This window comes from Kroppenstedtia sanguinis, from assembly GCF_050433445.1.
GTDB lineage: Bacteria > Bacillota > Bacilli > Thermoactinomycetales > DSM-45169 > Kroppenstedtia > Kroppenstedtia sanguinis.
Genome location: NZ_JBNPXF010000009.1, coordinates 57672 through 115342, shown reverse-complemented (window position 1 = coordinate 115342; position 57671 = coordinate 57672). Strand labels below are relative to the sequence as shown.

The 57671-nt window shown below is 51.2% G+C and carries 56 protein-coding genes (1 of these 56 only partly in view); 40 read left to right on the top strand and 16 right to left on the bottom strand.

Annotated elements, in window-relative coordinates; translation table 11 throughout:
• A protein-coding gene (locus tag JOD24_RS07670; protein ID WP_380167535.1) for a tartrate dehydrogenase crosses the window boundary here: on the top strand, window positions 1-615 show its 3' portion. Its footprint begins 465 nt before the window's first position; the window shows 615 of its 1080 coding nt (coding positions 466-1080); its start codon lies beyond the left edge, outside the window; it ends in the stop codon at window positions 613-615.
• Window positions 616-898: 283 nt separating this feature from the next.
• On the opposite strand, the gene JOD24_RS07665 is transcribed toward JOD24_RS07670, so the two are convergent.
• The 3 genes from JOD24_RS07665 to JOD24_RS07655 all read right to left on the bottom strand — a co-directional run bounded on the left by JOD24_RS07665 (window position 899) and on the right by JOD24_RS07655 (window position 3343).
• A complete protein-coding gene (locus JOD24_RS07665; protein ID WP_429246697.1) occupies window positions 899-1864 on the bottom strand; it encodes a hypothetical protein in 966 nt (321 codons plus the stop codon).
• A complete protein-coding gene (locus JOD24_RS07660) occupies window positions 1765-2076 on the bottom strand; it encodes a DUF4244 domain-containing protein (RefSeq protein WP_429246689.1) in 312 nt (103 codons plus the stop codon). Before JOD24_RS07660 ends, JOD24_RS07665 begins: the two co-directional genes overlap by 100 nt.
• Before the next feature lie 1141 nt (window positions 2077-3217).
• Complete coding sequence (locus tag JOD24_RS07655) at window positions 3218-3343, bottom strand: hypothetical protein (RefSeq protein WP_380167646.1); 126 nt, start codon at window positions 3341-3343, stop codon at window positions 3218-3220.
• A gap of 257 nt (window positions 3344-3600) precedes the next feature.
• Here JOD24_RS07655 and JOD24_RS07650 point away from each other — a divergent pair, with 257 nt between their 5' ends.
• Window positions 3601-4116, top strand: coding sequence for a hypothetical protein (locus JOD24_RS07650; protein ID WP_429246688.1), 516 nt, complete (start codon window positions 3601-3603; stop codon window positions 4114-4116).
• Window positions 4117-4659: 543 nt separating this feature from the next.
• Here JOD24_RS07650 and JOD24_RS07645 read toward each other — a convergent pair.
• Window positions 4660-5910: a helix-turn-helix domain-containing protein gene (locus tag JOD24_RS07645; RefSeq protein ID WP_380167650.1), complete on the bottom strand. Its 1251-nt coding sequence runs from the start codon at window positions 5908-5910 to the stop codon at window positions 4660-4662.
• A 170-nt stretch (window positions 5911-6080) separates the two neighbouring features.
• Window positions 6081-7400 (bottom strand): dicarboxylate/amino acid:cation symporter, encoded by a 1320-nt coding sequence (locus JOD24_RS07640; RefSeq protein WP_429246687.1) that lies wholly within the window; start codon window positions 7398-7400, stop codon window positions 6081-6083.
• Window positions 7401-8114: 714 nt separating this feature from the next.
• Between JOD24_RS07640 and JOD24_RS07635 the strand changes: the two genes are divergently transcribed.
• The 5 genes from JOD24_RS07635 (at window position 8115) to JOD24_RS07615 (ending at window position 13447) form a co-directional block, all read left to right on the top strand.
• Window positions 8115-9629 (top strand): phosphatidylinositol-specific phospholipase C, encoded by a 1515-nt coding sequence (locus tag JOD24_RS07635; RefSeq protein ID WP_429246686.1) that lies wholly within the window; start codon window positions 8115-8117, stop codon window positions 9627-9629.
• A 214-nt stretch (window positions 9630-9843) separates the two neighbouring features.
• Window positions 9844-10116, top strand: a complete 273-nt coding sequence (locus JOD24_RS07630) for a hypothetical protein (RefSeq protein WP_429246685.1) — start codon at window positions 9844-9846, stop codon at window positions 10114-10116.
• Window positions 10117-10306: 190 nt separating this feature from the next.
• Window positions 10307-10507, top strand: coding sequence for a cation transporter (locus JOD24_RS07625; protein WP_380162660.1), 201 nt, complete (start codon window positions 10307-10309; stop codon window positions 10505-10507).
• Window positions 10508-10584: 77 nt separating this feature from the next.
• Window positions 10585-12993 (top strand): heavy metal translocating P-type ATPase, encoded by a 2409-nt coding sequence (locus JOD24_RS07620; RefSeq protein WP_429246684.1) that lies wholly within the window; start codon window positions 10585-10587, stop codon window positions 12991-12993.
• A gap of 106 nt (window positions 12994-13099) precedes the next feature.
• A complete protein-coding gene (locus JOD24_RS07615) occupies window positions 13100-13447 on the top strand; it encodes a metal-sensitive transcriptional regulator (protein ID WP_380162664.1) in 348 nt (115 codons plus the stop codon).
• A 41-nt stretch (window positions 13448-13488) separates the two neighbouring features.
• Here the strand turns inward: JOD24_RS07615 and JOD24_RS07610 are convergent, their stop codons facing one another.
• Both JOD24_RS07610 and JOD24_RS07605 read right to left on the bottom strand, forming a co-directional pair.
• Window positions 13489-13656, bottom strand: coding sequence for a hypothetical protein (locus JOD24_RS07610; protein ID WP_429246683.1), 168 nt, complete (start codon window positions 13654-13656; stop codon window positions 13489-13491).
• 21 nt (window positions 13657-13677) lie between these two features.
• Complete coding sequence (locus tag JOD24_RS07605) at window positions 13678-14661, bottom strand: hypothetical protein (RefSeq protein WP_429246682.1); 984 nt, start codon at window positions 14659-14661, stop codon at window positions 13678-13680.
• Window positions 14662-15109: 448 nt separating this feature from the next.
• Here JOD24_RS07605 and coaA point away from each other — a divergent pair, with 448 nt between their 5' ends.
• The 18 genes from coaA to JOD24_RS07515 all read left to right on the top strand — a co-directional run bounded on the left by coaA (window position 15110) and on the right by JOD24_RS07515 (window position 33193).
• On the top strand, window positions 15110-16054 hold the full coding sequence (gene coaA, locus JOD24_RS07600) for a type I pantothenate kinase (protein ID WP_380162670.1): 945 nt from the start codon (window positions 15110-15112) through the stop codon (window positions 16052-16054).
• A gap of 132 nt (window positions 16055-16186) precedes the next feature.
• Entirely contained in the window at window positions 16187-17251 is a 1065-nt protein-coding gene (locus JOD24_RS07595) for a type III polyketide synthase (protein WP_429246681.1), read from the top strand.
• A gap of 18 nt (window positions 17252-17269) precedes the next feature.
• A complete protein-coding gene (locus JOD24_RS07590) occupies window positions 17270-17824 on the top strand; it encodes an isoprenylcysteine carboxyl methyltransferase family protein (protein ID WP_429246680.1) in 555 nt (184 codons plus the stop codon).
• 198 nt (window positions 17825-18022) lie between these two features.
• Window positions 18023-18208, top strand: coding sequence for a ChaB family protein (locus JOD24_RS07585; protein WP_380162676.1), 186 nt, complete (start codon window positions 18023-18025; stop codon window positions 18206-18208).
• Between the two features lie 435 nt (window positions 18209-18643).
• Window positions 18644-19339 carry an AzlC family ABC transporter permease gene (locus JOD24_RS07580; RefSeq protein WP_429246679.1) on the top strand — a complete coding sequence of 232 codons (696 nt, stop codon included), beginning with the start codon at window positions 18644-18646 and terminating at the stop codon, window positions 19337-19339.
• The gene (locus JOD24_RS07575; protein ID WP_429246678.1) at window positions 19336-19638 is read left to right on the top strand and encodes an AzlD domain-containing protein; all 303 of its coding nucleotides are present in this window, start codon (window positions 19336-19338) and stop codon (window positions 19636-19638) included. The genes JOD24_RS07580 and JOD24_RS07575 overlap by 4 nt, the downstream gene beginning before the upstream one ends.
• 180 nt (window positions 19639-19818) lie before the next feature.
• Complete coding sequence (locus tag JOD24_RS07570) at window positions 19819-20910, top strand: acyltransferase (protein ID WP_380162682.1); 1092 nt, start codon at window positions 19819-19821, stop codon at window positions 20908-20910.
• Between the two features lie 226 nt (window positions 20911-21136).
• Window positions 21137-21583, top strand: coding sequence for a PH domain-containing protein (locus tag JOD24_RS07565; protein WP_380162684.1), 447 nt, complete (start codon window positions 21137-21139; stop codon window positions 21581-21583).
• Window positions 21584-22223: 640 nt separating this feature from the next.
• Window positions 22224-23240 (top strand): ABC transporter ATP-binding protein, encoded by a 1017-nt coding sequence (locus JOD24_RS07560; RefSeq protein ID WP_380162686.1) that lies wholly within the window; start codon window positions 22224-22226, stop codon window positions 23238-23240.
• Window positions 23215-24198 (top strand): ABC transporter ATP-binding protein, encoded by a 984-nt coding sequence (locus tag JOD24_RS07555; RefSeq protein ID WP_429246677.1) that lies wholly within the window; start codon window positions 23215-23217, stop codon window positions 24196-24198. The genes JOD24_RS07560 and JOD24_RS07555 overlap by 26 nt, the downstream gene beginning before the upstream one ends.
• 84 nt (window positions 24199-24282) lie before the next feature.
• The gene (locus JOD24_RS07550; protein ID WP_380162690.1) at window positions 24283-25890 is read left to right on the top strand and encodes an ABC transporter substrate-binding protein; all 1608 of its coding nucleotides are present in this window, start codon (window positions 24283-24285) and stop codon (window positions 25888-25890) included.
• A gap of 100 nt (window positions 25891-25990) precedes the next feature.
• Window positions 25991-27001, top strand: coding sequence for an ABC transporter permease (locus tag JOD24_RS07545; protein ID WP_429246676.1), 1011 nt, complete (start codon window positions 25991-25993; stop codon window positions 26999-27001).
• A gap of 70 nt (window positions 27002-27071) precedes the next feature.
• Window positions 27072-27914 carry a nickel transporter permease gene (gene nikC / locus JOD24_RS07540; protein WP_380163079.1) on the top strand — a complete coding sequence of 281 codons (843 nt, stop codon included), beginning with the start codon at window positions 27072-27074 and terminating at the stop codon, window positions 27912-27914.
• 978 nt (window positions 27915-28892) lie between these two features.
• The gene (locus JOD24_RS07535) at window positions 28893-29840 is read left to right on the top strand and encodes an MBL fold metallo-hydrolase (RefSeq protein WP_429246675.1); all 948 of its coding nucleotides are present in this window, start codon (window positions 28893-28895) and stop codon (window positions 29838-29840) included.
• Window positions 29837-30148 carry a glutaredoxin domain-containing protein gene (locus JOD24_RS07530; RefSeq protein ID WP_429246674.1) on the top strand — a complete coding sequence of 104 codons (312 nt, stop codon included), beginning with the start codon at window positions 29837-29839 and terminating at the stop codon, window positions 30146-30148. Before JOD24_RS07535 ends, JOD24_RS07530 begins: the two co-directional genes overlap by 4 nt.
• Window positions 30149-30203: 55 nt before the next feature.
• The gene (locus JOD24_RS07525; protein WP_429246673.1) at window positions 30204-31256 is read left to right on the top strand and encodes a suppressor of fused domain protein; all 1053 of its coding nucleotides are present in this window, start codon (window positions 30204-30206) and stop codon (window positions 31254-31256) included.
• A gap of 272 nt (window positions 31257-31528) precedes the next feature.
• A complete protein-coding gene (locus tag JOD24_RS07520) occupies window positions 31529-33028 on the top strand; it encodes a sodium-dependent transporter (protein WP_429246672.1) in 1500 nt (499 codons plus the stop codon).
• Window positions 33029-33088: 60 nt separating this feature from the next.
• Window positions 33089-33193, top strand: coding sequence for a MetS family NSS transporter small subunit (locus tag JOD24_RS07515; protein ID WP_429246671.1), 105 nt, complete (start codon window positions 33089-33091; stop codon window positions 33191-33193).
• Between the two features lie 26 nt (window positions 33194-33219).
• Here the strand turns inward: JOD24_RS07515 and JOD24_RS07510 are convergent, their stop codons facing one another.
• Complete coding sequence (locus tag JOD24_RS07510; RefSeq protein WP_429246670.1) at window positions 33220-34281, bottom strand: M23 family metallopeptidase; 1062 nt, start codon at window positions 34279-34281, stop codon at window positions 33220-33222.
• Between the two features lie 204 nt (window positions 34282-34485).
• Here JOD24_RS07510 and lipA point away from each other — a divergent pair, with 204 nt between their 5' ends.
• On the top strand, window positions 34486-35376 hold the full coding sequence (gene lipA / locus JOD24_RS07505; protein WP_380162706.1) for a lipoyl synthase: 891 nt from the start codon (window positions 34486-34488) through the stop codon (window positions 35374-35376).
• Window positions 35377-35432: 56 nt separating this feature from the next.
• Here lipA and JOD24_RS07500 read toward each other — a convergent pair whose 3' ends face one another.
• Window positions 35433-36068, bottom strand: a complete 636-nt coding sequence (locus JOD24_RS07500; protein WP_429246669.1) for a YhcN/YlaJ family sporulation lipoprotein — start codon at window positions 36066-36068, stop codon at window positions 35433-35435.
• 521 nt (window positions 36069-36589) lie between these two features.
• Between JOD24_RS07500 and JOD24_RS07495 the strand changes: the two genes are divergently transcribed.
• Window positions 36590-36925 (top strand): YutD family protein, encoded by a 336-nt coding sequence (locus JOD24_RS07495; RefSeq protein WP_380162712.1) that lies wholly within the window; start codon window positions 36590-36592, stop codon window positions 36923-36925.
• Window positions 36926-37064: 139 nt separating this feature from the next.
• Here the strand turns inward: JOD24_RS07495 and JOD24_RS07490 are convergent, their stop codons facing one another.
• The 6 genes from JOD24_RS07490 to JOD24_RS07465 form a co-directional block, all read right to left on the bottom strand.
• The gene (locus JOD24_RS07490) at window positions 37065-37337 is read right to left on the bottom strand and encodes a hypothetical protein (protein WP_380162714.1); all 273 of its coding nucleotides are present in this window, start codon (window positions 37335-37337) and stop codon (window positions 37065-37067) included.
• Between the two features lie 57 nt (window positions 37338-37394).
• Window positions 37395-37667 (bottom strand): DUF3055 domain-containing protein, encoded by a 273-nt coding sequence (locus JOD24_RS07485; protein WP_380162716.1) that lies wholly within the window; start codon window positions 37665-37667, stop codon window positions 37395-37397.
• Between the two features lie 294 nt (window positions 37668-37961).
• Window positions 37962-38600, bottom strand: a complete 639-nt coding sequence (locus JOD24_RS07480; RefSeq protein ID WP_380162718.1) for a MerR family transcriptional regulator — start codon at window positions 38598-38600, stop codon at window positions 37962-37964.
• A 172-nt stretch (window positions 38601-38772) separates the two neighbouring features.
• On the bottom strand, window positions 38773-39858 hold the full coding sequence (locus JOD24_RS07475; protein WP_429246668.1) for an acyltransferase family protein: 1086 nt from the start codon (window positions 39856-39858) through the stop codon (window positions 38773-38775).
• Between the two features lie 529 nt (window positions 39859-40387).
• On the bottom strand, window positions 40388-40711 hold the full coding sequence (locus tag JOD24_RS07470; protein WP_380162722.1) for a spore coat protein: 324 nt from the start codon (window positions 40709-40711) through the stop codon (window positions 40388-40390).
• A gap of 13 nt (window positions 40712-40724) precedes the next feature.
• Window positions 40725-40955: a hypothetical protein gene (locus tag JOD24_RS07465; protein ID WP_429246667.1), complete on the bottom strand. Its 231-nt coding sequence runs from the start codon at window positions 40953-40955 to the stop codon at window positions 40725-40727.
• Between the two features lie 299 nt (window positions 40956-41254).
• On the opposite strand from JOD24_RS07465, the gene JOD24_RS07460 reads away from it, so the two are divergent.
• From JOD24_RS07460 to JOD24_RS07440, 5 genes are all read left to right on the top strand, one after another.
• A complete protein-coding gene (locus tag JOD24_RS07460) occupies window positions 41255-41722 on the top strand; it encodes a DUF86 domain-containing protein (RefSeq protein WP_380162726.1) in 468 nt (155 codons plus the stop codon).
• Complete coding sequence (locus JOD24_RS07455) at window positions 41715-42278, top strand: hypothetical protein (RefSeq protein WP_380162728.1); 564 nt, start codon at window positions 41715-41717, stop codon at window positions 42276-42278. The genes JOD24_RS07460 and JOD24_RS07455 overlap by 8 nt, the downstream gene beginning before the upstream one ends.
• A gap of 77 nt (window positions 42279-42355) precedes the next feature.
• Window positions 42356-43084, top strand: a complete 729-nt coding sequence (locus JOD24_RS07450; RefSeq protein ID WP_380162730.1) for a class I SAM-dependent methyltransferase — start codon at window positions 42356-42358, stop codon at window positions 43082-43084.
• The gene (locus JOD24_RS07445; protein ID WP_380162732.1) at window positions 43085-43864 is read left to right on the top strand and encodes a TIGR01457 family HAD-type hydrolase; all 780 of its coding nucleotides are present in this window, start codon (window positions 43085-43087) and stop codon (window positions 43862-43864) included. It begins immediately after the preceding gene.
• Window positions 43861-44823 (top strand): MBL fold metallo-hydrolase, encoded by a 963-nt coding sequence (locus JOD24_RS07440; RefSeq protein ID WP_429246666.1) that lies wholly within the window; start codon window positions 43861-43863, stop codon window positions 44821-44823. Before JOD24_RS07445 ends, JOD24_RS07440 begins: the two co-directional genes overlap by 4 nt.
• Before the next feature lie 30 nt (window positions 44824-44853).
• On the opposite strand, the gene JOD24_RS07435 is transcribed toward JOD24_RS07440, so the two are convergent.
• A complete protein-coding gene (locus JOD24_RS07435) occupies window positions 44854-45384 on the bottom strand; it encodes a phosphatidylglycerophosphatase A family protein (protein WP_380162736.1) in 531 nt (176 codons plus the stop codon).
• Window positions 45385-45502: 118 nt separating this feature from the next.
• On the opposite strand from JOD24_RS07435, the gene JOD24_RS07430 reads away from it, so the two are divergent.
• The 8 genes from JOD24_RS07430 to JOD24_RS07395 all read left to right on the top strand — a co-directional run bounded on the left by JOD24_RS07430 (window position 45503) and on the right by JOD24_RS07395 (window position 57148).
• Window positions 45503-46282, top strand: a complete 780-nt coding sequence (locus JOD24_RS07430; RefSeq protein ID WP_429246665.1) for an SDR family oxidoreductase — start codon at window positions 45503-45505, stop codon at window positions 46280-46282.
• A 77-nt stretch (window positions 46283-46359) separates the two neighbouring features.
• Window positions 46360-47454, top strand: a complete 1095-nt coding sequence (locus tag JOD24_RS07425; RefSeq protein ID WP_429246664.1) for a phosphotransferase — start codon at window positions 46360-46362, stop codon at window positions 47452-47454.
• Window positions 47455-47961: 507 nt separating this feature from the next.
• Window positions 47962-48996 (top strand): S66 family peptidase, encoded by a 1035-nt coding sequence (locus tag JOD24_RS07420; RefSeq protein ID WP_380162742.1) that lies wholly within the window; start codon window positions 47962-47964, stop codon window positions 48994-48996.
• A gap of 208 nt (window positions 48997-49204) precedes the next feature.
• A complete protein-coding gene (locus tag JOD24_RS07415) occupies window positions 49205-50860 on the top strand; it encodes a GAF domain-containing sensor histidine kinase (protein ID WP_429246663.1) in 1656 nt (551 codons plus the stop codon).
• Window positions 50832-51479 carry a response regulator gene (locus JOD24_RS07410; RefSeq protein WP_429246662.1) on the top strand — a complete coding sequence of 216 codons (648 nt, stop codon included), beginning with the start codon at window positions 50832-50834 and terminating at the stop codon, window positions 51477-51479. The genes JOD24_RS07415 and JOD24_RS07410 overlap by 29 nt, the downstream gene beginning before the upstream one ends.
• Before the next feature lie 497 nt (window positions 51480-51976).
• Window positions 51977-53260: a purine/pyrimidine permease gene (locus JOD24_RS07405; protein WP_380162748.1), complete on the top strand. Its 1284-nt coding sequence runs from the start codon at window positions 51977-51979 to the stop codon at window positions 53258-53260.
• 968 nt (window positions 53261-54228) lie between these two features.
• A complete protein-coding gene (locus JOD24_RS07400; RefSeq protein ID WP_429246661.1) occupies window positions 54229-55194 on the top strand; it encodes a tripartite tricarboxylate transporter substrate binding protein in 966 nt (321 codons plus the stop codon).
• Window positions 55195-55198: 4 nt separating this feature from the next.
• On the top strand, window positions 55199-57148 hold the full coding sequence (locus JOD24_RS07395) for a tripartite tricarboxylate transporter permease (RefSeq protein ID WP_380162752.1): 1950 nt from the start codon (window positions 55199-55201) through the stop codon (window positions 57146-57148).
• Window positions 57149-57671 lie beyond the last annotated feature (523 nt).

Here is a 57671-nt window from a genome sequence, read left to right as displayed (position 1 = left end):
CAGAATACCGTCTTCACCCGGACCGGTGTGGAGCGGGTGCTGCGCTATGCTTTCCAGATAGTCCAAGAACAGGGGAAGCGCAAGCGACTGACTGCAGCCACTAAATCCAACGGGATCAACTACACGATGCCCTTCTGGGACGAATATGTGCACAAGATTCAGCAGGAGTTTCCTGAAGTCGACACTCGGCTCGTTCATATCGACGCTCTGTCTGCCTTTTTTGTCACTCAACCGGATACCTTTGATGTGGTGGTGGCCTCCAACTTATTCGGAGATATCTTGACCGATTTGGGGGCGGCTCTGGTGGGTGGAATGGGCATCGCTCCATCGGCCAACATCCACCCGGAGAAAAAATATCCGTCCATGTTTGAGCCTGTTCACGGTTCAGCTCCAGACATTGCCGGCAAAGGCATCGCCAATCCCGTAGCCGCCATTTGGTGTGCTTCCATGATGTTGGAGCATCTCGGGGAGACTGCTGCGGCAGCAGCGATCCTGGATGCGCTCCAAGACGTTTTGGAAGAGGGTCAACAAGTGACGCCAGATCTCGGCGGAGGCGCACGGACGGAAGAAATGGGAGATGCGGTGTGCGACAAACTGAAGGAAAAGTTGGGCTGATCCCATCGGATCGATACCGTAAATAAATTAAGCAAACAATAAAGTTGCGGGTTGGCGTCTGTGTTTCGCAGACGCCAACTTTTTTGAAGAATTCTGGAGGGGGTTACCGCCAAGGATCTGAATCGTGGGAAGGGTTCAACCACAGGATCCTTTCCGTCTTTGGCTCCAAATATGGATGAGGTCAGGTGAGTAAAACATGTCGAAGAAGAACCGGGCGGCTACTTCTGAACCGTACTAGAAACCGGATGTGGGTATGGATCCTGCTCTGTGTTCTGATCTTTATTTATTTCAACAACAGCTCCATATATTGATCCGCCGCTTCCTGCCCGTTTTTCTTCACCCAGGGCATCGCCTGTGTACCGTCGCCGGAGACACCGGGGATCATTTGTTGAAATGATTTGCCCAAAGCAGGGGTACCGTCGATGATCGCCCCGGCATAGGGGATGAGCAGGCCGATCATGCCCGCAAGGGTGGCACTTCTCCAATCCAATTTCCGGTCTCTCAACCAGTCAAAGGTAGACTGATCCGCCACCCCACCACTGCCACCACCGATGATCTTAGGCAACCACTTTTGCAGGAAAGGATTTAGTGTGGATTGGGCTAATTTGGCTCCTGCATATCGGGTTACCCCGGCGAACACCCCATAACCGAAGACTCCTGCGAATCCACCAATCCCCATATCCCGCAGAATGGTGTCTGAGTCGTTTCCCTGAAGCCACGACACTCCGCCGGAAATGGCTCCGCTGACCAACATCGTTCCCCCAAGGGGAGGGGAGACGAAGAGAGCAATGATGGTTGCAGCTAAACCGATAGTAAATTCGGGATGATCCATTCCAAAACTGACCCACTCATAAAACGGATCCACCCCGGTGATGGCACCCATCAGCTTGGAAAAGCCTATCAAACCTTTTAGTTGGGGAAGGGTTCCCATCTGATCATACCCAATCCGCTTCCCGACATAGTTTGCAATGCATTCCGAATCGCTTCCACAATGTTTACGTGCTTCCTCGAAAAGCCTTTTTATACGTTCTTCACGCAACTGCTTTTTCTTTTCTTCACTAGGGCCAGAAAGTAACTCTCCCCCTTTTTTCTTGATACAATCCCAACTGAGCGCACATTCATACCAAGAAGGATCGCTTTTTTCTGGCTTTACTGGAGGCGTGGATTCGGGCTTCGTATGTAATGGAATAGGGCTGAACTCATCTTCGGGAGGATCGGGCTTTTCGGGCTTAGGGTCTTCTTTGGCCATGTATTTCCCGGCCTTACAGGAAGGTTCTCCGTTTTCATCATAAAGGAAGGGAAAATGACTTGTCGTAAGGATGCCTGCACGGGCTCACTTTTCACAATGCCAACCACAATTCCCGCCAACATCGTAGCGGCTACCATCACAAACACATATTCAACAGTGGGGGAACCTCTTTTGGATCGGATTCCCCGAAAGAGCCAACGTAAAAGATCCAATCAACCCGCCTCCTATTTTGGAAGATTGTTGGTTAATTGGATGATAGATTATCTTGACTTTTCTAAACAATAGGTCTTTGGTTGTAAAAAGAAAAAATCCAGTGATAGCTGGATTGTGGAAGTTTTATGGAGTTAGTGTAGTCACCAAAGGAGACTCTGACCTTAAACGGTAGTATCAATGAGTCACATGACACCAGGCGTGTTGATTCGCCCTATTTTAGGAAGGAAATAAGGTCGGGGGTGGGACGGTGGAGAGCCTTTGCACCCATAGGGCACAAGTCTCGCCAGGGTCGCTTTCCGCTCCCGGGTCTCGCTATGCGTTCTTTGCAAGAGATCGGAGCCGTCCTACCCTCCCCGTCCCCTTAAGCAACATTTACGATGGGGGTAATGGGAAGAGCGAAAGGTCAATTTTGTTTCCCGCCACCCATTTCCTGGATAATCAACATCTTGAGGAAAAGTAGATGTACTCTTATTAGTCCAACAAAAGGTATAAACTTGACTTCAGGGAAAGGCATCTACAAAGAACAGTTTGTCTCGGGACAAAGCTATCCCCCGCAACAAATGTTTCACCCGCTAAGTCCCAGTGATTATCTACAAGCACTGATTCACCATTCTACATGGCAGTTGGAAAAGAGGTTTCAGGACAGGGCTGTTGATTAACCAGAAAATGGGCGGCGGAAGGGAGTCGTGTGCTGCCAAAGCGACCTTTGTGCCACAGGCACTACAATCCAAAGGAGCTGAAGCTCTAGATTAAGGGTTGCCATCCTACCCAGCGGAGAAGTCTTACGAGAGGGCGTTTAGGGGCAACATTCTTCCCTGTGTTGCTTCCGTAAGGCTTTGCCCCTGCCCGATCGGAAGATTTGGAGCGGCCAGTTTTCACTTCCTTGCCGGATGGCAACGGTCGCGTGGGTGAACACGATCTCCCCATCCAAAATATAGCTAATCAACACGCCTGGTTTCAGGAACTTGCGGATCAGGGGAGGTATAATCTGTTTTTGGATTTGGCTCATAAGATAAGTCGGATTCTCCAATTGGAAAAGGGAATCTGCTGCTTGGAAAGGGAAAAGAGTGGAGTAGACAAAACAACCTCTCCGGAATCACACACATCTGTGGATCCGGAGGGGTTTTGTATCCACACCCGTCAGTTGCTTTTTAGAAAGTCAGGGTCCAGGAAGGAGGGGTTAGGATAGGTATAGAATCCTTCGCCAATTGCAATCTGACTACCCAAAACACCGCCGCCGGCAACGGTGATCTGTTTGTAATTCATGATGATTCTCCTTTTTAAACTGCTTTTGTTTCTATAATAGGAAATCAAACAGATTTCTATACAAGGATGGCAGACTTTTAACGGTTTTGCTAGAGGATGGGTTTCCAGACACAGAGAACCTGTTGTAAACGTTGCTTCCGGTTCCGGTATCAGTTTATACTCATATAAGAAGTTTCTACCGTTATAGAATGATTTGGGGGATACAGGCGATGACTTGGAGGTTGTCGCCTGTTTTATTCATGAGGGAGGGAAGGGAATTGGCGGAGACTGTGGAGAAGCGGTTTCAACGGATGGAGAAGTATCTGGAGGGGTTGGTGCAGGAGTTGGAAACGTTGCAGTCGGAATTGCCGGGATTTGGGTATGAAATCCGTAATATCGGGATGAAGACTCATGAAGTGCAACGGAATATCCAGCATCTGCAGCGGAAGATATCCCCGCCAGGTGGGGGATCCAATTCGGGGGCGACGGGCTCGGCTGTGGAAGCTCGCCAAGATGCAGGAGAGATGGCTCGGGATCTGCACCAGTTTTTGAGCCAGTGCAAGGAATATATGGGTCAGATGGAAGAGGTGGATCCCTCCTTTGCTTCGTACCGGACGGATCTGCGCATCCTGTTCAACCAGGCCCAGGATCGGCTACAACAGTACTGGGAGCAGGAAGGGCAGGGGAGAAAAGAACCCTACCTCAAACCGTTGGTGAAACAGGATGATCGAAACCCAGAACACTATGATATCCCCTCTTTTATGGAGATCACCAAAGGCATGGGAAAAGCATAAACCGGGACAGTCGCTCAGACTGTCCCGGTTTGATTTGAGTTGATTAGCCATATTTAGGGTGGGGAGATCGTGTTCACCCACGCGACCGTTGCGATCCAGCAAGGAAGCGAAAATGGCCACGCCTAATCTGACCATTAGGCAGGGGCAAAGCCTTACGGAAGCAACATAGGGAAGAATGTTGCCCCTAAACGCCTCTCGTAAGACTTCTCCACTGGGCAGGGTGACTACTTTCATCTAGAGCTTCAGTTCCTTTGGATTGTAGTGCCCGTGGTGCTACTTTAATCTAGAGCTTCAGCTCCTTTGGATTGTAGTGCCCGTGGTGCTACCTTAATCTAGAGCTTCAGCTCCTTTGGATTGTAGTGCCCGTGGTGCTACCTTAATCTAGAGCTTCAGCTCCTTTGGATTGTAGTGCCCGTGGTGCAAAGGTCGCTTTGCACCCACAGGGCACAAGTCTCGCCAGAGTCGCTTCCGCTCCCAGGTCTCGCTTTGGCAGCACACGACACCCTTCCGCCGCCCTTTTTTTAGTTAATCAACAGCTGGCCTTTATGATAGTTCCAATGGAATTCGATCTTTTAAGCACATGGCCAAATGGTACCAAGCTTGAACCTTTTTGTCCTTGTAGTCATGTTTTTCGGATAACTCTGCAGCCTTGTGAAAATAGCTGACCGCTTCTTCTAGCTGTTCCTGAGCCGAGTACAGGCTGCCCATGGTAAGGAACGCATCTGTCAGATAGGCTGTGCTTTGGAGCTTCTCTCCTTTGATGATGGCTGTTTGTAAGGCTTCTTTAGCGGCTTGCCACTGTTTTTTCTGTATGTTCAGGAGTCCCAGTTGTATGTACCCGCGAATCACCCGGCTGTCATTCACATGATTTTTGGCGATTTTCAGGGCAATGTTTAATGAGGTTTCTGCTTTTTCCCAATCTTTTTGGTCCATATAGATACTACCCAATACAACCCAATGATCGTAGGTCATGGAAAAATGACGATTGAGGCTGGCCAGTTTTAGCCCTTCTCGGGCGACAGGGATGGCATCCTTCAGGGCACCGCTTTTTCGCAGTAGTTCACTTTTCAGCCAATAAAATCCTAGTACTGTTTCAGTCTTTTGGACTTGGGGTAGTTCCTCCCATATATCTTCGACGATCCGCAGGGCTTCCACCACTCTCCCCAATCGTTCCAAGTAGGTGGCCTGGTTCCGTAGCAAAATGTATTTTACAAATTCCCGTTCACCCTCGGGGTTGACTGCAGCGAGTCCGCTTTTGGTGTATTGGAGTGCCTGATCCAGATTGTTCTGAAAGTAGCTACACAGACTGAGGTCGTTAAAACAGTAAGCTTCGATGTTAGCATTGACGGCGTAACTGCTTTGTTTGGATAATCGAATTGCATCAATCAGGGACCGTTCGGCTTTGGTGTACTTCTTTTGGAATAGGTGGATGGTTCCTTTTAACCAATAATATTCCGGAGCGTAGGGATGATCATCGGATAGATCCAGTCGGTTTAAAGCCTGCGATGCTTCAGTCCATTGTCCCATCCGTTTGAGAGATTCAATCGCATCCAATTCAAACTTTAAATGGCTTAGTTCCTCTTTTTCGCCCAGTACCAATTCAGGGATTTTTTCCAGGGGGATATTCAACTTGTCCAGTAGATAATACATTTTATCTTGGCGAACGTGAGAGACACCTCGTTCAATATTGCTGATGGTTGCTGTGGAAATATTTTTATCCGCCAGATCTTCCAGTCGCTTGCCTTTTTGTTTCCGTACCTTTCGGATGATTTCACCGATTTCGCTGATCCCCATCCCTTTTATCCTGTTGCACACTCCCTTCCCGTTACTAGTGTTGCTCTCATTTTACCCTCTTTTGTATGATTTTGAAATACAAAACTATTGCTTCCAATCGAAGAGTTCAATTCTTCGATTCCAACCTAAAAAGGACCTCCCATCAAGGGGAGGTCAGAGTCAAGGTTTCTTTATACTGATACTGAGTTAAGTTCGAGGCCGTCTGCTTGATCGCTGTTAAAGGCATCGCGGTCGAATTCATCCTCAGAGTTGGCGACGACGATGGCGGTAACCGTGTCGCCGGTGACGTTGACGGCGGTGCGGGCCATGTCCAGGATGGCGTCGATGCCAAGGACCATCGCCAACCCTTCTACAGGCAGGCCCATGCTGGTCAGGACGACCGTAGTCATGATGGAAGCAGTGCCAGGGACGCCAGCGGTGCCGATGGAGGCCAGGGTGGCGGTGGTGATCAGGATCAGGTAGTCGGTGAGGCCCAGGTCGATTTGGAAGACGTTGGCCACGAAGATCGCGACGATGGCAGGATAGAGACCACCGCAGGCATCCATGTTCATAGTGGCGCCCAAGGGGGCGACAAAGCTGGTAATCTTCTCAGAGACCTTCACTCGGTTGGTCAGTGTCTTCAGGGTGACCGGGAGAGTTCCGTAGCTACTCCGAGTTGAGAAGGCGACTACGATCACGGGCCAGATCTTTTTCAGAAAGCGAATCGGGTTGACTTTGGCCACAAAAGTGACCAGACTGCCGTAAGTGACGACCATATGGATCAGGCAGGCGAGGTAAACGGCGATCACGACCTCCATCAGGGGCAGCAGGGTAGAGAGGCCATGGGTGGCAGCCACTTGAGCGAGCAAGCCATAAACCCCGTAGGGAGTCAGCTTCAGAACGATCTTGGTCACCCGGAAAATCACCCGGGAAAAGGATTCGACCAAGCGTTTCACCGGCTCGACAGAGTCCGGGTCGCGTCGGGACTCAATGGTGATCGCGACTCCGATCAGCATGGCGAAAAAAATCACTGGTAGAATCTTGCCGTCAGCTGCATTGGCGACGGGATTATCCGGGATCATGTCCAAAAAGACTTGGCTGACTGGAGGGATCTCCCGAGCTTCACCAGGATCCTTCACATTGAAATCCATGCCGGCTCCCACGTTGAAGGCATTGCCGACGAGAATTCCGATAAGGCTGGCGATGACCGCAGTCGCCAGAAACAGTCCAATCGTTTTCACCCCGAGCTTTCGCAATTGGGTAGGATCCTTGATAGTGGTGATGCTGGTGATGATGGCAGTCACCACCAGTGGCAGGACCAGCATCTTGATCAAATGGATAAATGCATCCCCGAGGAAACCGACGATTTCGGCATCCTTACCCAAGAGGGCTCCGACAGCTACCCCCAACAGCATGGCGACCAACACACGGAGGCCAAAGCTCACTTTTTTTCGTTTCAACCAGACGAGAAACAGGATCACGACGGCGGATACCGCTAGACTTGTATACAAATGGGTCAACCTCCCCGGTATAAAATAATAAACTGTAGGTGTGTTGATTAGCCGAATTTTAGGCAGGAAATCAGGTCGGGATGGTAGGAGGGTGAATAGCGAAAGGTCAATTTTGCTTCCTTCACCCATTTCCTGGTTAATCAACAGCCCTGAACTTATCTATTTTTGAAAGAGAATCCAGATCAGCAGATCCCTGTATTTTAATTCATATCGGGATAATAGGTATTATATTAGACTCAATACTGAAGTTCGTCAACTACTCTTTGGGTCCGTATGAACACCCCTGCAACAGGTGTCCCGCCTTTTTGGGGAGACATTTATTTTTTTATAGAGAAACTGATCCGATACATCCTACAGTTATGAGCGGTGAGGGCAGGATGGGATTGGTTTTTCTTCAGGTCAGGTTGTGAATGTCTGATGACAGTGACAGGTGTGATTTTTCTCCCTGAATTCAAAAATTACGCATAATTCTTATTAATGTGTGTTATAATTTGTAAAGTAGGCGTGTTGATTAGCTGTATTTTAGGCAGGAAATCAGGTCGGGATGGTGGGAGGGTGAAGAGCTTTTGCTCTCTTTGCTTTGCAAGAGTTCGTAGCCATCCCACCCTCCCATGGAGCAATGGGAAGAGCGGAAGGGTCATTTCGTTCCCATCATCCACTTGATGGTTAATCAACAGCCTTGTCTGTAAAGACAAAAAAGGAGGGGAAAACAGGTTGAAAAAGTGGATTTGGATGACTTGTTGTCTGTTGATTGCAGGACTTTTCACCGGGGTGGCCTTTCCTGGAGATACTTTTGCAGCGAAACACCGGGACTACCAGCATGGGAAAGATATCGAGACCAGCCATCCCGACTGGATGAGCTGGATTCCCGATGACACCAATCTAGCCCAGCTTTCGATTCCGGGAACCCATGACACGCTTGCTTTTTACGGACCTGATTGGACCAAAACTCAGTCGGTCAGATTGCCGGATCAATTTCAAGCTGGGATTCGCGCTTTGGATATTCGAGCGCGTCACATCGATGACCGATTTGCCATTCACCACGGAAGAGACTATCAAAAGGCCAATTTCAGCGATGTGTTGCGTGATACAGGAGAATTCCTGAAAAATCATCCCTCAGAGACGGTCTTGATGCGGGTGCAGGAGGAGCATAAGCCTTCCAACAACAGTCGCTCTTTTGCGGAGACCTTTCAGTGGTACCTGGATCATGACTCCAATGGTGAATACATCTGGGTTCCGCCGGACTCTTATGACAACAAGAAACTTCCTGATTTGAAAGAGGTTCGGGGAAAAATCGTTATTCTTCAGAATTTTGATGGCGAAGGGAAGACCTACGGACTGGACTGGGGTTCGTTAGGCGAAAACCTCCAGGATGATTATACGGTTCCGACGGTGTTTCACATCAAGAAAAAATGGGAGAAAGCAAAAACCCATTTCCAAAAGACAAAAGATGGGGATGAAAACCAGCCGTACATTAACTTCCTCAGTGGAAGTTCTGCGGGGGCCTATCCCTATACCGTTGCAGGTGGAACCGGTGCCGACAAAGGGGTAAATAAGCACGCCCTGGAGTATCTGTTCAAAGATGAAGATCAAATCAAGCGGACCGGTATAGTCATGATGGATTTCCCCGGCGCCGGGCTATTGGACGTCATATTGGCACGCAATTTCCAATTGGCGGATTCCCAGGCGGATTTGAAAAATGATTTTGAGCAAACCTTTTCTAACCTCGCCTACAGCGCAGATGGAAAAGGAGATAAAAAAGCGATGGAACGGGCGGAACAACTCCATGGCTTTTTGAATCAATATCTGTCGCAACAAAAATGGCAAGTGCTGGTGTCTAAAGCGGGTGGGGACAGTTGGGGTTATCACATTTGGCACAACGGAATGATAAAACACTCCGATGAGATTGAAGGTTACGTCCATTTGGCCTTCAACAGCAATCCTTCCGATCTTGGAGAAGTCGATTCGGATGAATTGGATAAATACGTAGATGGGCAACTCAAAGAATTGTCCGGCAATGCTCACGAACGAGCGAATCAGCTTTTCGATCAGGTGAATGACGAATTCCCTTGTCAACGATGGAACGTGATGGTCAAAAAAGAGCCTGGCGGTTTTGAGAACTGGGCCATGATTTATTTGGGAGATTTGCACAAGAAAAATGACGACGGATATATTTACAATGTGTGGAGTAATCAAGGCTCTGGCGCTGAAGGATGTTCGACGGATTAAGCATTTGAAAATTGAATGAATATGAACTCCGCTCAGCCCGGGCGGAGTTTTCATTTTTATGCTTTGATTTCTCCCCCTTCGTCGGTAGGGTCTTCCACACCGAGCTGTCTCCTGTGACGGAGGATGAGCCAGTTTTTACATAAACAAGCTAGATTGGTACAGGATAGGAGGTGTCAACAGCACTTTTCGTGGTGCAGATGAAGGGGTGAAAAGGATGCAGGAAAATCGTCAAGAATATCAGTTGTCTAGTATCGATCAGGCGTTGATGGACGAGTTGGCGGGTCGGGTGCGGGATTGTTACCGGCAAATGACAGACATCGCCCTGCGCGCGATCGGGGACACGGAGGAAGCAGGCTCAGGTGTCTCTGCGGGTGAAGGGGAGCCCGATCCGTTCCATGATGAGGAAGTCCGATGGTGGATGGGTCCGGGTCAAGAATTGTGCTATCGCAAAGATGGCGGCAAGGTGATTCTCCGCCCTGCCCGTTAAGTGAAGGACGAGTCGGGTCACGCTGGCGGGGAAAGGATTCTCTGCGGATGATCGAGTCGTCTTTTCACGAACTCCTCCATATGGAGGTGTTTTTATTCCGAATGGGTCTTTACATACCCTGGCAGGGTATAGTATATTGGGTTTAGATACCTATATACCCACTATAGGTATAAATCGAGGAGGAAAAACAATGAACCAGACATTATTACATGTGAAAGGGATGTCCTGTGGTCACTGCGTCGATTCCGTCGAGAGTGCCTTAAAGCGCATCGGGGCGAAAGGGACGGTCGATCTGGAAGCCGGAACCGTCCAGGTCATCTATGACGAGAATCGCTTGACATTAGAGCAAGTGAAAGAGACGATCGAAGATCAAGGCTATGATGTGGTGTGAAAGGAATGAGCCGCTGAATGCGGCTATCCTTTCCTTTTGAATATACCCCATAGGGGTATTTGAACGAGGTGGTAAAGATGGAGAAGAAGGCTTCCCTGAAAATCAGCGGCATGACCTGTGCCGCTTGTGCCAATCGGATTGAGAAAGGGTTGAGCCGGATGGAGGGAGTTCAGTCGGCTCATGTCAATCTTGCTTTGGAACAAGCGTCCGTCACTTATGATCCGGAGCAGGTGCAACTATCCCAGATGGAAGAGAAAATAGGGGATCTAGGGTATGACACCGTCCAAGAGGAAGTGAATCTCCAGATCGGAGGTATGACCTGTGCCGCTTGTGCCAACCGGATCGAGAAGGGATTAAATCGCTTGCAGGGTGTGAATCGCGTCCATGTCAACCTGGCCACCGAGACGGCTCATGTGGTTTTCTCCTCGGGGACCCTCGCAGTGGAGGATCTGATCCACAAAGTTGAGGATATAGGTTATACCGCTACCCGCAAGAAGGAAGGGGAAAATGATAAAGACCGCCGTCAGCAGGCGATTGAAGCTCAGCAGTGGAAGTTTATTATCTCAGCGGTGCTTTCTCTTCCCTTGTTGTGGACGATGGTGGGGCACTTTTCCTTTACTTCATTCCTGTGGGTCCCTGAGTGGCTGCTGAATCCCTGGATCCAGTTGCTGTTGGCAACCCCTGTGCAGTTTGTCATCGGAAAGCAATTTTATGTCGGGGCATACAAGGCACTGAAAAACGGGAGTGCCAACATGGATGTGTTGGTGGCCTTGGGAACATCCGCCGCCTATTTTTACAGTTTATACCTCATGCTCCGTGACATGGGAGGACTTGGGGATTCCATGCCAGAACTCTACTTTGAGACGAGTGCGATCTTAATTACATTGATCCTGCTCGGGAAATTGTTTGAGGCCAAAGCGAAGGGGCGTACTTCCGAGGCGATCCGAAAATTGATGGGATTGCGGGCCCAGACCGCTTTGGTGATTCGGGAAGGGAAGGAAATCTCCATCCCTGTAGAAGAAGTGATCATTGGAGATGTGGTGATCGTCAAACCCGGTGAAAAAGTGCCCGTGGACGGAGAGGTGTTGGAGGGCTCTTCCACAGTGGACGAGTCGATGTTGACCGGGGAGAGTCTGCCGGTAGAAAAAAAGGAAGGGGATTCCGTGATCGGTGCGACGGTGAATGGTCACGGTGTGTTGCGGATCCGGGCTGACAAGGTGGGCAAAGAGACTGCCCTCGCCCAGATCATCCGAGTGGTGGAGGAGGCCCAGGGTTCCAAAGCCCCGATCCAGCGGATCGCCGATCGCATCTCCGGGGTCTTTGTGCCGATTGTGGTGGGAATTGCGCTGGTGACGTTTTTGATCTGGTTCTTCGCAGTCCACCCTGGGGACTTCGCTTCCGCATTGGAAAAAGCGATCGCCGTCCTGGTCATCGCTTGTCCCTGTGCCCTGGGTTTGGCGACTCCGACGTCTATCATGGCTGGGTCCGGTCGGGCCGCAGAGCTGGGAGTACTGTTCAAAGGGGGGGAGCACCTGGAAGTTACCCACCGGATCGATACGGTGATCCTGGATAAAACGGGGACGATCACCAAGGGGGAACCGGAGCTGACCGATGTTTATCCCTTAGATATGGATGAAACAGAGTTCCTTCGGTGGGTAGGTTCAGCGGAAAGGAACTCCGAGCATCCCTTAGCGACAGCGATCGTATCCGGGATCCGGGAGCGCAAGATCGAAATAGGATCTCCCGACGAGTTTGAAGCCCTTCCTGGCTACGGAATCCGTTCCTACATCGAGGGGCGCGAGGTGAGGGTCGGGACCCGACGCCTGCTGAATCAGGTAGGTGTGGACGGGAGTCGGGCAGAAGCAATCATGAGCCGTTTGGAGAAAGAAGGGAAGACTGCGATGTTGGCGGCGGTGGATGGGCAGTTGGCGGGGGTCATTGCTGTCGCTGACACGATCAAGGATACGTCTAAGGAAGCGATCCGGCGTTTGCATGACATGGGACTGGATGTGGTGTTACTCACAGGCGACAATGAACGGACGGCCCACGCCATCGCCCGGGAAGTGGGTGTGGATCGAGTGATCGCAGAGGTGCTTCCGGAACAGAAGGCAGAGGAAGTGAAAAAATTGCAGGAGGCGGGTCACCGGGTGGCGATGGTAGGGGACGGGATCAACGATGCTCCGGCCCTGGCGACGGCGGATATCGGGATGGCGATCGGCACTGGGACAGATGTGGCTATGGAAGCGGCGGATGTCACCTTGATGCGCGGGGATCTGAAGGGGATTTCCGATGGCATCGCCATGAGCCGGAAAACCGTGCGAAACATTCATCAAAACCTGTTCTGGGCCCTAGCGTACAATGTGATTGGCATCCCGGTGGCCGCAGTCGGTCTTTTGGCTCCTTGGCTGGCCGGGGCGGCGATGGCCTTCAGCTCCGTCTCCGTTGTACTGAATGCGCTTCGGTTGCAACGTGTTCAACTGAAGTGAGGGTAGATGAAATCAGAGCAGGAGGGCGATCAGAGGGACGGGATTTTTTATTTATATTACGGAATCCACTGCTGTGTATAATAGTGGAAAGGAAGGGGGATTTCCTATGGAGATAGTCAATCCGGAGCTGAATCCCGGGGAAAAGAAGGAGGATCGCAGTGAGATCCAGGGAGTGAGAAAAAGCCATCATTCCCAACAGGTAAAAAACAACCTCACCTCTCGTCTGAACCGCATCGAAGGGCAGATCCGCGGGGTACGTCGTCTGATTGAGAACGATACTTACTGCGATGATGTGTTGACCCAGATCGCTGCTGCTCAGTCGGCTTTGAACAGCGTCAGTCGAATTTTGCTGGAAGGGCATATGAAAAGCTGTGTGGTGGAACGGATCCGGGAAGGCGACGAAGAAGTGATCGATGAACTGATGGTGACAGTCAATCGGCTGATGAAGAAATAAATGGTAGAAGAAGCATTATAAAAAACCCCGGATATCCGGGGTTATTCCAATACGAGACGTTCTTTGGCTTTGCCAATGACAGCGGAGAACAGACGCTTTTGATCTGTCTTTTTGGACCCACCCTTTTCCACTGTGAAACCTAGCTGACGCAAACTGCTGATGATCACTTGTTCATCCAGGTTGGTTTGAGGCGGATAAGACTTTTCCAAGCGTGATCCGACTCCTTTTCATCATTGATCTCTGTTATTAGTATACGATAAATCGAAAGCCTGTTGCATATGTTTCGCGAATTTTTTTTGAAGTTGCTTCAGTTGATCATAGCCCTCTGCTTCAGATAAGAGATCGGGATTGATCGTCAACAGGAAAATATACGGCGTATCATGGACCTGTGTGGTCCGTGTGAGATACAGACGCCCCCGTTTGCGACTGGTTCCCTTGTGTTCAAAGGTGTAAACTTCATCGTCCAACAAAATTCCGCGCAGGATCCCCGTTCGCTTGTGTTCATTCAAGTTCCGCTCAATCTCTGAGTCCAGGGAAAAGGAGACATCGAGATTGAGTTTGTTCTCCAGAATGTTGACCCCCATCACCAAAAAGGCGTATTTCATCGCTAGCTGATCATTTATCCGGTCTTGATGGCTCTGTTCCTTGATTTCATGGTAAAGGTCTCCGATAAAGGAGAGAAGTCGGTCGGGACGGTTTCGATCCATCGCCTTTTTAGCCTGGGTGAATTGTAGGTACATCTTCTTTTCGATCTGAAAGATGATCTGCACCAGGGCATTTAACTCGATCCCTTCCGAAACATAGGCAGAAATATGATTGGCTTGCACTTTCACATGATGGGGATAATGTTTGAGGCTGTACCTGTACAGCTGGGCGGCCAAGACATCGGGTTCGTTTTTGGTGAAGCGTTCCATCGCTTTCTCCACGGAGTTTCTCCACTGCATCTCCTGCAAATCGTCATACAGTTCCATAAAGGTTCGCGCTTTGTCGGCGAGGATTGCTTTATATTCTTCCCCGCGCAACCGGGCCACCAAGATGCAGAAAATCACCAAGAGGAAGGTGATGATGAAGGGAAAATCGAATCCCAGCAATTTTTGCAAGAAGGAATTGAAGTAGAAGGATTCGGAATCATTTTCAATCCAGAGGTCCAAGATGAACAGGGTGACGGCAGACCCTAATACCAGCCAGTGTGTTGCAGTAAACTTGATTTTCAAGGTTTGATCCTCCGAAACCCCATCGGAATGAGTGCAGTCCCCTTGGAGAATTGTAACACAGAAGGGTTGGCTCCGACGCAGCCTCGGATTTGGATTTACAACACAGATTCCAAGAACAAAAAAAAGCCCCCCTAATGGAGGGAACATGGATAAATGGAGGTCGTTGTGGCGGGCTGCTTGTTACTAGCATAAAGGAGAATCCTACAGAATGCCATCTGCCTAAGGAAGAATTTTTTGTATACGGCCTAATGCTGATTCGCCCTGAAAGGGATGGAGGCAGGACTGCCAGATGGAGGTGAACTGGTCAGTGAGATTTTACAATCACTTACCCAGAATCAGGGCTGTTCCATCGCTTCTGTGCAGATCAGGAAGAAATCTATTATTTTCGTAGTTTCCTCCTTCAGGTACAATAGGGTGGGAATTGTATAAGGGAAGGAGGGCGACAACAATGGAATCGCAAGAGGGTTTATCACCTTATCTCACATTGAACAGGGAGCAGTGGAAAAGGTTGCGTGCTTCTGTCTCCATGCCTTTGACAGAGAGGGAGCTGGAAGATCTCAAGGGGATCAATGAAAAACTCTCCCTGGAAGAAGCATCAGAAGTATACCTCCCTCTGTCCCGTCTCCTCAACTTATTAGCCACCAGCAATCGCAAGATGTCTGAGGCGACGAGATTATTTTTAGGAGATCTGAATCCCAAAATTCCGTTTATTATCGGGATTTCCGGAAGTGTCGCCGTAGGGAAAAGCACTACCGCCCGGGTGTTACAGGCACTATTGCGCCGTTGGCCAGGGAATCCCCGGGTGGAATTGGTGACCACAGATGGTTTTCTCTACCCCAATCGGGTTTTGGAAGAAAGAGGGCTGATGAAGCGGAAGGGATTTCCCGAAAGTTATGACCTGGAGGGACTGATCCGGTTTCTGACTGATTTGAAATCTGGGAAAGAAGAAGTGAGCGTACCCCTTTATTCCCATCTGACCTATGATATTTTGCCAGAACAAAAAAAGCGGATCCACTGTCCCGACATCGTGGTGGTGGAAGGGTTGAACATTCTGCAGAATCCCTGCGTGGGACCTGAGGCTCCGGCTGTGTTTGTATCCGATTTCATCGATTTTTCTATTTATGTGGATGCGGATGAGGAGGATATCGCTCGCTGGTATGTGGAACGTTTTCAGGTGCTTCGTCGAACCGCATTTCGAGATCCCGACTCTTATTTCCGTCGTTATGCGGACCTGACTGAAGAAGAGGCCGTCGTCACTGCCCGGAGAATCTGGGAAGAGATCAATCGGCCCAACTTGTTGCAAAACATCCTTCCTACCCGGGGGCGTGCCCGTCTGATTCTCACCAAAGGGCCGGATCATGTAATTCGACAAGTTCAATTGCGGAAGATGTGATCAGGGAGCGCAAAGACCGTACGACGCTAGAGCGTGCGGTCTTTTTTTGTTATTCATATGGCGTATATTTCCAGCCGCAGGAAGAAGACTAACCGTTACAAGAGCCTAAGAGGATGGGAGGGATCAAATTTCATGCCTCGGATCGTGTCAGTCGGTACCGCAGTCCCGGAGCATATTCTCCCACAGGAAGAAGCGAGGGAGTTTGGGCGCCGGCTGTTTGAGGATTCCTTCGATGACATTGATCGATATCTACCGATTTTTGAAAATACCCGAATTCACACCCGACATTTGAGCCGCCCACGAAGTTGGTTTGAGCAGGAGCGAGGATTTGGTGAACGAAACCGGATCTATATTGAGACGGCCTGTCATTTGGGGGAGGAAGCGGTGAGCCGTTGTCTGGATCGAGCAGGGATTTCACCTGAAGAGGTGGATCATCTGTTTTTTGTATCCACCTCGGGCTTGGCTACTCCCAGTATCGACGCCCGAATCGTCAATGGGTTGGGACTGAACCGGCATGTCAAACGAACTCCGATTTGGGGATTGGGGTGTGCCGGCGGGGCATCGGGGTTGGCACGGGCCTGTGAATATGCCCGCGCTTTTCCTGACAGCCGGGTGGTCTTGTTGGCGGTGGAGTTGTGTAGTCTCACCTTCAGGCTGAATGATCGTTCCAAAAGTAATCTGGTGGCCACTTCCCTGTTTGCTGATGGGGCGGCTGCGGTGCTGGTGGCGGGAGATGACGCTCAAATTCCGGGAGAATCGGGAGCTGGTCCGATGGTGTTGGATACGATGACCACGACTTGGCCGAATTCTTTAGATGTGATGGGCTGGGATGTGACGGATGACGGATTGAAGGTGGTCTTTTCCCGAGATATTCCTGGAGTGGTTCGCAAAGAAGTGACGCCCTTGGTTGGGGAGTTCCTGGAGCAGGTGGGATTGTCTCTGGATCAGGTCCGTCGCTATATCGCTCACCCCGGCGGGGCCAAGGTGTTGAAAGCGTACGAAGAGGCCTTAGAATTGCCTGGGGAGGCGTTGCTTCATTCCTATGAGGTGTTGAAGGAATATGGCAACATGTCGTCGGCGACAGTTCTGTTTGTCTTAGAACGAGAACTTAGGGAGTCTCACCACCCTGGGGAGTACGGATTGATGACAGCGCTGGGGCCTGGCTTCAGCTCTGAATTGATGTTGCTCCGGTGGTGAAGGAAGGGAGTGGGGGAGATGAATTTTTGGTTTCCGATCGTGATGGTGGGTCTGCTGTTGCAAAGAGGGGCGGAGTTGCTTCTGGCCCGAAAACATGCCCGCTGGATCCGCGATCAAGGAGGGGTAGAAGTGGGCCGGGAGCATTATCCCTTGTTGGTGGGGATCCATTTCCTATTCTTTATCTCTCTAACTGGGGAAGTGATTGGGACCGGTAGCCATCCTCCTGCCTGGTGGCCCATTCCTTTCACGCTGTTTTTGCTCGCCCAGGGGCTTCGGATCTGGAGTATTCACTCCCTCGGCCCCTATTGGAACACTCGAATCTGGGTAGTCCCTGGACATCCTCGGGTGGTGCGAGGTCCTTACAAATACCTCTCCCACCCCAATTATGTGGTGGTAGTGACGGAGCTGTTGGTCTTACCCCTCCTCTTCGGCGCCTATGTGACGGCGGTTACCCTATCTGTTCTCAATCTGGTGGTTCTCCTGAAGGTGCGGATTCCCTTGGAAGAAAAAGCGCTGGCCCAGGCTGTTGGAGGGGAGGGGATGAAGATCGAAGCAAATCCCGAGGGAGATTAAGACCTATATCCCCTGCAGGGATTTGTGGTTTTTTCAGCCTGCCTCCTATGCTGTTCGATGGTTTTTCCTATGCCGGTTGTAGGATATGAATCGATCCGTATTGATTTCCATGCCAGATTCCAGTTTAATGGAAGGGAGATTTTTTGGATTTCCGGGGTAGAGATCGCTTTCGGATGAACACGGCATAGGAGTGAGGGCATGTCAGAGGAAATGGAAGATCTGCCGTTACATAACCAGGTTAAAGCCCATCTGTCCAAGCGAGCCGCTGCAATCTATTCTTCTGCTTATCAACTGATCTGGCACCATCTGACTGGGGAGACCGAGGAGAAGGAATCCCTCGCCCATCAAGTGGCCTGGGACCGTCTGAAAGAAGAATACCTTTAGAAGCATTGTGAAAAGTCGTCATACCTACAGGACACAAATCGCTATGCAGAGAGGATGGAGTTTCACGTGAAGTGACTTAGGCCCGCAAAAACTTTGATGCGCGATAAAAAGTTCCTATGTCAGGGCTGTTGATGAACCATCAAGTGGATGATGGGAAGAAACGATCCTTTCCACTCTTCCATTGCCACCCATCGTAAAATATCGCTTGAGGGGACGGGGAGGGTGGAAAGGCTGAGCGCAAAGGCTCTTCACCCTCCCACCATCCCGACCTTAGTTCCTACCTAAAATAGGGTGAATCAACACGCCTGTTCTATGTGTATTCACATCCTAAGTCTTGGCTTATTGGAGAAAAGGAAGCAAATCATTCAAATTACCCCGGTGAACGGGGTTTTTTGTTGTGGTATGCTTGTTAAAAATATCAGAGGAGAGTCGGGTGTGAAGCAACAATGGGAAGAATGGTTCCGGGGTTGTTCCGCAGCGGTCCCGATTATGGTGGGTTATCTTCCGGTCGCTGTCACTTTCGGTGTGATTGCACAGCAAATGGGGATTCCTGCTCTGCAAACCACCTTGATGTCGATTTTGGTGTATGCCGGGGCCAGTCAGTTTATGGCGGTCAATATGTTGGCAACAGGGGCGGGGGGATTGGAAGTGGTGACGGCTACCTTTGTTCTCAATTTTCGTCATTTTGTGATGGGGCTTTCCCTGATGAATTTGTTCCGGGGGTTTCCTTCTCGCTGGAAACTGGCCATCGCCTCGGGAATGACTGATGAAACTTTTGCTATGGCTTCGATTCGGGCCGGCTCGGAGCCAAAGATGTCGCCGCGCTCTGTAGCGGGCATGATGTTGGGAGCGTACTCCTCTTGGATCCTCGGTTCCCTGGCGGGGCATCTCCTTTCCCAGGTGATTCCGCCGACGATCAGTGAAAGTATGTCCATCGCTCTGTATGCAATGTTCATCGGATTACTGGTTCCTACCGTCCGCAAGGAGTGGCGGGCGGGTGCTGTGGCCCTGTCAAGCATGCTTCTCTGCTGGGGATTTAGCCAGGTATTGGATGAGGGTTGGGCGATCGTGTTGGCTACGGTGCTGGGAGGAGGGCTCGGCTCCTTTTGGATAAAGGAGGAGACATCATGAATCTGGTCTGGATCATTCTCGGTATGTCCTTGGTCACCATGGTTCCTCGCTGGCTGTCGGTCTGGGTGATGGGCAGGTGGAATTTGCCCCGCCGGGTTCGCCTCATGTTAAACAGTCTCCCTTACGCCGCTCTTGGTGCATTGATCTTCCCAGGAATCTTGTCTGTGGAACCTGACGTTCCTGCAGTGGGCCTGGTTGGGGGAGGGGTGGCCGTCGGATTGGCTTATTTGCGGTTGCCGGTCCTGATCGTGATCACCGGTGCCGTCCTCGCTGTCATGGGGATCCGGGGGCTGATCTGATGAAGTGAAAAGTATCCGTTCCCTCAGAGAGGGGAAACGGATTCTTTTTTTGCCGGGAAGATCGGGAGTTGTTTTGTTAAGGTTTGATTGGGAATCTTTAAGTTTGAGTGAAGATCGAATCCCTCCAGAACCGCTTGTGTTATCTTGGGGCCACATGAGAGGAGCGGGAGGGTGTCAACGGTGACAGCGAGACGTTATTTCGAAGAGATCAACGGTCTGCGGGCGATCGCCTGTCTGGCAGTGTTGGCGGTCCATGTATCCGCCGGGGTCTACTACCAGCAGGGGGGGTGGGACGAGTTCACCACTCTGATTAACCAGCTGGCGAGATTTGGAACCCCAGTGTTTGCTGTGATCAGTGGATTTCTCCTTTTTCACCAAGTACAGGTAAAGGGATTTCGGCTGTGGGGATTCATCCGTTCCCGGACCCGCAAGATTGTTATCCCCTACCTTCTGTGGAGCATGGTCTACCTCATGATTCTGAAGGTGGCTTACAATGTGGATCAGTTCATCTCCTGGAAACACTGGATGTTGATCCTAGCTAGCGGGCGTGCTTTCTATCATTTGTACTTCGTAGTGGCGATCATCCAGTTTTATCTGTTGTTCCCTCTGCTACAGCGCCTGCTTCGTTCCCCTTTTTCCTGGTGGGCGGGAGTGACCGTGGCCTTGATACTCAATTTCGTTTTTTTAACGGTGGATCCGTCGATCTGGAGTGGAGAGTGGGGGGAGATCCTCCTCCCTGTCCGCAAGGCGCTCCTGCCCGCCTGGATCTTCTACTTTTTGCTGGGTGGTTTGCTCTCCCACTATTGGGACCGCCTCCGGGCACGTGTAAAGGAGGGGAGCTGGTTTCCGCTGCTGGCAGTTCCGGTCCTGATCGGGGGCGTGCTAGAGTATCAGATGATGGGGCTGTACGGCCCCGCCCGCCCGATGAACCTCCTCAACACTCCCATCCTCGTCTTGGCCGGACTGGCTGGCTACCTTCGATGGGCCAAACGGTGGCCGAGGGTAAAAAGGGGGCTAATGACCCTAGGCAATCTCAGTTTTGGGATCTATCTGGTGCATCCGATCTGGATCATGCTACTGATGGAAACCCTATCGTCACAGGTCTGGAATCCGCTATTTCTCCCTTTGCTTTATGTCGGAGTGCTCGCCTTGACCCTGGGACTGATTTACTGCATCCGTCGCCTTCCATTTCATCACTGGTTGCTGACCGTTCCCCGCAAACCATCTCCGGTTCCGAGACAAGCCACTCAGGAGAAATCTGCTTCTGCCTAAAAGCGTTGTGATGATCTGCGTTTGCAGACGGTCGGGATAGGGTTTCACATGTCGTTTTCGTTGTTTTATCGATCCAAAATCACACCCTGTGAAATCCTATCCCCTGGAGGAAAGAGAAACGACCCTAGGCACGACTTGTCCTGTGGATATTCACAATGCTTCTAATGGAAATTCAGGTGATTACGACTTGTCAGGATACCTATTCATGGTAAAGTGATAGACGGGGGTGGATAAATTGCAGGAAGAGATGAAAGAGGAAGTCGTCTGGGAGGGGGCTACCTCTCATGTAGCCCGCCTTGGCACTTATCTGTTATGTCTGGTGACCTGTGTATTGGTAGTTCCTATTTTTATTGCATTGTGGGTGGCTGTAAAACTGAAATCGACCCGCTACCGGGTGACGACGGAACGGATCCGGGTAACCACCGGGATCTTGTCCAAAGAAACCGAAGAGATCGAATTGTATCGGATACGAGATCTCCGACTGGAGCAGCCTTTTCTCTACCGGATCTTCGGCAAAGGAAATCTGGTGCTGCTGACTACAGATGAGACCACGCCCCATCTGGTGATCGAAGGGGTTCCCCGTCCGATGGAACTGTTGGATGAAATTCGGAAACATGTGGAGAATCGTCGCGATACCAAGCGGGTGCGAGAGTTGGATATCGATGCCCGGTAACGTTTTTTTCAAAAAAAGGCTCAGTGCAGGGCCTTTTTTTGTATATCTTGATCCGATGAATTTAAAAAAATGGGTCAAAGGGACAAGCGGTTTGTCATAAACCTTTGTACAAAGGAGAGAAGGGAGGGACCATTTCCTCAGGCGTGTTGATTAGCCCTATTTTAGGCAGGAAATCAGGTCGGGATGGTAGAACGGTGAAGAGCCTTTGCCCTCTTTTGCAAGAGATCGGAGCCGTTCTACCATCCCCATCCCCTCAAGCGATACTTTACGATGGGGCAATGGGAAGAACGAAAGGATCGTTTCATTCCCATCATCCACTTGAGGGTCCATCAACAAACCTTCTATTTATTTACATTTTATCTTGATAAATATGTAAAATCGTTCAGGCGCAATTTTAGGTATTTTTTGGTTTTTAAAATTGTCCGACAGGGGTGGACAGCTCGTTTAGGCAGTCAAATCAAGGTTTTCTAGGGATCATGCAGATCGAAGCGAAGATTTAGTCTTGTCCGTCTTTTTGAATAGATATTGACTGAAGGAAGATAGTTTAGTTATAACGAATATATTAATTTATATAGGAATTCATTTTTCAGTCGATTCACCGAATTCTTTTTCCGATATTTCATATGATTGAGGTGTCTTCATGGCGGAACCGTTACTTGAAATCTCCGGGTATAAAATGCATTTTCAAACGGATAATGGAGTCGTGAAGGCTGTCGACGGGGTGGACATTACCGTTGGTGAGGGGGAGGTGGTCGGCCTGGTCGGAGAGTCCGGCTGCGGAAAGAGTGTCACCTCCCTGTCGGTAATGGGGCTGGTAGCCCAGCCACCGGGAAAGGTGGCGGGGGGCTCCATCCGGTTGACGGGGAAGGATCTTACCCAGTTGAAGGGGAGGGAGTGGCGAAAGATCCGCGGCAAGGATGTGGCGATGATCTTTCAGGAGCCGATGACTTCTCTCAACCCCGTGTTCACCATTGGCAACCAGATGGTGGAAGCGATCCGACAACATCAAAAGGTGAACAAAAAGGAAGCATTGTCACAGGCGAGGGAAACCTTGCGGGCTGTGGGAATCTCCCGGGAAGGAATTTTGGATGAGTATCCCCACCAACTCTCTGGTGGAATGCGCCAGCGGGTGATGATCGCCATGGCCATGGTTTGTCGTCCCAAGCTGTTGATCGCCGACGAGCCGACCACCGCCTTGGATGTGACTATTCAAGCCCAGATCTTAGACTTGATGCGGAGGCTGAATCAGGAGATGGGGACCGCGATCTTGATGATCACTCATGATCTCGGGGTGGTGGCGGAGATGTGCCAGCGAGTGGTGGTGATGTATGCTGGCCAGGTGGTAGAGCAAGGAGATGTTCAGACTCTTTTTGCAAATCCACGTCATCCTTACACCCAGGGGTTATTGAAGTCCATTCCCCAACTGGACAAGCGTATTGACCGGTTGTACTCCATTCCGGGCAATGTTCCCAATCCGCGGAAGATGCCCACTGGGTGTCGATTTGCTCCTCGTTGCGAATTTGCGACGGATCTTTGCCGGGAGCAGGAGTCACAGCTGTTTGAGGTGGGAGAAGGTCATATCAGTCGCTGTTGGCAAGAAGATGGAGACCGATGGAGGGAGGGAGTGGATCGTGACGCCACAACAGACTCTGCTTGAAGTGAAAAATCTGAAAAAATATTATCCGATCCACGGCGGGATTTTCGGCAAAAAGGTAGGGGAAGTGAAGGCCGTCGATAATGTCTCTTTCCTCGTGAACAAAGGGGAGACCCTGGGCATCGTGGGAGAGAGCGGTTGTGGAAAATCCACCACCGGGCGTGCCATTCTGCGCCTAGAAGAGCCGACGGAGGGAGAGGTGAAGTTTGAGGGAACCTCTCTGACCGGCTTGAAACCCCATGAGATGCGCCGGATGCGGCGGGAGTTGCAGATGGTATTCCAAGATCCCTTCGCTTCTCTCAACCCGAGAAAAACGGCAGGGGAGATCGTAGAAGAACCTCTGCAGGTCCACGGAATTGGAAATGCCAAGGAGCGGAAGGAAGAGGTGCGAGAGCTCCTGCAGGTGGTGGGTCTCGACTCCTATCACGCCGGTCGCTATCCGCACCAATTCAGCGGCGGACAGCGACAGCGGATCGGGATTGCCCGGGCGCTGGCGGTGAAGCCTAAACTGATCATCGCCGACGAACCGGTGTCGGCCTTGGATGTCTCCATCCAGTCCCAAGTGTTGAACTTGTTGGAAGATTTGCAGGAAAAGTTTGATTTGACTTATTTATTTATCGCCCATGATTTGAGTGTCGTGCGCCATATCAGTGACCGGGTGGGAGTGATGTACCTGGGGCGGATGGTGGAATTGGCTGATCGGGATCAGCTTTACGAAAATCCCCTTCATCCCTACACTCAGGCTTTGATGTCCGCCGTGCCGATCCCCGATCCGGAAGCGAAGCGGGAGCGGATCATCTTGAGTGGTGATGTCCCCAGTCCCAGCCAGCCACCGAAGGGGTGCGCCTTTCACACCCGTTGTCCCCGAGCGATGGAGATTTGCGGGGAGGTTCGGCCGGAGTTCAAGGATTATGGAGGGGGCCATTTAGCCGCCTGTCATTTGTTGGAGGAAGGAGTCTGAGATTTCGTGAAGGAGGTGTTGTCCCGCGACGGGAGCAGACCATCGAATCGTTGACAAATCAAGTTAAGGGGGGCGTTTTGACAGATGAAAATGCGTAAGCCATTGTTGCTTGCCGTTGGATTTGCGTTGATTTTATCCACCGTGCTCGCCGGATGCGGGGGCAGTAAGTCTGCTGATCAAGGGAAGACGCTGATCTACGGTCGCGGAGCGGACTCCAACAAGTTGGATCCTTCTCTGGTGACCGACGGGGAATCCTTGCGGGTGACTGAAAATGTGATGGAAACCTTGGTTGATTACAAAAAGGACAGTATGGAGGTCACCTCAGGACTCGCTGAAAAGTGGGAAACATCTGAAGATGGAAAAACATGGACTTTTCATTTGCGCAAGGGTGTAAAGTTCCACGATGGGACTGATTTTAACGCCGAGGCTGTCGTCTTTAATTTTGAGCGCTGGATGAACCGGGAGATGTTACCGAGCAAAAAGGATGACTTCATCTATTATGGTTCGATGTTCGGAGGCTATAAGAAAGAAAAAGGGCATGTGGTTGACAGTGTTAAAGCGGTGGATGAGCATACGGTGGAGTTCAAGCTGAAGGAACCCCAGGGTCCCTTCCTGCAGAATTTGGCCATGTCTCCCTTTGGTATCGCCTCCCCGAAGGCAGTGAAGAAGGATCCCGCAGAGTTTGCCAAGCATCCAGTGGGGACCGGTCCCTTCAAGTTTGAGAACTGGAAGAAGGGGGACACCATCACTGTTGTCAAAAACGAAGATTATTGGCAAAAAGGGTTGCCTAAGCTGGATAAAATTATCTTCAAGTCTATCCCGGATAACTCGGCTCGCCTAACCGCACTTCAATCTGGAGACATCGATGTGATGGACGGACTCAATCCGGAAGACGCCAAACGGGTGAAATCCGACGAGAAACTACAGCTCTACAAACGCCCTCCAAACAACGTGGGGTACCTGGCTTTCAATATGGACAAAAAGCCCTTTGACAACCAGAAGGTTCGCCAGGCCATCTATCACGCTGTCAACAAAGAAGGCCTGATCAAGAGCTTCTACGCTGGTCTGGCCGAGCCGGCCAAAAACCCGATGCCCCCATCTCTCTGGGGATTCAATGACGACATCCAGGATTATGAGTACGATCTGAAAAAAGCGAAGAAGCTTTTGAAGGAAGCTGGTTATGAGAAAGGTTTTGAAGTGGAGTTCTGGGCGATGCCTGAACCCCGCCCCTATATTCCCGACGGGAAAAAGATTGCAGAGTATATCCAGGCCGATCTGAACAAGATCGGAATCAAATCGAAGATTGCCAGCCCCGAATGGACCACTTATTTGGAAGAGACCCAACACGGGGAGCATGAAATGGCGCTTCTGGGATGGACCGGTGACAATGGAGACCCGGACAACTTCCTGTACGTTTTGCTAGACAAGGATAACACCCGGATTCCTGCCCAGAACAGCGCTTTCTATAAGAGTGATGAATTGCATGATGTTCTGATCAAAGCACAACGGGAAACTGATCAGGGTAAGCGTGAGAAGCTTTATAAAGAAGCCCAGGAGATTATTCATAAAGATGTACCTTGGGTCCCGCTGGTCTACGCCCAGCCGCCTCTCGCCGGACAGTCCTATGTGAAGGGGTATTCCCCTCATCCGAAAGGATCCGAGAGCCTGGCGGAACTCGATATCCAAAAGTAAGCCTCCATGGCGGCGTTGCGGGACCGCAATGCCGCCTTTCATTCTTCGCAGATGGAGTGCCGAGGGCGCTTGAGCCCGGTCCGAAAGGCTGGTGAAAAGGTTGATTTCTTATACGATACGAAGGATTTTGATGTTGATCCCAGTGTTGATTGGGATGTCATTCATCACGTTTTCTATTGTGCACGCCATACCCGGCAGTCCGGCCCAGGCGATCTTGGGGGAGAAGGCATCTCCGGAGGCGGTAAAGCAGCTGGAGGAGCAGATGGGCTTAAATGACCCACTCTATCTCCAATATTTTCGATATGTAGGGGATCTTCTCCACGGAGATCTGGGAACTTCGATTAAAACGGGGCGTCCGATTCTGGAAGAGATCGGTCCCTATCTGGCCGCCACGATGGAGTTGGCACTGGCCGCAATGGTGATCGCCATTTTCTTTGGAGTCAACTTGGGGATTTTCTCGGCGTGGCGGCACAATACTGCCATTGATTATACCTCGATGGTGATCGCACTGATCGGGGTGTCGATGCCGGTGTTCTGGCTGGGGTTGATGGAACAATGGGTCTTTGCCCAGGAGTTGGGGTGGTTGCCCTCCAATGGGCGGACGGATCCCCGAATGTTCTTTGAACCGATCACCCAATTTGTTTTTATCGATGCATTGATACAAGGTAATTTTGAAGTCTTTATGGATGGGTTCAATCATATTATCTTGCCCGCAGTCGCCCTAGGGACCATCCCGATGGCCATCATCGCCCGGATGACTCGCTCCAGCATGTTGGAGGTACTTCGTTCCGATTATATTCGGACCGCTCGTGCCAAAGGGGTGGGGGATGGAATCATCATCTATAAGCATGCACTGAAAAATGCTTTTATCCCCATCTTGACCGTCTTCGGTCTACAAATGGGCCTCCTGTTGGGGGGAGCGGTTTTGACCGAGACGATTTTCAGTTGGCCGGGGGTGGGCCGTTACTTGTATGAAGCGATTAGCACCCGGGATTATCCCGTGATCCAATCCGGTATCCTGGTGGTGGCCACGATCTTTGTGGTGATCAATCTGATCGTCGATCTCATGTATGCCTGGATCGATCCACGGATCCAGTACGGAAAGGAGTGATCCCATGTCCATCAATGCACCTACGATGCCGGCGGGAGAACCGGAACCGACGGGAAAAGAAGTGGAGACGATGGAATCCCCCTTTCGCTCTTCCCTGCGGGCCCTGTTGCGACACCGTTCCGCCCTGATCGGCGGGGGAATCATCCTTTTTTTCATTATTATGGCCTTGATCGCCCCCTTGCTGCTTCCCTTTGGATATAACCAGATTGATGCCAACGCTCGGCTGCAGGCTCCTTCTGGGGAGCACTGGTTTGGCACGGATGATTTTGGGCGGGATATATTTGCACGGGTGGTTTACGGTGCCCGAATTTCGCTTTGGGTAGGCTTTTTCGCAATCACCGGCTCTATCGTGATCGGCTCTTTGCTCGGCTTGGTTGCGGGTTATTATGGGGGGTGGCGGGATACGATCATCTCCCGGACCTTCGATATTTTGTTGGCCTTTCCCAGTATCCTGTTGGCGATCGCGATTGTGGCCATGCTGGGACCCAGCTTGCAGAACGCCATGTACGCCATCGCCATCATCAACATTCCCACCTTTGGTCGCTTGATGCGATCGCAAGTGTTATCCGTGAAACAGGAGGATTATGTGTTGGCAGCTCGGGCCATTGGTATGAAAGACAGCCGGATTTTGTTGCGACACATCCTGCCCAACTCCTGGACCCCGATCATGGTGCAGGGAACCCTCGGTTTTGCGACAGCGGTGCTGGAAGCTGCCGCCCTGGGTTTTATCGGGTTGGGTGCCCAGCCTCCGGAGCCTGAATGGGGTAAGATGTTGTCCGATTCACGGGGTTTCATTCAATCTGCTCCCTGGACCATGCTGTTTCCCGGAGTGGCTATTATGTTTACCGTCCTCGGCTTTAATCTGTTGGGAGATGGATTGCGGGATGTGTTTGACCCTCGCATGAAGCAATAAATCGATCCAGCTCCCGTCTTCATAGACGGGAGCTTTGCCGTTTTTGGACGATTAACCTGAGGAGTCAGCCCACCCGGCTAGATATATCATGCATAGGATAGAAGCGAGAAGGCGGGAAAGGAGGAGGGTTCATGAGCTACAAGTATTCGGGTTATGGGTTTGGTTTGGGCCGACTCCTGATCTTCCTGTTGGTTATCGCTACCATCTTCGCTTTAGTCGGTTACTGGGGCTACTGATCCCATCCGATGCAAAAAGCACCCGACAATTACGTCGGGTGCTTTTTGGTGGGTGGGTCCGGCAGCATCGCATTTTTGGGAAGTAGTTTTCAGTCCACTAGAAGCCTTGTGAAAAAGTCGTCCTACCCACAGGAAATTAATCGTGCCTCAGGTTGGGGCTTCGCATGAAGTCAAGGCTGTTGATGAACCGGAAAGTGGGTGTTGGAGGGGAGTCGTGTGCTACCCAAGCGACCTGATGCGCCATGGGCACAACAATTTGAAATTAGGGATGCGCCATGGGCACAACAATTTGAAATTAGGGATGCGCCCTAAGCACTACAATTTCGATGGGCTGAAGCCCTGGAGTAAAGGAAGCATCACAGGCACTACAATCTCGATGGCAAGGTTGCCATCCTATCCAGCGTAGAATATGGAGAGAGAGCACTTAGGGACAATATTCATCCTTGTGTTGCTGACCTCCCGGTTTTTCCCTACCCGATGGTCAGATTCTTAAGCAGCGCGTCTTCACTTCCTAGCAGGATGGCATTATGGCATGGTCAACATGATCTTCCCACACACCCAAAGGCTCTCCTGCCCATGAATGGAGCAAACACACTCACAATGTTTCTAATCCAACCCGCCTGTATCCAAACTTATGTTAACCTATAAAGGAATGGCAAACATTCTGAAGGCATACGTAGACCAAGGGATATCCACAGGGGGGAGGAAAAGCCCTCTGTCACCTGTACCAAGGAGGTCCAATATGAAATCAGACTCACTGTTCAACTGGGGACATGGGATCCGGATGATTGACGGCTATGATCTGAATGTTCCGGGTCGGACGGGTATCTATGTGCTGGAAGAGGAAGAATTGACACTGGTGGAAACGGGTCCGAGTCTGTCTGTACCCCGCATTCTGAAGGGATTGGAAGCCTTGGGCCATCGGCCGGAGGATGTGCGCAATGTGATCGTCACCCATATCCATCTGGATCATGCGGGTGGGGCGGGACTCCTGCTACAAAGTTGTCCGGAAGCGCGGGTGGTGGTGCATCCCAGAGGAGCTCGTCATTTGGCGGATCCGACTCGCCTGATTCGAGGGGCCCGGATGGTGTATGGGGAACAGTTTGATGCACTATTTGATCCTGTGCTACCTGTTCCCGAGGATCGGATCGAGGTACGGGCGGATGGAGAGACCTTGGCGATCGGACCGGATCGGCAGCTGAAGTTCCTGGACTCCCCCGGCCATGCCGCCCACCACTTTAGCATCTATGATCCGGTCAGCCGGGGATTGTTTACCGGAGATACATCCGGGGTTCGCTATGGACAGTTAGAGGAGTTAGGATGCTCTTTGTACCTGCCTTCCACTTCCCCCAATCAATTTGATCCCGATGCGATGAAACAATCCATCGACCGCTTCCGCAAGGAAGAGGTGGATCGGATTTTCTTCGGTCATTTCGGGATGTCCGAGGAACCCGAGAGGGTCTATGAACAGGTGACTGCGGAGCTGGATGTATTTATGGAGGCGGGAGAAGAGGCGATGGCGGAGAGCGAGGGAGCCGCTGGAATCGAGAAGCGGTTGAAAGACCGTTACCGGCGGATGCTTGAAAACCAAGGGATTCCGGAGAATCATCCTGTCTATCCCATCTTGTATCTCGACCTGAAAGTCTGCTCCATGGGAATTGAACATTACCTGACCCGAAAGGGGAAATGAAGGCAATCATCGGCAAAAATAAGATTCCGAAAAAAGGATTCCAAGTGAAAGAAGAGGAGGATCAGTCCATGCAAGTAACCATTTATTCTAAGCCCCACTGTTTGGAATGCAACCTGGTGAAACGTTTTCTCAAAGATCATGGAGTGAAATTTGAAACAAAAGATTGTTCCCGTACGGAATATCTGGAAGAAGTGAAAGAGATGGGTTTTCTCGGTGTCCCTGTCACTGTGATCGATGGGACCCCTGTCCAGGGATTGCAGCCGGATCTATTGAAAAAACACCTTCATTTGGGACAGGCGGGTTTATGATCCGCCTCCATTCCTGAGATTCATGACAGAATTGATTGACTGAAAGGGGAACATCATGGACGAACACTCTGAGGAAGAAGCTGTAGGTTGGGATGCCATCGATGAAGCCTTAAAAGCTATTTACCCGGAGCAAGAACCCAAACACTATGCCCCCATCATTCCCTATATTCTCGGTGGAGGAGATCCATTGGACGGGATCAGTGTTTACGAACGAAGGGAGCCGGTTCCCCATTGGCATTACGTGACTTATGGATTTTCTGAGCTGTTTGAAAAGGAAGGTGATGATCCGACAATCAGCGGTTATGGATTTGAACTTACCTTCCGCTTGAAAAAAGAGACCACCGATCATGAACCGCCCACCTGGCCCAATCACTTCCTGAATAACATCGCACGATATGTTTTTTCCACCGGCAATGTCTTTGCAACGGGGCATCATATGAATCTGAATGGACCGATCGCTACGGAAGAAGAGACCGAGATCCGGTCTATCGCCTTTGTTCAGGATCCTGAGTTGAAGCTAATGGATACTCCCAACGGAGATGTGGAGTTTTTGCAGGTGGTAGGAATCACACTGGAGGAAGAAAGAGCGGTTCAAGCCTGGAATGGTCTAAAATTGATGGAACTGCTAGCCCCACATTTGCCGATGTATGTGACGGATTTGTCCCGTTCAACTCTCATACAAGATCCTCAGATTGCCAAAGCTGTTGAAGAAGGAATGGAGAAGGATGGATCCAGCACGGGTGTGCTCTTCGTGGATTCTCTGGAGTGGAAGGAACAGAAAAACACTTTTAAGGTCAAATTGGGCGCCAAACAGGCGGAGCCGATCGCTCAGATGTTGAAGGGGCGTCTGCCCCAAGGGAGATCTCTCCAGTTGTATCACGAAGGTGGTGGACAGGTAGAGTTTCTTCCGGCAGATCAGGATGCTGTGGAGGTACAGGATGGAATTTTGCAAATCAAGTTGCAGCCGGATTCCTGTGCCCTTTTCATCCAACAGCTCGTTCCTCGAGCGAAAAACTTGCATATCCCCGGATTCCAAGAAATTCAGTTTGAAATCGTCAAATCCTATATCAAAAACCAACAGGGCGAAGTGGTTGAAGTGATGGGATGAGAAACAGAGTCGGATGAAGATGAGGTAAATGGAGTGGCGGAAATCTGAACTGGGCCAACAATTTGTATAGGATACATAATAGATCCTGCCCAAATTGGAAAAAATTCATTCTATCGATTCATCTTAGGGAGATGGTGGACATCTCCCTTCTATTGCTGTAGAATTCCATAGAAATAGGCTAAAGGGATGATGAAACCTTGCAAGATTGAAATTTTCTGTTTATTATGCCGGTAGGAGAAGAAGCTTAGTTTGTATTCAGGGGGAACTAATCAATGGAAACACGTGAACAGTGGAGCAACAGAGCAGGATTTCTTTTTGCAGCGATTGGCTCCGCTATCGGACTCGGGAATATTTGGAGATATCCCTATGTTGCCTATGAAAATGGGGGCGGGGCATTCCTGATCCCATACTTTATCGCCTTGTTGACGGCGGGGATTCCGATCCTGCTGTTAGAATATTCTCTGGGTCAACGGTACCGAGGTTCTGCACCACAGGTTTTCAGAAAAATCTCTAAAAAGTGGGAGTGGCTCGGTTGGTGGCAGTCCTTCATCGCTTTTGTAGTCGTTAGCTTTTATATGGTTATTCTCGGTTGGTCCTTAGTGTACACTTACTACTCCATCGGAACTCAGTGGGGACAAGATACAGAGGCCTTCTTTTTTGAAAATTTCCTCGGGTTGAGTGGAGGATTTTGGGAGATAGAGGGATTGCAATGGAAGGTGCTCCTGCCTGTCTGCCTGGTCTGGTTGATTACTTATGTCGTGATGCAAAAAGGGGTTCAGAAGGGGATTGAACGGGTCTCACGGATTCTGATGCCGATTTTGATTCTGATGATGGTGGTTATCACGATCCGGGCAGTGACCCTGCCAGGAGCTACGGAAGGGTTGAATGTTCTCTTGACACCCGACTTCTCTTCCCTTACTGACCCAGGGGTTTGGGTGGCAGCTTATGGACAGGTCTTTTTCTCCCTTAGCATCGGATTTGCAATTATGCTGACTTACGCCAGCTATCTGCCGGAGAAATCCGACTTGTCCAACAGTGGATTGATTGCAGCTTTTGCCAACAGCGGATTTGAGTTTTTGGCTGCACTGGGTGTGTTTGGGGCCCTTGGTTTCCTGGCTGCCAGCCAAGGGGTGGACGTCAATAGTGTGGTCGACGCCGGTGTGGGTCTTGCTTTTGTTGTTTTCCCTCAAATCATTAATCAATTCCCGGGTTTCAACTCTTTTTTCGGGGTGCTTTTCTTCGGGTCACTGCTTTTTGCTGGTTTTACCTCGACCATCTCCATTCTGGAACCGGTGATTGCCAGTGTGAGGGAGAAGTTTAACCTAAGTCGCTGGGTGGCAGTGAACTGGATCTGTGGACTTGCTTTTCTCCTCAGCTTACTCTACACCACCCATGGAGGTCTGCGGTATCTGGATACTGTGGACCACTTTATCAACCAATACGGGGTGGCCTTAGGCGGTCTGGTGGAAGTGGTGTTTATCGCATGGTTTGCCCGCAAGCTGAAGGAGATGCAGACTCACATCAACGACATTTCCGATGTTCAAATTGGTAACTGGTGGAATCTTTGCCTGATGGTAATCACTCCTGTGATGGTTATTGTGATGACAGGGTTCAGTCTGTTTGAGGAGTGGGTTCATCCCTATGAGGATTATCCTTTAAGCGGTCTCACTGTGATCGGTTGGGGATCTGTGGTAATCACATTCCTGGCGGGGCTTGTGTTTCAACGTCTGAGCTGGAAGCAAACACCGGCACCAAAAAGGAAGAAGACATGAACAACGTTTGATTATCATGTAAATTCTTGGAGCCAGAAAGTGTTAGTAAGGAGGGATAGGATGAACGCGAGTGCTTGGGTCATGTTTCTGATGGGTGCGATCGGTCTCTGGGGTGGCCTCGGCTATTTCCTATGGGTTGCCTATAAGTCGGGTAAGGAAGCCTGATGGTATAAATCAACAAAACAAGGCCTCTACCTGGGGGCCTTGTTTTGTTTTCCTTTTTCTTTGCGGGTAGCCTTGCGGGTTTTCTTTTGCTTTTTGTATTCCGCTTGTTTCTTGTACTCCGCCCGTTCCCTCGCTTTTAGAAAAGGATAGGGGTCATAGGAGTAAGTCGTGTTTCCGTTGAATTTGTAGATGCCGTAGTGTAGATGAGGAGGAAATTTACCCGAGGTTCCAGGGGGACCGTAACCGGAGGAGCCTACATAACCGAGGACTTGGCCGGGCTGCACAATCGATCCTTTCTTGATGTTCTTGTCGAAGCGGCTTAAATGAGCAAAATAATGGTAGTTGTTTTTAAGATCCCGGATTCCGATCCGCCAGCCTCCGTATCGGTTCCATCCTTTCAGCTCCACATAACCGTATACGGTGCTGAGCACGGGGGTACCGTAACTGGCGAAAATATCCGTTCCTTCATGGATGCGGAGGCCTCCCCATCCTCGACGAGAACCCCAGGTATTGTGATAGGTGTAATTGAAGTGCAAGGGCATGACAAAACTGAAGCGGTTCAAGTGAGTGGTGTTGAAATGCCTGTAGACTTCCGCATAATGGCTCACCAGGTCCACCGCGGTGGGATGTTGATAATAGTTCCATAACCCGATTCGGATATCATCCCGTGAATTTCCGAACTCCCGGAGATAGCGGGTAATGGTATACAACACATCCAGGGGGTTTTCTGGATCAGCTTTTCCGTCTCCATTCCCGTCTCCCCCGATCCCTCCGAAAAATCGGATCGATTCGGGGGTGGTATCATAAGGATCTGGGTTGGTGATTCCGCTCCACAATTTGGGTGGAACCGTGATCGCCACCGGTCCAGTTTGTTTTTTCAAATCCTGTCGTACTTGTTGCAGATTGCGTTCGTATTGATCCATGGCGGCAAGGACATACCAGGGAATTCCACTCAAAGTCTCCACTTTTTCAAACAGGCTTTGTCGGGTAGTCTCCATCTTTTCCTGTTCACGGGTATTTACTGGAGAGGAGATTCCGTTTATAAACAATAAAGGGATGAGAAATAGGGAAATCAGTTGTGTCTTCATATTTGGTCCACACCGCTTTTGAAGGTTTTATCCTATAGTTTGGATCGCTTCTGCAGGGGACATTTAAGTATTTAATGGAATTTGCAACAAAGATTCAACCTATAGTTTGACGGTGGTGGTCACAAGACCTTCCTCGCTATGGACCTTATGAATTTTGTGATACACTATCCATGGATAGAGGAAAGTACATAAGGAGGGTACGGGTTGGCTTACGAATATAAACGAAAACCGGAGTGGCTGAAGACCAAGCTGACCGTAAATGAAAATTTCCGCGAGATCAAGCGGATGATGAGAGGGAAAACCCTCCATACGGTATGTGAGGAAGCCAAGTGTCCCAATATTCATGAGTGCTGGGCGGTTCATCGAACAGCCACCTTTATGATCCTGGGGGACATCTGTACACGTGCTTGCCGCTTTTGTGCCGTAAAAACCGGTCTGCCAACGGAGTTAGACCTTCAGGAACCGGAACGGGTGGCGGAAGCGGTGGAACAGATGGGCCTGAAACATACAGTGATCACCTCTGTAGCCCGAGACGATCTGAATGACGGGGGAGCTTCGATCTTTGCAGAGACAATCCGGGCAGTACGCAAACGGAATCCGTTAACCAGTGTAGAGGTTCTGATTCCGGACTTCCAAGGGAATTGGGATGCTCTGCAGACGGTGATGGATGCCCGGCCCGATGTGCTGAACCACAATGTGGAAACCGTGCGTCGTCGTTCCGATCGGGTTCGTTCCAAGGCAAAATATGACCGTTCCTTGGAATTGTTGAAACGGTCCAAAGAATTTCAACCAGATATTCCTACCAAGTCCAGCATCATGATCGGTGTAGGAGAAGAATGGGATGAAATTCTGGAAACGATGGATGATCTGCGTCAGGTGGACTGCAATATCATGACCATTGGCCAATATTTGCAACCTACCAAAAAGCACCTCCGTTTAGAAAAGTATTACACACCACAAGAATTTGCTCAGTTGAAAGAAGAGGGGATGAAACGGGGCTTTGCTCATGTGGAGTCAGGTCCTTTGGTCAGAAGTTCCTATCATGCACACGAGCAAGTAAATGCAGCCAGAGGACAAAAACGCATGGCCCAGTGAATTTCATAAAAACAGCCTCCTGCGTTGATGGAGGCTGTTTTTTTCGTCCTTTAAGGCTAGGGCGTCTTACCTGGAGAAGGGTTCATGGGAAGTTCTTTCATCGGTTGTCCTTGGTTCATCTGACGAATCAAGTCTTCCATCTCTTCTCGGCTCATCCGTATTTTTTCCTGGTTACCGCCAGCATGTTGTCCGATGCGGTTCAACTGGTTGTGGATGGATGCGTCCCGGCTGACATATACTTGGTAATACCGGGGAGTCAAGCTCCAGGCGGTGCGACGGACTTCGTACAGGGTTTTGTCACTGATTTTGCCTTGGTTACCCTTTACACCGACCAATACTTGATCATCCGTGACTACCACGATGGCGTCATCCACTTGGGGAAGTTTGGTTGCCAAAAAAGAAATCTGCCGGGCTAGTGCACTTCGGTTTATATACACATCAGGACCGGGAACAGCTCCCCCATCGGTGGCGTTATAACGCTCTTTTCCTTTTTGGCGGCTGAAACCAATTTGGTTGTAACGGTCATGTTGGGGTCGTTTGTCTCGATTCGTGACATAATCCAAAGCATTTTTGTCTCGGTCCTCATACAGGGATTCATCGTAACTGTCGTTAGGTCTTTCCGGTGCTGCCGACGGGGTGCAGGCACTGGCAAGCAGACTCAAGGTCACCAGTATATATAACCCATGTTTCATCAGTTCACCTCCTGCGTTTAGGATACCCGCACTACATGGGGATACCCGTGGCAAAAGGATCGGTTTCTTTTGGAAAATGAAGGTTTTTGTGCTTGATTTCCCGAAGGTGAAGGATGAAAGGGGAAGGAGAGTGTTTGTGGTAACATCAGGCGTGTTGATTAGCCATATTTTGGGTGGGGAGATCGCGTTCACCCACGCGACCGTCGCCATCCAGCAAGGAAGTGAAAACTGGCCGCTCCAAATCTGACCATCGGGCAGGGGCAAAGCCTTACGGAAGCAACACAGGGAAGAGGTTGCCCCTAAACGCCCTCCCTCCAGATTCTCCGCTGGGTAGGATGGCTACCTTTATTCCAGGGCTTCAGCCCATCGAGATTGTAGTGCCTGTGGCGCATCCTTAACTTCAAATTGTAGTGCCCATGGCGCAAAGGTCGCTTTGGCAGCACACGACTCCCTTCCGCTGCCCATTTTCTGGTTAATCAACAGCCCTGACCGAAAGAAGAAAAAGATCCGAGGGGCTACAAATGGAAAAGATAGAGATCAAGGGGATTTCATATGAAGTGATCCTCAATCATAAAAACGGCTGGAACTCCGATGCCTTTGGCAAAAGATACAGTGAGGTTCTCGACAAGTACGATTACATCGTAGGCGATTGGGGATATGGACAACTGAGGCTGAAGGGATTTTTCTCCGACCAGCATCCCCGTGCGACTCGAGAAACCCGGATTGCTCATGTGGAAGAATATATCCACGAGTTTTGCAATTTTGGTTGTGCCTATTTTGTTCTTCGCCGTGATCCCATGAAACCCCATCCTGGGCGAAGGGGAAGACAGAGGGAGCGTCGAATTACCCGCTCGTGATAAAAGCCAACGCCATAGCGGTGTTGGCTTTTTACATGGGTTAGACTGAAAAGAGAGTCGATTGATCTGTTCAGTGACTGTACAAAAAAGCGTGGAGAAAAAACCATTTTTCTCCACGCTTTGCGGGGGGATTCCTTTTCTAGGTCTCCATTTCTGTATCTCTTTCGGGATCGTCGTGGGTGGGATGGCTTCCCGGTACTTGCCTGGGGATGCCTTCGTGAAGTTCCCGCATCTCATAGGTGAACTGAGGAGATGCGTGTTGGGAGGCACGCCAGGGAGAAGTTTTGCCAAGAATCTCCTCATCGGTGGCGGCTCCGTAGGAACCTTCGGGGAACTCCTCTGGGATATATTCGTTGCGGAGGGACTCCACGGTTTTCACATCTTGAAAAGGAGTGTTTCGTCGACGAATCAAAATAACCACCTCCGAGTCTAGCTTGCCCAGGAAGGTGGCGGGGTATGCGAACCCTTTTTAGAAAAGTGTGTGAAGAAAATCCCTCAGTTCTGTCGCTTCATCCTCAGTGATCCCGTAGACATGTTCGAGATAACCGGGTTCTTCCAGGTCATCTTCACCGATCAGGGCGTAGCGGTTGGATTGAATGTTGAATACTAACAGTTTTCCGTAGAAACGGTCGGTAACGGTGATTCCGAGGTCGAAGCGGTGGGATTCTCCTGCAAAACTGATATAACGCGTTTGGGTGGTTTCACTTTCGTCGTAAAGGATGTAGAGTTCGTCTTTGAGCATGGAATGTCTCCTTTTTCCCCTATTATAACGGAAACTGGAGTATTCGGACCCCCACCTGATCCCTGGTTTGATTGTCCTTTCAGGAAACCTGGATCTTATTTTTCAGTAGGCAAGGGCCGAGGGGGAGGACAAGGCTTCTAGTGCCCCCTCAGAGAACATTGTGTAGAAAATCACAGAAAGGTAAGGATGGTGGGGATTTGATTCGCCTTTGCGCTCTTTGCAAGAGATCGGAGCCGCCCCACCATCCTGCCTCCGCCTTGCTGAAAAACAAGATCAAAGTTGTCTTAAGGGGCACTAGAAAATACCGAGAAAACGGGTTCGCCGTTGCCTGCGCGGCGTCAGCTGTTGAGTCTCGCTGGTGGCGGAAGCCAACCGCTGAGGAAAGGTGGCATTTCGCAATTCCACTTTGAGTTGCTCCTGCTTCTTCCCGATTTCATCCATCATGTGCTGAACTGTGTTCATAGGCAACATGTGATGTTGGGAAGCGAGTACTTTGTTTTCCATCTCTTCCATCATATCGAACATCGTAAACACATGATCTTCTAACTGATCCAGTCGGCTGAATACTGTCTCCATCATTTCCCCGATTTCATCCAGGCTTCCGATCAGACGGTGAACCGGAATCTCATTTCCAAAGGGAATCCTAGGGGGTTCCGGGGCGGGGGAAGCAGGTTCATCCAGCTCCATCTCCCATTTTCCCTCTCTGATCAGGTCCTGGCGAATCTGGCGCATGGATTTGTTGGTTTCTTGCAGTCGTTGTTGGATATCGGACAATCGGTGGTACCCCTCCTCATCCAGCATATAGTGTCCACGATCATTCACTTCGGGAGCGATGTATTCCTCAAATGCGTCAATCCATTTTCTAACCGTACGTGCATGAACGTGGAGGCGTTCGGCGGCCTCCCGCGTAGATATGCGCGCTTCGTCCGACATACGAAAACCTCCCAAAAATCTGTATTTATAACCCTTTTTCTTTGATTTAATGGGGAATCCTTCTCTCCCGACAAAGGATGTCAGTCTGTGACAAACAAAGTGCTCAGTTGACAAGGGTGAGGACTCCTTGGGGAATCGCAGAGGAATCACAAAAAAAAGACCCGGACTCGGGTCAGTAGGCCTTATTCAATTTTTGTTGTTCCTGTGGGGAAGAGGTGCGAAATATCCATCTCAGCTGAGGTTGCAGCAGAGGACGAAGGACGCGGGTGACCCAGGCGGAGGACAAAAGAAAGGTGAGGGCGATGGCCCCCAGTGTGGCCAAAATATACAGGGTGGGTCCGGGGTATTTGTCATCCACATTCACGGCGTCATAGTATTTGATGAAAACTCCGTGTAGCAGGTATACGGACAGAGAGCGGCTTCCCATGGCACTGAACCATGTTTTTCTCTGTGGAATGACTGCCAACACCAAGGCGGATACGATCAGCGTCAATAGGATGAAACCCACCCGGATCAAACCGGCAGACCATTCCGCATGTCCGAGGCTTTCATAAGGATCGGCGAAATACATCCACCTACGAAAAGAGAGGTCAAAGGGAGAGAGAAACTCCAGCCAGTACATCAGTGGTACGAGTAAAATACATCCCACCCATCCGACCACCCGCTTCCAGGGGGCGAATAACACCTCGAAATGATGCCTTTGCAAATAGTAACCGAACAGGAAAAACGGGAAAAAGGCAATAGTTCGGGAAAGGCTTAAAAAGCCGTCGGCTTCGTCAACATATCCGACTGCGATAGCTAAGATCGAGGCGGTGACCAGTGGATATTTCAGATTGACAAACAAGGGGAGCATCATCAACCGCCATAAAAACAGGCTGAACAGGAACCACATCGCCCAATAAGGTTCCAAAATGGAGATCTCCAGGGAGTCCCTCCCGTAGATAAAATAATCGTATATAGAGTATAGAACTTGGAAAATGAGATAAGGGATTAGAACAGAGGAGATCAATTTTTTGTTTTGCCCCTCTCGGCTAAATCCTTTGGCGAAATAGCCGGAGATCAGGATAAAGAGAGGCATGTGAAAACTATAGATAGCCAGATAAACCGCCTTTATAATCGGACTTTCATCGATCAGGGGGCGGTAGGTGTGGCCAATCACCACTAACATGGCCAATACAAATTTCACGTTATCAAAATAATAATCCCTTTGTTTTTTCGTTGCGGAGGGCTTGATGGCCTCTTGGTTTGAAGCTGACATAAAACCTCCTGTAATCGTCTGGAAGGACGATCTAAGTTTTCAAAAATAAGCTTAAAAAGTGTCCTACTTAGACAACGAAAGAGAAAAGGGGGAGGTTTCAGAGAGAATTCGGAGGGGAAAAATTTTCCCGGTTCATGCTCCGAATAAACATGGTGATTGATGACCTCCCAGTAGATTCAAAAGAAAATAGGGGTTGTAAAAAATCGGATGACGGATTCAGATGAGAAGTCCCGATTGGAAATCCCTTTTGCATTTGCAAAAAAGATTTAAAAGTGGAGCGGATTAACCCGAAAATAGGCGGCGGAAGGGAGTCGTGTACTGCCAAAGTGACCTATTCTCGATGGGATGAAGCCTTGGATACAGGATAACATCTAATCCAGCTGAAGTCATACGGAAGGATGTTTAGGGAAAGTGCCTGAGAGCACTTGTAGGAATGTGGTCGAACCCGATCTTGTCCACTCTCCACTCTTGGATATTCCCATGAAAATCCACCGGCCGGAAGCAACGGCCGGTGATCTCACCATGTCTTTTACTGATACGGGAACTGAGTTTGGTAGTTGGTGAACTTTTGAGCGGCTTGGGTGACGTATTGGGCGTTGGCCTGATCCGTCTGGTACCATCCCTTGCTGTGCATCAGGTTGAATACATCCCGTTGGCATTGATGAATATCAGTCAGGATGCTCATCTGCGTCTGATAAAGGGCGTCGTTGCTCGCTTCGTTGACTGCAACGCCGTAGGCGTCAGACATATATTTTTCCATGGCTAAAATGTCGTTGATACGATCCCGGTCACTCATTTCCGGTCCCTTCATCTGTGGGAGTTGAGTTTGACCGGTCTGTTGTTGGGTTTGCATCGGTGATTCCTCCTTACTGATTCATGGATTGGTTCTGTTGTTGTCCGCCGCCAGTGGAGTTGCTGTTCAGATATTGAAGCAGTTGCTCATAATGTTGCTGATGTTTCTGTCCGATCAGTTCGATTTGGGATTTGATTTGCGGATCCTGGCACTCTTGGGCATAGTGGTGGCACTTTTTGAATGCCAACAGCTCCCAGGATAATTCATCCTTTAAATAGTTCAGATCTTTGGTGGTCAATGGCATCTCGACCCATCCTTTCCATTCAAGGTGGTTTCTCTGTTATGCTGTGATATACGGTGGGAAATATGTATGAAGGAAGAGTGTGAACCAGGAAAAAGGTGAGGGAAAGGAGTCTTGTGTGGCCATCGTGGGATGAGTACGAAGGAACTTAATGATACTTGTACTCCGGGAGAGTAGCCAAGTGTCGCTGAACACGGTCTCTCCAACCTCTAATAGGGCTGGGACCGCGTGGGTTTTCTTTGCAAGGGGATCCTGCTGTATAATAGGGACGAGATGGAATTAGGAATGGAAAGGGTGTCATCATGATTTACGATGTGGATACAGATCGGATCGAATCTCAGCTGTTATACTTAGAACAGTGTGTAGGTGTCATTCAAAGTTCCCGGGAAGCCCTGGAACAAAAGGAGGATCCGGTGCTTCTATTTGCAGCAGCCCGTGCTTTACATATCGGGGTGGAGTGTGTGATCGACGTGGGTAGCACTCTGATTGACGGATTTATTATGCGGGATCCGGGAGGATACTTGGACATTGTAGATATTTTGGAAGATGAACGGGTGGTTCCAACGGAGGCGGTTTCCCGTCTGAAGCAATTGGTCCGGTTGCGGGAGCGATTGGTCCGTCGATACGATGAGGTGACCCCGAAGGAATTGCTCCGAGAATTGTCGGACACGTCGGTGTTGGCCTCCTATATCAGTTGGGTTCGCAAATATCTAGATCAAGAATTGGGAAGTGCCAAGACATCTGCGTCCAGGAGCCGTCACAGTGGATAAATATGTGAATCTTCCCCTGTCTGTTTTTGCCGATGAGATGGCAGAGCGCAAGCTCCCCAGTCCTGCTGCCGGAAGCAGTTTAGCCGCTTCACTGATGATGGCGATTTCTCTGTTGGAGATGACGGTTTCGGAACAGGTGGAAACCACGGGGAGGATGGAGGGGCGGGATCTGTCTCATGATTTAAAGCGCCTCCGGCATTGGCGGGAAGAAGGGAAGGCATTAGTGGATGGGGATATTCAGGCGGTGGAGGAGATGGTTCGGCGCGGAAGTACCGTCGAAGGGGAATGGTTACTGGCTCCTGTTTGCCGCTTGCATGAGTTGTCCGGGGAGATCCTGAAGTGGGTACCCGATTATCTGAAGGTGTCGGGAACCAAAGTGAGTGACACCTTGGTGGCTGCTCTTCACCTGAGGACCGTCTGGCTCGGTACTTGGCACATCGTCGGTTTTAATGCCAAAAGCTTCGGTTGGGATTTCCCGTTGCTCTCCGACTGGGAATCTGAACTGGAAGGGACCGATGCCATCATACGCAAAGTGGTATCCTCGGTGCGGGACTGAAATGGGGGACGAGAACAACCATCCATATGACGAATGGGGGTGTCCTTCCTTTAATGAAAAGGCAGGGGGATCGATTTATGCCGTGGTATGAGGAAAGTTTCGGAGAGGATTATCTTTTGGTCTACCGTCATCGCAATCAGGCCAGTGCAGGTCGGGAAGTGCAGGCAGCAGCGGGGTGGTTGGATCTGAAGGAAGGCGAGTCCGTACTGGACTTGTGCTGCGGAACGGGGCGTCATTCCATTGCTTTAGATGATTTAGGGATGCAGGTGACTGGCATCGATCTCTCCTCTGTGCTCCTTCAGGTGGCAAGGGAGACCTCCCAGGAACGGGAGATCGTGTATGTGCAAGGGGATATGAGAGATCTCCCTTTTAAGGAGGGAAGCTTCGATGCGGTGCTCAATCTGTTCACCTCTTTTGGTTATTTCGCCGAGGATGATGAAAATGTGAAAGTACTGTCGGAGATTGCCCGGGTTACCCGACAGGGCGGAGGTTTTTTGGTGGATTTTCTCAATCGGAGAGCAGTAGAGCGCGGTCTGGTCCCCCGAAGTGAACGGGAGCAGGAAGGAACCCGCATTCGGGAAGAGCGTTGGATTGACGGGAGCTTTGTCCGCAAGAAAATTACTGTGACCGATCATCTGGGGGAACGTCACTACCAGGAACGGGTCAAAATGTACGATCGAAAGCAGATGATGAGGATGATGGAAGCGGCAGGTCTCACTGTGGATCAGGTCTGGGGAGATTTTGATGGAACCTTGTATTCCGAAGACAGCCCCCGGATGATTATCACCGGAAGGGTGGAAGGCTGAATGGGGTACCGGGGTTATCTGATCGATCTCGATGGGACCCTGTTTAGGGGTGACCAAGTGATACCAGGCGGACTCTCCTTTGTGCAGCAATTGGAGAGGCAGGGGTTGCCCTATGTTTATCTGACCAACAATTCCGCCCGTCGTCCCGAGCAGACCGCAGCAAAATTGCGGGGCTTCGGTTATCCAGCAGAATCGAAGCAGGTGGTCACTTCCGCTCAGGCGACGGCAGCTCATCTAAAAAAGGAGCTAGGCATCCCGGCTGTCATGGCTTTCGGTGGAGAAGGGCTGAAGCATGCACTCCGGGAAGCGGGCTTCCCCTTGCAGGAGAAGAATCCAGAGGCCGTGGTGATCGGCATCGATCCGGAATTCAACTATGATAAGCTGAAATCAGCCACCTTGGCCATCCGGGGTGGGGCTCGATTCTATGGAACGAATGGTGACCGGGTTCTCCCTACGGAAGAAGGTCTGATGCCAGGAAACGGATCCTTGTGTGCAGCTGTGGCGGCTGCCACAGGTGTGAAACCCACTTTCATCGGGAAGCCGGAGCGGCCCATTTTGGACTATGCCCTGGAGCGCTCGGGTCTGCGGCGGGATGAAACCCTGATCGTGGGGGACAACCTACTGACAGATATACAGGCGGGAATCAACGGGGGGATCGACACTTTATTGGTATACACAGGGGTGACCACGGCGGAGGAGTATCGGAGAAGTTCCATCCAGGCGACATACACAGTGCAGGATTTGACAGAGTGGGATTTCAGTAGAGGAGGGGTACTATGAATCGCTGGGAGGATGTCTGGGAAGTCCCCCTTCCGTTGCCTTTTGCCCTTAAAATTATCAAGTCGTATGTGATCAAAGGGTCTAACGGGTATACGGTGATCGACGCGGGCCTTCACTATGATGAGGATCTGGAGGCCTGGGAAGGGGCGAGGCGGTCCATCAGTTTCGAGTGGAAAGATGTAGAGCAAATCGTGCTGACCCATTACCATCCGGATCACTACGGATTAGCTGGCTGGATGCAGGAAAAGACGGGAGCGCCAGTCAAGATCTCCCAGACCGATTTTGAGCAGGCCCAACTCTTTTTCAGCAAATCTTCTGAACAGCCGGAAGCGATGGCCCGTTTTTATGGCGAACACGGCTTAGATGCGGAATGGAGGGAAAAGATCCCTCCCCATCTGCGTAGCTTCCAAAAGTGGGTGGTTCCTCATCCTGAACCGGAGTTTATCAAAGCGGGAGAAGCCATTCGTCTGGGTGACCGGGAGTATCGGATTTTGCATACTCCGGGGCATGCCGACGGGCATCTCAGCTTTCATGATGAAGAGCGGGGCTGGCTGATCGGAGGCGATGTTCTCTTGCCTCGGATCACTCCCAACATCAGTCTGTGGCCAGGATGTGATCCGGATCCTCTGGGCACTTATCTGGCCACCCTGGACCAAATGGATACTCTGCCGGTGAAGAGAGTCTTCCCAGCTCATGGCTCTGTCTTTGAAAACTATCACGGACGAATTGAGGAATTGCGGGAGCATCACCGGGAGCGCCTGGAAGAGATGGCGGGTTGGGCGGCGGTTGCCAGTGTGACCGCAGTGGAGGTCTGCTTTCGAACTTTTGGCACGAACTTATCTATTCATAACCTGCGGTTCGCCCTCTCCGAAACCCTGGCTCATCTGGAGTATCTTCGTCTCCATGGGAAGTTGGTCCGAGAAAAGGAAGAGGGAGTCTGGAAATACCGCAAAGCCTAAAGAAAAGACCCGACATCCCGGGTCTTTTCTTCAGGGGGTTTGGAAATCCTGCTCCGTTTGTCGTTTCCGATTGTGGGAAAGTCGGGCGGCGGCGGAGGCGGCCACAGCCCCGACCAGATCATCGAGAAAGGTGTGGATCTGTCCATCGCTCGCATCGTTTAAATCTTTCAGGATCCCCGGCTTCATCCGGTCGACGAATCCGTAATTGGTCATCCCAATACTCCCGTACACGTTCAGAATGGAAGTAGCCAGGATTTCATCGATTCCATACAGGCTCTCATCCCGGCGGATCATGTCTAGCAGGGGTTCCTCCAACCCTTTCTTCTCTGCCAATTGATCCAGCTGGATCCCGGTCAAGATCGCATTTTGAACTTCCCGCTTGGTCAACACTTGCTCCACATGATGCCTGCATTCCTGTAAGGAGAGATGTTCATGGAAATCCTTTTGTAAATAAAAGACCAGCTCGGCAATCCGGTCCATTTCCACCCCCCGTTCATAGAGTTGGGACAGGGTGGCCTGGTGGATTTCATCTTCTGTGGCCGGTGTCATGTCAGATCCCATCTGGGTTCCTCCCTCTGGCACAAAATATAAAGTTAATATGGCATAAAACAGGAAGGAGTATGATTGAATGGGAGAAACCCTTCAGGTGGATCAAATTCCAAAACAGGAGGGGAGCTCATTGCAACCAAATCAGAAACCTGTAGCCCTGGTGACGGGGAGTTCCGGGGGACTTGGACGGATGGCTGCGGAGGTGCTAGCTGAGGCGGGGTGGAGCTTGGCCGCCCATTTTCGGAATCATCAGGAGCCAGCTCAGGAGATGGTGGATCAGTTGGCTGCAAAAGGGAGGCAGGCTCACCTGTTTCAGGCGGATGTCAACCGGAGAGATCAAGCTCTACAACTGGTCCGGGATGTGGAAGATCGTTGGGGTCGCCTGGATGCACTGATTCACGCTGTCGGTCCATTTATCCGGGAACGGCGCCGGTTTGCGGATTATGACTTAGATGACGTCGATGAATTGGTGGACGGCAACTTGAAAAGTGCGCTCTATATGACTCATGCCAGCCTTCCCCTGCTACGCCGTAGTGGTTATGGACGGATCATCCTGTTTGGTTTTGGACGGGCAGGGGAGGCCCCTGCTTGGCCGGATCGGGCCCCTTATGCCGCAGCCAAAACGGGACTAGTCTCCTTTGTCAAGTCCTTGTCGGTGGAAGAAGCCCCCTTTGGGGTGACGGTGAACATGGTGTGTCCCGGGGATATCGTTGGGGAAAACAAACTGAAACGGATCCTTGAGGTGGAGGAGGTCCCGGATGAGGAAACTCCCTTGGGACGTCCCGGATCCGGCGAGGATGTGGCTCGGGTGATCCGTTTTTTGTGTGAAAGGGAATCTGGTTTTGTAACTGGCAATATGATTCAAGTCACAGGAGGGCTGGATGTGATCCATCCTACTTCCAAGGCATGAGAGAAACCGGCATAGGAGAAAGAACCCCTGCCTATACATAGGAGTAGGAGATGATAGGGGAAGGGAGGGGGAAGTCGATGTCCGATCCGGCTGGGCAATTGAAGGAGTGGACGGGGGAGGCGCGTCTGCCGGAGTTAGTCCAACACCATTACGGGATCCAGATACAGGAGGTTCAGCCTGTAGGTGGTGTTCTCCGACTGGACAGCGATCAGGGGGTCTTTGCTCTGAAGCGGGTTCGGGTGCGGGAAGAGCTCCGTTGGAAATGGATCAGAGAGTTGGCGGATTTTCTTCCAGACTCCGGTGAAGGGATACTGACGGGGCCGATCCGCAGCCGGGGAGGTGGGGTGACGGTATCGGGGCATCATCAACGTTATGTTCTCCTGCCGTGGATTCCGGGGGAGATTCGGGATCTGCGGGAGGAAGGAGGGTGGGAAGCAACCGCTCGCGCCTTGGCCGAATTCCATGTTTCCACCCAGGGGTTTGCTCCTTCCCGCTCTGCGGCCTCGGGATGGATTCACACGGGGCATTGGAGAAGGATCTGGCGGGATCTAGCCCGGCAAGTCGATATGTTCAAGTTAGCCGCCAATCTGAATGGGGATCCCTCCCCCGTCGATCAATTGTGGTCGCGACAGTGTGCTTATGCCGAAGGGATGTTGGAAACGGCGGACCGTTACTTTGAAAAATTAGGCGGAGACCAGACCGTGGTGGCCACCCGCAAGGGAGGCGAGGTCTGCCATTGTAACATTCATCGCCGCAATCTGATCTGGGTTGCGGAAGGGAGAGTTCAGCTGATTGATTGGAACCGGGCGGTTCTCGATGTGCGCAGTCGGGATCTGGCCCGCTTGATCCTCTACTCCTACGGACGGACTGGTTCATGTGAACCGACCACAATGATCCTGAAAGCGTACCAGGAAATAGCGCCCTTGGAAGAGGTGGAGTATGCCCTGATCTATGCCCAGTTGCTCTTTCCCCACCGGGTTTTGCGTTCTCTGCAACGCATCTATCAGGAGCAGAAGATTCCGCGCCACCTGGCCAAGGGTCATCTGTCTTCTGTAATGGAAACAGAGGATCGGAAAGAGGGCCTGCTCCAGGAATTTCCCCGACTCGTTCAGAGGGATTTCCATGTGTCCATCCCCCGGGTGGATTGGTTGGAGCAAAAGATATCGGTTTAGCCGAGCCGACATCTTCAGAGGAAACAGCGATGGTCCTGGAAAACCGGGTTCGTCGTTGTTTTGATCTGTATAGAAGAAAGCAAGAGTGTTGATTCGCCCTATTTCAGGTAGGAATTAAGGTCGGGATGTTGGGACGGTGAAGAGCCTTTTGCGCTCAGCCTTTCCACCCTCCCCGTCCCCTCAAGCGATATTTTACGATGGGGGCAATGGGAGGAGCGAAAGGACCGTTTCGTTCCCACTATCCACTTTATGGTTCATCAACAGCAAGGGATATGGATTGGAAATAAAGAATACTAGAGTGTCTGGTCAGGTCACTCAGTGACAATGTGAAGAAAAGGAGAGCCCTTTGTGCCCATAGGACACAAGTCTCACTAAGATCACTTCGTTCCCGGTCTCGCTATGCGTATTTTGCAAGAGATCGGAAACGGTCACACAGGCCGACCCCCGACAATGGATGGATCAGACTCACCCTAACAAGAATCCAGTTGAGACAGGAGATGACCCCGATTGACCCAGATTCGTTATCCTCTCCCTCTCCGCAAGGGAGACACCATCGCTGTCACAGCACCATCCAGCGGTGTGCTCTCTGAACTTCACTCTCACCTCGATTTGGCCGAAAAGTCGGTCACACAAGCCGGCTACCGAGTGGTGGAAGGGGACACGGTACGCACCCAGAAAAAAGCGGCCAGTGCCCCCCGAAAACAGCGGGCACAGGAACTGACTCGCTTTCTGTTGGATCCAGCCAACCGGGCGGTAATTCCCCCCTGGGGCGGAGAGCTTTTGATGGAGATCCTGCCATTGCTGGATTGGGAAGAGTTGCGAGCCGCTCCCCCAAAATGGGTGCTGGGCTACTCGGATATCAGCACTTTTACCTTTGCTTATACTTTGTTGACGGGAACTGCTTCGGCTCATGGGACTAACTACATCGATCTGGGAAGCCGTGAATGGGACTCCCTCACCAGGCGGTGGGTGGATGTGCTGTCCTTAACAGAGGGCGGGCAGATTACACAGGTCAGCTCTCCGATGTATCAATCTTCCTGGGAACGTCGCAACCAACAGCCGGAACGAGGCTTTGATCTGGATACGCCTACTCGGTGGCGTGTGCTGGGAGAGGATGATGGAGCTGTTTCTTTATCGGGACGCTTGCTTGGGGGATGCATCGAGACACTCTCTTCCCTGGTGGGCACCCCCTTCGCCCCTGTAGAAACCTTCGCTGCCAAGGAGGATGAGGGGATTCTCTGGTATTTGGAGAGTTCCGAATCATCCGCTACGGAAATCTACCGTCGCCTGTGGCAGATGAAAGAAGGAGGGTGGTTCCGCCACGCTACTGGGGTCTTGATTGGCCGGCCAGGGAAGTACCAACATACCCAGGATTTTGGCTTGCTGGATGCCTTGGAGGATGCCTTCGGGGAGTTGGGTATTCCCGTGGTCTATGAGGTGGATGTTGGCCATGTCCCGCCTCAGCTCACTCTCGTCAACGGGGCTTGGGGAGAAGTGAAGGTGGAGGGAGGACGTGGGGAAGTACACATGAAGTTTCTGTAACCCATCGACAAGAACTGAATCATCCCTCTCTCAGGCGAGGGAAAATCGACTGTCAGGGGAATGATCACTGACAGTCGATTTTTTTATGGATTCGTGTTTTGACGGATTCCCTGATTGGGGAGAGCGGATGCCAAAAGTTTTCGCAGTTATCCCTGATACCTTCCTTCATGTTATATTTATTGAAGTGATGATTCAGGGGGCGAAGGGAATGACCGAGGAGATTCGGGAACGGCAGTGGGAAACTTTGCGGAGGATCGCCGAGACACTCAATCGGTCGACAGAAGTGCGGCCCATGTTACAGTCGGTGCTAGAGAAGTTGCTCGAGGTGACAGGTCTGGCCACAGGTTGGATTTTCTTGGCGGGAGACCGGATGGAGTTTGAGCCGGTAGCGGTTCATCGGTTGCCCCCCGGCCTCTCTGTGGAGGAGAATCGTCCCATGTGTCAGGGCTCCTGCTGGTGTCTCAATAAATTTTGGGATGGCCGGCTAAAGGAAGCAGCGAACATCATGGAATGCAAGCGGTTGGAAAATGCAGTGAAGCATGGTTGGGGGGATACTCGAGGGATTACCCACCATGCCACAGTGCCCCTGATCGCCGGGCAAGAGCGGATCGGCCTTTTGAATGTAGCTTCTCCAGGGAAAGAGAATTTTTCCAGGGATGAGTTGGCCCTGCTGGAGGCGGTAGCCTACCAGATCGGAACCGCCGTTCAGAAGACCCGTCTGATTCAGGTGCAGAGGCAGCGGGTGCAGCAATATGCCCGGCTAGATGAGGTGAGCCGGTTCCTCTGGATGGTGCGTGATGTAGAGACATTGCCTCGGCGGGCCGTTTGTGAAGCGGGCCGTCAGTTCCGCTGGCCATGGATGGGGATGTGGACCGGTGAAGGAGAACAGCTGAAACTGACCTCTCTTTATTCCCTGGGAAATTGTGTCGAGCCCAAGGTCTCTTTGCCTGTGGACAAGTTGGGACCGATCGGGCTCGCTTTTGTCAGGCAACAGGCGGTGACCGGAGAAGAGGGATTGGAGGTACTGCGTATCTGGTGGCCCGAATGCACAGCGGTGGCTGCGGTTCCCATCTCGACCCGGAACCGACGCATCGGTGTGCTATCTGCGGGGGTCGCTCGTGCTAAGGAGATGGAGGCTGGAGATCTTCCGATCCTCACCGCACTGGGAGAGCATCTCTCTTTAGCTATGGAGAAAGCCCTGTTGGAAGAGGAGCGGAAGCGGCTCACCCGGATGGAGGAGCGTAATCGCTTGGCTCGGGATTTGCATGATTCCGTCAATCAGAAGCTGTTTTCGCTCTCTCTGAGTGCCCATGCGGCGAAGGACTTCTCTGCAGAGCAGGGAAAACTTCTGCGGGAAACCCTGGAGGATATCCACCGTCTCTCCCGCGAGGCATTGAAAGAGATGCGTTCCCTGATTTGGCAGTTGCGTCCGGCGGGATTGGAAGCAGGAGTGATGACTGTATTGTGCCAGTATGGGAGAGAGTTGGGATTGATCGTAGAGGATGAAGTGGAGGGAGTCCGGAAGTTGCCCCGGAGAGTGGAAGAGGCTCTTTGGCGGATCGGGCAGGAAGCTTTAAACAATATCAGCCGCCATGCCGGTACGGATCGGGCTCATCTCTTCCTAAAGATGGGGAAGCGGGAGATCCGGCTGGAGATTACCGATCACGGTTGTGGATTCTCCCACGAATCGGTCCGCAGTGGAAAGCACTCCCTCGGCTTGAGTAGCATGGAAGAGCGAGTGGAACTCTTGGGAGGGACTTTTACTTTGGAAACCGCCCCTGCCCAGGGGACGATCTGCCGGGCAGTGATACCCATCGGGGAAAGGAGTGCAGGGGATGCCGATTCGGATTCTGTTGGTGGATGATCATCCGATGGTGTTGAAAGGACTTTCTCTTTTCCTGGGTACCCGGGAAGAGGTGGAGATTGTGGGTGAGGCCAGCAACGGGGCGGAAGCCTTGGAAAAGGTGAAACAGTTGTGTCCTGACGTGGTCTTGATGGATTTGATGATGCCAGTGATGGACGGTGTGGAGGCTACCCGCAGGATCCAAAAGATTCATCCCGAAGTGAAGGTGGTGGTCTTGACCAGTTTTTCCGATCAGGACCATGTGTTGCCTGCGATCCGAGCCGGGGCGGTAGGCTATCAACTGAAGGAAATCGAAGCGGAGGAGCTAGTGGCGACCATCCAGGACGCCTACCAGGGCAAGACCCAGCTTCATCCTCAGGCGGCGGGTCACCTGGTCCATCAGTTTACTTCTTCATCCTCGGGTTTCCACAAACCCGAGGGCCTGGAGATGTTAACACCCCGGGAACAGGACGTGTTGCGACTGATTACAAAAGGGATGAGCAATAAGGAGATCGCTGCTCAACTGGTAATCGCTGAAAAAACAGTGAAAACCCATGTGAGCGGAATTTTGAGCAAATTGGATCTGCAGGATCGAACTCAGGCTGCGATCCACGCCATGAAGCAAGGCTGGTTTGGTTGATAGGCCTTTACAGGCGTGTTGATTAGCTATATTTTAGGTGAGGATCGTGTTCACCCACGCAAACATGCGATCCCGCAAGGAAGTAAAAGCTAGCCGCTCCATATCTGACCATCGGGCAGGGGCAAAGCCGGGACGGTAGCAACACAAGTAAGAATGTTTCCCTGAACCCCCTCCCTTCAGATTTTCCGCTGGGTAAGATGGCAACCTTGCCATCGAGATTGTAGTGCCTGTGGTGCTACCTTAATCTAGAGCTTCAGCTCCTTTGGATTGTAGTGCCTGTGGTGCTTCCTTGAGTTCAGGACTTCAGCCCATCGGGATTGTAGTGCCCATGGTGCAGAGGTCGCTTGGGTAGCACACGACTCCCTTCTGCTAACTGTTTTCTGGTTAATCAACAGCCCTAAGGTCTTTACAAAAAAGTTGTCGCATAAGGGATGGTGCATGGACCCCATCCCTCGGGATGAATCAACTGTAATTTGGGTGAAATCTGGTGATTTTTTGTGCAAAGGTTAAAAGGACAGACGGCCTTGGGGTCGTTGCAATGGTTTGTATTTCTTCTTTCTAGTTCATTGGCAATCCCGATCGTCATCGGTCAAACTTTCCAATTGTCCGCACAAGAGACGGCAGAGCTGATGCAGCGAACCTTCTTTGTGGTGGGGATCGCCTCTTTTTTGCAAGGCTGGTTGGGCCACCGTCTGCCCATTGCCGACGGACCGGCGGGCGTTTGGTTGGGTATTTTTGTGATCCTGGGGGGGACCGTCGGGTTGGACTCCGGTGCCATGTTGCAGTCGCTGGAAGGAAGTATGTTGATAGCCGGATTGGTACTTTTTCTCATGGGAATCACCGGCTTAATCCGACGGATGATGACTCTGTTCACTCCCTTGGTGACCGGGGTCTATCTTTTGTTACTTGTCTTTCAATTGAGCGGAGTGTTTCTAGAGGGGATGATCGGACTGGGCGCTGACGGTCTCGACTCAGTGAGTGCTCTGCTCTCATTTGGCGTGTTGATCCTGATCATCTTCATCTCGGTGAAAGGAAAAGGAAGCCTGAAAGATTACTCCGTCCTCTTAGGAATTCTGGTGGGATGGACCGCTTTTGCTTGGGCGGGACGGCTTCCAGAATCTCCCCAGTCTGAGGGATGGATCCGATTGCCGGAACTCTTCGCCTGGGGAGTCCCCCGACTGGAGGGGGGGATGGTGATTACTGGCCTCCTGATCGCCTTCGTGCTGATGTCCAATCTGGTGGCCACGGTGGCGGCGGGGGAACAAGTAATTGGACGACGGCCAGAGGAGGCACGGAGAGCACTGGACCAGGGTGGGATCTGGAACGGAGTGGCCAATGGATTGGCTGCCCTTTTCTCCACTGTGGGAACGATTCCCTTGTCCAGTTCTGCTGGTTTTGTCCGGCTGACCGGGTTAAAAAAGTTACGCCCCTTCCTCATCGGTTGCCTGGTGATGGTAGGAGTCTCCCTGTTTCCTCCCTTGATGAGTTTTCTGGCGGGTTTGCCGGAGCCCGTGGCCGACGCGGCTCTGCTGGCTAGTTTTCTTCAGATCGTTTCCATCGCGGTGGGCAATATCACTCGGGAGCCCTTGGATGACCGGCGCAACACCATCCTCGGCATCTCACTCATGATCGGAGTGGGCATCATGTTTGTTCCCTCCACCGCTTTTGCTTCCCTGCCCTCAGTCCTTCAGTTCACCTTGGGCAACGGTCTTCTCACCGGGACTTTCCTTGCCATTCTGATGGAAAGACTGTGGCGGGGGAAAAAGAATGAATCCCCTTGATCCGGTTCAGCTGTGGGCCGGAGGCATTGAGTATCGACTTGTCTGAACCTTTCAGGCGTAAAATAAGGTTGGGATGGTGGGACGGTGAAGAGCCTTTGCACCCATAGGGCACAAGTCTCGCCAGGGTCGCTTTCCGCTCCCGGGTCTCGCTATGCGTTCTTTGCAAGAGATCGTAGCCCTCCCACCTTCCCCGTTCCCTCAAGCGATATGTGATGGGGGCAATGGGAAGAGCGAAAGGGTCGTTTCGTTCCTATCATCCACTTTAGGGTTCATCAACAGCCCTGTGAACTTTTATATTATGATCCAACTGTCAAGCATGGATAAACATGCCGAAATGGGGGGATTTTCGATGCCAACAGTGATCTTGAACTGACGAACCGATGATACAGGGCATGGTGAGCTACTCCGGTGAGGAAAAGCGAAAAAACCTGGTGTGACAGGTTTTTTATTCGTGCCCGGATTTCGGTCTGTTTGAAGCACCTCCTGTGAAAAGCGGAAATCAACCGGGGACGGTTGTTCTTTGGATATTGCAGGACAGGAACGGAACCCGTTCCTGTCCTTTTTTGTGCTGGAAAGAGATGCCCCTGTATTCACCATTTCAATATGGACAGTAAAGGGTTGAATCAGGTGGCAGCAATCAGTCGCTTATCGAATGTACCTCCGACATGTGATGTAGGGAACCTTTTTTGCGGGCTTGAAGGTGGTCCGCAAAAGCTCCCTCTTGCTTATCGTTCTGGGAATCGGTCTCTTTCATGGACTGTACAGCGAATTCCTCTTAAACATACTGACTCAATTACCAGCGCCCCTTTACCGGGGCGTTTTTGGGTTGCTGAAAACAACATGCAACTATGCCGATTGGGCACATATCCTATTTCAGATATGGATTTGGGTGGGTATATACTCCATCGGTGGTCCTTTGTCCCTCAAGACCATTCATTCTTAACTCTGTTTTTTGGAAGGTGGACGGAATGAAAAGATTTTTTTGGCAGTGGATGGGCCTGCTGTCGGCTGGAATATTGCTGTTGACAGGCTGTCAGGCATCCTTATCAGACCATGTCGCTTTTCCGGAACGACAGATCACCTATATGATCCCTTTTGAGGCTGGAGGTCAGTCCGACGTGGAGGCCAGAAGGCAACATCCGCTCCTGGAAAAAGAGCTGGGCCAACCCGTCATCATCACCTACAAACCCGGTGGGGGCGGCTCGGTGGGATGGGCGGAATTGGCCCGACAAAAAGCGGATGGTTATAATCTGGCCGGGATCAATATTCCCCATATCATTCTTCAGCCCCTAGCCAACCCGGATACCGGGTATCAAACTGAGCAGATTCAGCCGGTGGTTCTGTTTCAGAGAACACCGATCGGATTGGCTGTTCCAAAGGAGAGCGACATCAGGTCTATCAAGGATTTGGTGCGAAAAGCAAAAAAGAACCCTGGCAAATTGACAGTTGCCGGGTCAGGCACCTACACGGGGCATCATCTCGCCTTCAGACAGTTGGAGAAGTTTGCCGGAATTCGGATGAAGTATGTCCCCTTCACCGGTGCAGCGACCCAAACCCAGGGATTTTTCGGAGGAAATACTGATCTCATCTTGGCCAATACCAGCGATTTGGTGAAATACAAGGAGCAGTTGCAGATCCTGGCGATTGGAGGTGATCAACGCACAGAACTGTTTCCCAAGGTTCCCACCTTCAAAGAAGTGGGCTATGAGATGGCTCCTGTCATCGACCGTGGGGTGGGAGTACCCGCAGGTACACCGGCCCCTGTGGTCCAACGTTTGGAAGAAGCTTTTCTCCGGGTTGCCCGCAACGACAAAATCAAGGAGCAGATGATCCGGGAAGGGTTTGAACCGCTGGAGATGGGTGTGGTTGAAACCGAAAAATATATCAAGCGGAAGACTGCGGAACTGACCCCGATGATTGAGGAGGTGAAGTGATTCCATGGGTACCACAATAGCGGAAAGTCTGTTCACCGGATGGATGGATCCGGTGAACTGGTTGTTGGTGATTATCGGAGTTGCCGGAGGAATTCTCGTGGGTGCCCTTCCGGGGCTGACAGCGACCATGGCCTTGGCACTCATGCTACCGTTTACCTTTACCATGGGACCGGAGGCGGCGTTGATTCTGTTGGGTGCGATCTATATCGGAGCGATCTACGGCGGATCCATTTCCGCCATTCTGATCAATACGCCGGGCACTCCCTCTTCCATCGCCACCACTTTCGACGGTTTTCCTTTGACCCAAAAAGGGCGGGCGGAGCAAGCCTTGGTTACCGCGGCTTTCAGCTCGGGGGTTGGGGGCGTGTTGGGGGGAATCTCCCTTCTCTTCTTGTCCCCGTTATTGGCCGATCTGGCTTTAAGTTTTGGCCCACCGGAATTTTTTTGGGTGGCTGTCTTCGGACTCACGGTGATTGCAACCCTTTCCTCCGGTTCCATTGTCAAGGGATTGACCGGTGGAGCTTTCGGACTGCTGTTGAGTACCGTGGGTATTGCTCCCGTCGGGGGCGATTCGCGGTTTACCTTTGGCTTTTCTCCCCTGCAAGGGGGTCTGGACCTGGTCGTGGTGTTGATCGGTTTGTTCTGTATTCCGGAAGTGATCGCCATCATAGAGAGGCGGAAATTGCAGGATCACCTATCCTATCAGCCCGTGAAGGGGGTGGCAGGGAAGGTGATTAAAAGGCTGATCCGACGTCCCTTCCTGTTTCTTCGCTCCTCTGTCATCGGCATTGTGACGGGGATCATTCCCGGTGCGGGGGGAAATGTGGCCAGCCTGCTGGCTTATGATGCAACGGTCCGTTTCGATAAAAACAAAGAGGAATATGGGACAGGAAAAATCGAAGGGGTGGCGGCTTCAGAGTCGGGAAACAATGCCGAGGTGGGGGGATCTCTGGTCCCTCTCCTTTCTCTAGGGATTCCCGGAGCGGCACCGGCTGCCGTGCTGATGGGGGCGCTTTTAATCCAGGGAATCACACCTGGCCCGGACCTGTACAAAAATTATCCTGATCTGGTTCACACCTTTGTGGGTGCGTTTATTGCGGCCAACGTGGTGATGTTTGTGATGGCTTTTTATGGAGCCCGATATGTGGCCCGGCTTTTAAATCTCCCTTCCCATACCCTGGTTCCCTTGATCATGATGTTGACGGTGATCGGCTCCTACGCCATCCGGAACAACCTCCTCGATGTGGCGATGATGGTCGGGTTTGGGATCATGGGCTATCTGTTGAAAAAAGTGGGGTTTGAACCGGGACCCATCGTTCTGGGACTGATCCTCGGGTCGATTGCGGAAACGGGGCTGGTCCAGTCCATGTTGATCGGGCAGGCCAAGGGAGGCATCTGGATGGTGTTTCTGAACCGGCCGATCACCCTTCTCTTGATCGGTTTCTGTCTGATCTCCTTGGGCTCCTCCTGGTGGATGCTACGATCTGGCAGGCGGGAGCGAAGAGAAAAGAAGGGGGTCGAAGGCCGGAATGGGGGGGATCTGTGGGTGTCATTGGGTTTTATCTTGGTAGCGGTGATCGCTCTAGGGCATCTTCGGGGTTTGAACAAGATGAGTGCCATTTTTCCTGGGACGGTGGGGGGGATCCTTTTCTTCCTCGGAGTCGTCTGCCTGTTCCAAAGCTTGTTTGGCAGAGGGAAATCGGCAGAGAAGGGGGTGGCTCCAGTCCTTTCCGTGTGGGTGGTATCCCTAGGCATGGCGGGGTACGTCGCTTTGATTCCTTGGCTGGGTTTTTTGGCGGCCACTCTGTTGTTCGCAGGTACCGTCACCTGGTTTCTTTCCCAGAGGGAGAGGAATTTCCGGGGCGTTGCAGTCTCTCTCCTGATCGGTCTCCTTTTTTACGCGGTCTTCCGTTGGATCTTTATGGTGCCTTTCCCCGAGGGATGGCTGCTTTGAGCTCAGGTGGGATTATCGGTTCTAAGCTTTGGATTGCGGAATATATAGAGAAGAGAGAGTGGAAGGAGGGCGGGGAGTTTGTTCACTTGCAGGAAGGCTTACGACCCTATATCAGTTCCTGGGACCTCGCCCACCGTTGCTGATCAAAACATAAGAAACACCCCAGTAAGAATGGAGTCGAAGAAGAAAGGACAAAAATGGCAGAAAAAAACATAGCATTATATAGGTTAATCCAGGCGTGTTGATTCGCCATATTTGAGGTGGGGAAATCGTGTTCTACCACGCTCGGATTGCCATCCGGCAAGGAAGTGAAAACTGGCCGCTCCAAATCTGACCATCAGGCAGGGGCAAAGCCTTACGGAAGAAACACAGGGAAGATATTGCCCCTAAACGCCCTCTCGTAAGACTTCTCCGCTGGGTAGGATGGCAACCTTGCTATCGAGATTGTAGTGCCTGTGGTGCTACCTTCATCTAGAGCTTCAGCTCCTTTGGATTGTAGTGCCCATGGTACAAAGGTCGCTTT

Excerpts from the sequence above, each read along its gene's own strand:
- JOD24_RS07665 (WP_429246697.1), bottom strand. The coding sequence starts at position 1,864 with ATGGCCAAAGAAGACCCTAAGCCCGAAAAGCCCGATCCTCCCGAAGAT.
- JOD24_RS07655 (WP_380167646.1), bottom strand. The coding sequence starts at position 3,343 with ATGAATTACAAACAGATCACCGTTGCCGGCGGCGGTGTTTTGGGTAGT.
- JOD24_RS07645 (WP_380167650.1), bottom strand. The coding sequence starts at position 5,910 with ATGGGGATCAGCGAAATCGGTGAAATCATCCGAAAGGTACGGAAACAA.
- JOD24_RS07630 (WP_429246685.1), top strand. The coding sequence starts at position 9,844 with ATGCAGGAAAATCGTCAAGAATATCAGTTGTCTAGTATCGATCAGGCG.
- JOD24_RS07625 (WP_380162660.1), top strand. The coding sequence starts at position 10,307 with ATGAACCAGACATTATTACATGTGAAAGGGATGTCCTGTGGTCACTGC.
- JOD24_RS07620 (WP_429246684.1), top strand. The coding sequence starts at position 10,585 with ATGGAGAAGAAGGCTTCCCTGAAAATCAGCGGCATGACCTGTGCCGCT.
- JOD24_RS07615 (WP_380162664.1), top strand. The coding sequence starts at position 13,100 with ATGGAGATAGTCAATCCGGAGCTGAATCCCGGGGAAAAGAAGGAGGAT.
- coaA (WP_380162670.1), top strand. The coding sequence starts at position 15,110 with ATGGAATCGCAAGAGGGTTTATCACCTTATCTCACATTGAACAGGGAG.
- JOD24_RS07595 (WP_429246681.1), top strand. The coding sequence starts at position 16,187 with ATGCCTCGGATCGTGTCAGTCGGTACCGCAGTCCCGGAGCATATTCTC.
- JOD24_RS07590 (WP_429246680.1), top strand. The coding sequence starts at position 17,270 with ATGAATTTTTGGTTTCCGATCGTGATGGTGGGTCTGCTGTTGCAAAGA.
- JOD24_RS07585 (WP_380162676.1), top strand. The coding sequence starts at position 18,023 with ATGTCAGAGGAAATGGAAGATCTGCCGTTACATAACCAGGTTAAAGCC.
- JOD24_RS07575 (WP_429246678.1), top strand. The coding sequence starts at position 19,336 with ATGAATCTGGTCTGGATCATTCTCGGTATGTCCTTGGTCACCATGGTT.
- JOD24_RS07560 (WP_380162686.1), top strand. The coding sequence starts at position 22,224 with ATGGCGGAACCGTTACTTGAAATCTCCGGGTATAAAATGCATTTTCAA.
- JOD24_RS07550 (WP_380162690.1), top strand. The coding sequence starts at position 24,283 with ATGAAAATGCGTAAGCCATTGTTGCTTGCCGTTGGATTTGCGTTGATT.
- nikC (WP_380163079.1), top strand. The coding sequence starts at position 27,072 with ATGGAATCCCCCTTTCGCTCTTCCCTGCGGGCCCTGTTGCGACACCGT.
- JOD24_RS07535 (WP_429246675.1), top strand. The coding sequence starts at position 28,893 with ATGAAATCAGACTCACTGTTCAACTGGGGACATGGGATCCGGATGATT.
- JOD24_RS07530 (WP_429246674.1), top strand. The coding sequence starts at position 29,837 with ATGAAGGCAATCATCGGCAAAAATAAGATTCCGAAAAAAGGATTCCAA.
- JOD24_RS07525 (WP_429246673.1), top strand. The coding sequence starts at position 30,204 with ATGGACGAACACTCTGAGGAAGAAGCTGTAGGTTGGGATGCCATCGAT.
- JOD24_RS07520 (WP_429246672.1), top strand. The coding sequence starts at position 31,529 with ATGGAAACACGTGAACAGTGGAGCAACAGAGCAGGATTTCTTTTTGCA.
- JOD24_RS07515 (WP_429246671.1), top strand. The coding sequence starts at position 33,089 with ATGAACGCGAGTGCTTGGGTCATGTTTCTGATGGGTGCGATCGGTCTC.
- JOD24_RS07510 (WP_429246670.1), bottom strand. The coding sequence starts at position 34,281 with ATGAAGACACAACTGATTTCCCTATTTCTCATCCCTTTATTGTTTATA.
- JOD24_RS07500 (WP_429246669.1), bottom strand. The coding sequence starts at position 36,068 with ATGAAACATGGGTTATATATACTGGTGACCTTGAGTCTGCTTGCCAGT.
- JOD24_RS07495 (WP_380162712.1), top strand. The coding sequence starts at position 36,590 with ATGGAAAAGATAGAGATCAAGGGGATTTCATATGAAGTGATCCTCAAT.
- JOD24_RS07485 (WP_380162716.1), bottom strand. The coding sequence starts at position 37,667 with ATGCTCAAAGACGAACTCTACATCCTTTACGACGAAAGTGAAACCACC.
- JOD24_RS07480 (WP_380162718.1), bottom strand. The coding sequence starts at position 38,600 with ATGTCGGACGAAGCGCGCATATCTACGCGGGAGGCCGCCGAACGCCTC.
- JOD24_RS07475 (WP_429246668.1), bottom strand. The coding sequence starts at position 39,858 with ATGTCAGCTTCAAACCAAGAGGCCATCAAGCCCTCCGCAACGAAAAAA.
- JOD24_RS07470 (WP_380162722.1), bottom strand. The coding sequence starts at position 40,711 with ATGCAAACCCAACAACAGACCGGTCAAACTCAACTCCCACAGATGAAG.
- JOD24_RS07465 (WP_429246667.1), bottom strand. The coding sequence starts at position 40,955 with ATGCCATTGACCACCAAAGATCTGAACTATTTAAAGGATGAATTATCC.
- JOD24_RS07460 (WP_380162726.1), top strand. The coding sequence starts at position 41,255 with ATGATTTACGATGTGGATACAGATCGGATCGAATCTCAGCTGTTATAC.
- JOD24_RS07450 (WP_380162730.1), top strand. The coding sequence starts at position 42,356 with ATGCCGTGGTATGAGGAAAGTTTCGGAGAGGATTATCTTTTGGTCTAC.
- JOD24_RS07445 (WP_380162732.1), top strand. The coding sequence starts at position 43,085 with ATGGGGTACCGGGGTTATCTGATCGATCTCGATGGGACCCTGTTTAGG.
- JOD24_RS07440 (WP_429246666.1), top strand. The coding sequence starts at position 43,861 with ATGAATCGCTGGGAGGATGTCTGGGAAGTCCCCCTTCCGTTGCCTTTT.
- JOD24_RS07435 (WP_380162736.1), bottom strand. The coding sequence starts at position 45,384 with ATGGGATCTGACATGACACCGGCCACAGAAGATGAAATCCACCAGGCC.
- JOD24_RS07425 (WP_429246664.1), top strand. The coding sequence starts at position 46,360 with ATGTCCGATCCGGCTGGGCAATTGAAGGAGTGGACGGGGGAGGCGCGT.
- JOD24_RS07415 (WP_429246663.1), top strand. The coding sequence starts at position 49,205 with ATGACCGAGGAGATTCGGGAACGGCAGTGGGAAACTTTGCGGAGGATC.
- JOD24_RS07410 (WP_429246662.1), top strand. The coding sequence starts at position 50,832 with ATGCCGATTCGGATTCTGTTGGTGGATGATCATCCGATGGTGTTGAAA.
- JOD24_RS07400 (WP_429246661.1), top strand. The coding sequence starts at position 54,229 with ATGAAAAGATTTTTTTGGCAGTGGATGGGCCTGCTGTCGGCTGGAATA.
- JOD24_RS07395 (WP_380162752.1), top strand. The coding sequence starts at position 55,199 with ATGGGTACCACAATAGCGGAAAGTCTGTTCACCGGATGGATGGATCCG.